Source organism: uncultured Roseobacter sp. (assembly GCF_947495275.1).
GTDB lineage: Bacteria > Pseudomonadota > Alphaproteobacteria > Rhodobacterales > Rhodobacteraceae > Roseobacter.
Genome location: NZ_CANLYL010000005.1, coordinates 1 through 56,344 on the forward strand (window position 1 = coordinate 1; position 56,344 = coordinate 56,344).

Below are 56,344 nucleotides of genomic sequence, written 5' to 3' on the forward strand. Positions count from 1 at the left end.
TGGGTCTCTTAATGGCCATCTCTGGTCCTCCACTTTCCTAACTATAGGGGCGGACCACTTCAAAGGGGGAGGCTCAGAATTGCTGCGTAAGCAATAGCTGCAACTGCGTAAGACCGCTTTGTCCCGCTGACCCGTCATAGGACGCCAAAATCCAAGGTCTGCTTAGGGCTGAGCTGTGGTCATCTGACCAAAACCTTCAGATGTCGGCTGCGAGCCCACTTTGACTAATGCTGCGCGATCAATAGGCGGCAGCTATGTGCAGAGTGCGGTCATTGCCTAGCTATGCGAAAGGGTATTCAGGACCTTTGCCAAAGTGTTCCCATGCTGTCAGGAAAAGCAGCCGTTGAGTCTCGACACAAGGGCGCTCACTTTTACATCAGAACAGCTTCGGAGGCCTCGTTCTGCTCGGTTGGTTGGTTCCAATCGAATGATCGCATAGGTCGTTACATTCTAGGCATTCTATCGGGTCAATACGCCTACATGAAAACCTTGCCCGCCCTTGTCTGCGCAGTTTCAGGAATAGTTGCAGTTATTGGACTACAACCTTTCCCCATTTGCGTGAAAGATGTGGAAATCGTCATGATTGCACACCAATCCAATGGATTCGCCGAGCTGGGGCGATTGGCTCGCTGGGATTTGCAATGCAACTGCAGTGTTTAACCCGATATCAACAATCACAGTTCGTGAACCACCGTGAAATTCGTTTAGCGTTACACGCCCGGACAGCTGGCCCATTTCCGGCTCAACCAGCGACATACATTCGGGTCGGATGCCCAATTGGATTGCCTGCGGGTTTGCCATTTGCGGCATTGGAATCTCTTTGTGTCCGGGCAGCTTTATGCCTGTCCCAGTCAGGTCTGCCTGCATGATATTCATCTTTGGAGAGCCCAGGAATTGAGCCACAAAGACATTTGCCGGATGATTATACAGCTCGGTCGGCAATCCGGTCTGCATGATCCGGCCGTCCTTCAGCACAACGATACGGTCTGCCAGTGTCATGGCCTCGATCTGGTCATGGGTGACGTAGATGGTCGTGGCATTCAGCGAACGGTGCAGGGCGGCGATTTCGACCCGGGTTTCGCCGCGTAGGGCCGCATCGAGATTTGAGAGTGGTTCATCAAACAAAAACGCAAGCGGTTCGCGGACAATGGCACGCCCGATGGCGACCCGCTGACGCTGTCCGCCGGACAATGCGGAAGGCTTGCGGTCAAGATAATCGCCCAGCTGAAGAATGCGCGCAGCATCGGCTATTTTTTCGGCGATCCGTTCTTCGGGCATCTTCGCTGTGCGCAATGCAAAGGCGATGTTGTCGCGCACGTTCATATGCGGGTAAAGCGCGTAGCTTTGAAACACCATCGCCAGTTGACGATCATAGGGTTCCAGGTTTGTGACGTCCCGTCCACCGATCATGATCCGCCCGGATGTCGCATCTTCAAGCCCGGCGATCAGGCGCAGAAGCGTTGATTTTCCGCACCCGGACGGCCCGACGAAAATACAGAATTCCTGTTCCGCAATCGTCAGCGAGACGTCATGAATGACCTGAACGTCGCCAAAGGATTTGCTTAGATTCCTGATCTGGATTTCAGACATGATTCACCCTTTTACAGCTCCTGCCACCATCGAGCCGGTAATCCGTCGATACATGATCAAACCCAGAAGAAGCGGCGGCAGCGCGGCGATGACCATTACAGCCGCCGCGACCCCCCATTGAACACCGCCGCCGGAGGTTGCGAAAAAGAAGGATGCGCCGACGGTCATTGGCACCGCATCGCTGGTGGTCAGCATCAATCCAAACAGAAATTCATTCCAGGCAGTGATGAAGCCAAATACGAATGTGGTGATCAGTGCAGGCCGGCACAGGGGCAGAACGACACGGAGCAGCAGCCGTCCGGTGCGTGCGCCATCCATGCGCGCGGCCTCCTCCAGTTCAAGCGGCAAATCGGCGATCGCATTGACCAGCAACATCAGGGTCAATGGCAGATTCACGATGGCAAGAATCAGCCCCAGGCCCAATCGCGTATCAAGCAGGCCGACGGTTGCATACATCAGATAAATCGGGATCGCGAATATGATTAGGGGCAGCGCACGCAGGTTGACGATGGCCGGGAACAGTATGCTGCGGCCATAACCGCGCCGGACCATCGGCCAGGCCAGCGGAAATGCAACGATCATCGGCAGAATCGCCCCGATCAACGCTGCCACCAGCGAATTCCACAGATAGTCGTAAACGTTCAAGCGATCACTGATGGTCAACACCGTCGCAAAGTTTTCCAGCGTCGGCGCCTCGATCCAAAGCGATGGGTTGAGATTAACCTCTCTGGGGCCTTTGAAGGCCGTTGCGAAGGTGGCAATCACCGGAAAGTTCATGACGAAAGCGGCAATTATGAAAACGATCCATCGCGGACCGATGCGGCGTTTCATCGTGACGCTCTCCGCAGCAGCCACTGGGCGACTGACAGAACGACAAAGGCAGAAACAAACAACAGGATTGCCGCGGCCATTGATTTGCCAATCTCTCCGCGGCGCAAAAACGTCTCGAATATATAAATCGACATCGATGTCGTGGACCCGCCCGGCCCGGAACCAACCAAGGTGTAGATATTGTCAAATACCCGGAACCCGTCGATAAAGCGGATGAATACTGCCACGAATAACGTCGGCAACATCAGCGGGAATTCGATCTTCCAGAACAACCGCCACGGCCGTGTGCCATCAACGGTCGCGGCCTCACGAATTTCCTGGGGAATGGATTGATAGGCGGTCAGAAACAGCAAGAAGGCGAAGGGTGTCCATTGCAGGGTTTCTGCAAGGATCACGGTGGTGAACACATTCTTCGGGCTCAGAAAAGCGGGGGAGGACCCAATCCAGCTGTAAAGGTAATAGGGTATAGGCCCTGCAAACTCGTTCAGGATCAGCCGATACATCAGCCCCATCATCGCAGGGGCGACAATCATCGGAATGATAAGGATCGCAACAACCCACGAATGTTTCTGGATCAGCGGCGCAAGATAGACGGCCAGCGCCAGCCCAAGCGCGCATTCCAGAACTGCCGTTATCGTGCCGAAGCGTAACGAAAACCAGGCCGCCTGCCAAAAGGTCTTGTCGGCGGTCACGTCGCGAAAATTCTGCAATCCCGAAAACTCGGGCGATCTGAGCGTTTCGAAGCTGGTTTCGGAAAAGCCGTAAGTCAGGCTCAGGATGACCGGAAAACCAAGGATCGCCAAAAGAAACAGGCTCGTCGGGCTGGCCAGCACGGCGTTTTCTAGCTTGTATTTTTTTACCATGCCCGCGTGCCCTAATCAGAATGGAACGCGGCAACGCTATCAGCCGCCGCGTTCCGGATAGTGTTTACTTCAGAAGCTCGGTCATCGCGGCGGTTGTGTTACCCAGCGCCGTGTCGAGGTCTTGCGTTCCGGCCCAGAAGCCCGTGAACTCTTTGGCCTGTGCTTCATAGACGGACAGCGCATTGGCCGAGGTTCCGCCGTTCATCACAAACCCATAGGTCGAGGCGTAATCGCCCGATTGCACCAGATCGGGCCGATCATCGGCAAGTTTTGCCGCAGTGGCGCTTGCCAATCCCGGCGCACCACCAGCCTTGGCATAGGCGATGGCGGCCTCTTCGGTTGACAACCACTGCAGGAACGCGATTGCGCCGTCTTTGTTGGTCGCGGCCGCGTTCAGACCCAGGCCCAGCCCGTGAATATGAGTGAACCGACCTTCGGGGCCGGATGGCGGCGCAAAAGTTCCCGTGTCCGGCTGCGCGCCGGTCAGATCATTTGCGGCGGCGTTCCATTGCACCATCGCAGCGACCTGGCCCGAAGAATAGGCCGCGTTGGCTTCTGCGTATTCATACGAAGTGGAATCAGGGGGTGTTGCGCCCAGTTCGAACAGTTTGTTGGCCATCGACAGTGCGGTTCTGTAAGCCTCGCTATCCACGGTGATGTTGCCGTCGGCATCCATCCAGTCGGCACCATAGCTGCGCGGCCATGAATGAAAGACCATCATGTTGAACAACAGGTTCTTGGCCTGAATCACCGTCCCGTAACGCGTCGGGCTGTCGGGGTTCACCGATTGCGAGAAATACAGCGCGTTGGCGACAAAGTCCAGCCAGCTCCAGTCTTCCGGTGACTTTGGCGCCAGCGCCTCGCCCAGATGCTCTTGCGCGATCTCGGTATATTTTGCCTTGGCCGCATCGTCGGCCATCAGGGCGTCGATCAGGTCGGTGCGATAATAGAGGAAGTGGAGCGACAGATCTGTTGGCACGCCGTATTGAGCCCCCTCAAACTGCATGGTTTTCAGCACGGTATCGCCAAAGACCGCGCCCGCCTCATCCGAAAGGGGAATTGGCTCCAGAAACGGCGCGTATTTCCCAATCGAATAGGTCGCCAGCAAATTGGCGTCAAAAGCGGTGCTGCCTGCGGCCAGATCCACCTGCAATTTGTCAAAGAACCCATCGCGAGAGGTGAACAGCAACTCAACCTTGTCATCGTCGGCAACCTCTGCCCTGGCGTTGTACATTTCCGCTGCTGCCCGCAGTGCGGTTTCTTCCGGGCCGCCGGGCCAGCCCAGAACGGTGACTTCGGCATGTACCGCCCCGGTAAGAAGCGATGACAGCGCGGTGACGCCCAGTAGTTTTGCAGTCAATTTCATGGTGATAGCTCCCTAAGTAGTTTTTGCATTGTGCAGTGCCGCAATGCCCAAAACACCCGCGTTGGCACCAAGCGCGGCAGGACGAAGTTCAGGTTGCAAGTCCAACCTCAACCTTCTGAGATGTGATTTCACGCGATTCAGATAGTTCGGCACCAAACCGATGCCCCCACCGATCACGATGTGCGCAGGATCAAGGGTAAGCTTGATATCAGCGCAAAGCGCGGCGACCCCCTGGGCCGAAGAATCAAAGATACCCTCGGCCCAGGGCACACCGGTTTCGGCCTGTTCGAAGATCTCCGGTACGACCAGATTGTGACCAAGCGCGCGCGCCTGCCGTTCCATCGCTTTGCCCGATACCCTGTCTTCCAGACGTTCGCCGGTGATGCGACGTGTTTGCCCGAAATGTCCCGCCAGCCCGTTTGCGCCTGTTAACAGTCGACCATCCGCGACGATACCTCCGCCGACACCAGTTGAGATTGTGAGGAACACCATGTCCGACCCCATATCGGCCGCGAACACGAATTCGCCATATGCTGCGGCCTGGGCATCGTTTGCCAAAACAGGCACATGCCCGAACATACCCGCCACCCGATCCGACAACGGATACTTGCCCTCAATGTTCAGGATCTTGTCGTTCAGTGCCGACCAAAACCCATCTGCTATGCGACCGGTCACCGCCAAGGCGACGCCATTATATAGCCCGTCCCAATCGCTAACATGGTCGCGAATGTTTTCGAGCAATTGATCGGGCGTCGCAGCCCTGCTGGTGGAAAAGGCGCGTGTGTCGCGCAAATGCCCACCATCTGCCAGCGCTACCAGAGTTTTAGTGCCTCCAAGGTCGACTGCAAGAACCGTCATTGCTTGCCATCCCTGCGCGCGATTGCAGCATGGATATCGCGCGCAAACCAGGACGTTATGTGTTCCGGACGCGTAATGGCCGAGCCGACGACCACAGCATCGGCACCCGCAGCCACGGCCTGCGCGGCCAGATCGGGCCGGTTGTAACGCCCTTCGGCCACGACAAACTTGCCAAGCTTTGCGGCGGATCGAACCAACGCAATATCTGGTTCTGACGGAACCGAGGCGTCAACATAGCCTGCCATCGTCGTCCCAAGAAGCGCGCATCCTAGCCGTGCTGCTTCGTGCATTTCATCACAGTTCGAACAATCCGCCATGGCCAGTTTCCCGTGCCCGTGGATGGCATTTGCCAGAGCCTCGCATGATACGGGTCGCACCCTATCCGTTGCGTCAAAGGCAATAATGTCAGCGCCCGCACGGGCCATCGCATTGACGTCCTCGATCGTCGAGGTGATGCGAACCGCCGTATCGGGACGGTCGCTTTTAATCAGCCCGATAATCGGCACATCAGCGACGTCGCGAACGGCACGCAGATTGTCAGCCCCTTCAATGCGAAGCCCGCAAGCACCACCCGCCAAAGCGGCAAGTGCAAAACGCGCAGCGATGTCCGGCTGATCAAGCGGGCCGTTTGAGACCGGCTGGCATGAAACGACGAGGCCTTGGCTGAGCTGTTTCAAAATCTGATGCACGTGGCGTCCCCCATGCCTATCAGACAACACCACTTACATACCAGCAGTCAATGATCGCAAAGCTGGTATGGACCAAAGTGATCGCGTGGCCCTAGCGGTATTGAGCTAACAGCCAATTCCGGCGACGGTCAGACATGGCAAAGCCTACATCAGCTGACCACTACTGAGGTCCGAGACGAAGTCATATCGTTCGCCGTGATACCGCGTTTCAGTGAATTCGACAGTGCGCCCATCTGCCAGAAAGCAGCGTCTTTCGATGATAAGCAATGGCTGTCCAACATCGCTGTCTAGGGCGTCAGCTTCGGCGCGGGTCATCACCCCGGCCCGGATCCGCTGAACCCCTCGCGAGGGCGCATAGCCCGCATTTCTAAGTGCTTCATAAAGCGAGTCCCGGACCAGTTCGTGGCTGTGAAGAAAAGCCTGCGGGACCGTTGCACGTTCGAAGGCAATGGGTAGATTGTCGGCAAAGCGAATGCGGACCAGTCGAACAATCTGATCGGTCGTTGAAACCCCCAGCGCCATAGACTCGCTGGGGGTCGGTAATGCCACCTGACGCAGAAGCCATTTTTGCCCCGGTTTGGCCCCTCGGGCGCGAAGTTCCTCAGAAAACCCTGTTATTGTCGACAGGGTTTTTTCGACCCGGGGCGTTATGGAGCTGCGTGCGCCCTGACGTCGCTTCAACAACCCGCTTGCCGCCAGATCATCAAGTGCGCGCCGCACTGTGACACGGCTGACGTTCAAATGGCTGGCCAGTCTCCGTTCACTCGGGAGGACACCTTTGGCACCCAGAACGCCGACGTTCACAGCCTCGGCCAAAGCGCCAGACACCCTTTGGTACAAAGGCGATGTGCTGTCTTTGCGATCAAGATACTCGATCAGAAAATCGATTGTTGGATCGGTCCTCGCCATACGCACCCCCGTTTTCTCGGGTATGCTTCAAGAGCCAGCTGGTATGCAAGAAGTTTGGTTTGCAAAGAGATCAAACGCTACCAGCGTCGTATTGGGCGCAATTTGGCGATGCCGTGCATCGCTCTAAGAGCTCTCAATAAACGTCCGCTTTCTTGAATGGACGGCCTCTTTTTGTCGGCTCAGAAATGGGCTAACTATCCGCCCATGGTGTCCGAAGTTTACGACCGATTTGGGCAGGGAGCGGTCAACCGCAAATTAGATTGCAACGGCAGTTTAGTCCGCACACCCGTTAGAGCAGTCCGTGGATTGAATGTCTCCTCCGGGCTGGTGGCGGTCGTTCTCTGAGCGAGGCATGAATGTCGGTTGAGGGCCGAAGTGAGAACTTGATGCATCTCCATACCAAACCAACTTCAAGACAGTACAGACTTCGCGATTGCCGTTAAAACTAGTCAAAAAATCCCGACGGATTTTTCCAAGGCCCTATCTAATGACCTAAGCGTGCCAGCTTCCCCCATAGGCCCTCTCTTCGCTGCGCCTCCGCTGCACTTAGGTCGGTTTTCTTAAGCATTGCAAACATATCAATGTCGTTGAAGTCACGATGAAGAGTTGCAAGAGTGCCGGTTATGTGCGACCTACAAAGTACTGACAACACTAGACATCTGATGCTTTGGGTGGATGTGACGTCGGTGGATGTCTGTGCATTGATACGCACGCAGTCTATGGCAAGGCGCTTCGTTTACGCCGAAGATGTCGGGAGTTCGAGCCTCTCACGACCCACCATCTCCCTCTGCTTTGTATCTATTTTATGCAACCGGCATAATTTCGCCGATGCAGCAATTTGATACAAAAGAGTATTTCACTCTTTGATTAGCACATGCGACCTGTGCCTCTTCTTGAAAGGGCGGGATATAAGTCCTTACGATGAGTAATGAGGGGACGCCAGATGGACAACTTCAAGGGATCTGTGGCGGAGCTGCAAGAGATCGACGCGAGCGCGCCGGAAACTGGCGACGTGCCATTTGCGGATCATTTGGAGAAGTTTCCTGAGCCGGAGCGCGCTGGTCAGGCCCTTCGCCTTGCTGCGCAGCTGGTTGAATTCTCTGCCTATGAGATCGCCGGGAAACACACCGCATCCTACGTTGCCGAGCTGATCAATTGCGCGGCCAAAATCGAGCGGTCGTCGTCAGAGGTTCTGGAGATATTCAGCGGACCTGAAAATCTTCCCTTGCGCCGGGTGCAATAGTCTAAACTGGATCATTTTTACCGCTATGCGTGTTAAAATGTCTCAGGTGAACTACCATAAGTTGACAATTGTCACATTATTGAGAAAAAGTTAATTTGCATAAATATCTATGCAAAAGACGTCTTCTGCTCGAAGTCGAATAAGTAAACAATGGGTTTATAGCAGCGTGGCATGTGCATGCTTTCCGGTCGAAAGATCAGAAAGCGATTGTAGAACCGTCCAGGGCTTGAAGGCTGGTAATTGACCGGTCAAAGACGGACGCATTTGGGTTAAGGCGGACACGGTATGACCGCTCCGACGGACGATGACTTCATCGAGGTTGTGGACCTTTCATCGGCCTTGGCCGCGCTTGACGTGTTGCCTAATGGGGAGCGTGTGCGCAAAGCCATGCAGCTTGCAGCGCAATTCCTTGAATATGCCGCCTACGAGATGGCGCTTGAGCAATCCGCAGGCGATGTGTCGGAGATCATCCATATGGCGGCACGATTGGATCAGGCGGCCCGACGCATAGACGATACCACGGTGCCCAACCGACCGGGTCGCGGGCAGCGCAAAATCTAGTCTTTGCCGATTTGACCGGTGTCCGGGTTGCGCTACGCTCTCTGTGGACAACAGTGGAGGTGCCGCAAGATGAGTTGGAACCCGTCCCTTGATCCCGATTGCCCGGTGGGCGACGCGGTGGACGCAATTGAAACCGTGATTGTGCCCCGCGCTCGCGATCTGGGTGGTTTTGAAGTGCGCCGTGCTTTGCCTGCGCCCAAGCGGCAGATGGTGGGCCCGTTTATATTCTTTGACCAGATGGGTCCTGCGGAATTTCTTACCGGCAAGGGCATCGATGTCCGCCCGCATCCGCATATTGGTCTGGCGACGGTAACCTATCTGTACAAGGGCAAGATCCATCATCGCGACAGCCTCGGAACGGACCAATGGATTGAACCGGGGGCGGTAAACTGGATGGTTGCCGGGCATGGCATCACCCATTCAGAGCGAACGGATGGAGAGATCCGTAAAAAACCACATAATCTGTTTGGATTGCAGACATGGGTTGCCCTGCCGGAAGAGGCAGAGGACGATACGGCGGCCTTTGAGCACGCGCCCAAGGACACGCTGCCGATGTTGGAGGGAGAGGGTAAGCAGCTGCGCCTGATCCTCGGTACGGCCTACGGTGAGACGGCGCCCGTAAAGACGTACTCCGAAACCTTCTATGCCGACGCTCTTTTGGAGGCACATGCACGGTTGCCCTTGCCCGATGACCATGAGGATCGCGGCGTCTATCTGATCTCGGGGTCGATTACTGTCGCGGGCGATGTTTTCGATGCGGGGCAAATGCTGGTCTTCCGACCCGGTGATCAGATATCGGTGCAGGCGGGCGAGGAAGGTGCGCGTCTGATGCTGCTGGGCGGCGCGACGCTGAATAGCCCCAGACATATCTGGTGGAACTTTGTTGCGTCGTCCAAGGATCGCATTGACGCCGCCAAGGAGGCGTGGCGGGCCGGTGATTGGGCGCATGGACGGTTCCAGCTACCTCCCGGTGATGATGCGGAATACATTCCCCTGCCAGACCGTTGAACGCGTTTTGGGGAACCTCCAGCAGGGCGCTGGTTCCGGTGCTGATCGGGCAAGCCATTTATGTTATTTTGCGGACGCCCAGGCTTCCGGAACCACCGGGCGAACGTCAGGGGGTTGCGGGAAGGGGTCCGGCGCTGCGCGTGCTGATTGTCGGGGATTCCTCGGCCGCAGGTGTCGGCGTGGACCGGCAGGAAGACGCCCTGTCAGGGCACCTCGTCGGAAGCTTGGCTCGGAACTACACTGTGACATGGCGACTGATTGCGCAAACCGGTCTGACGACGCGTAAATTGACGAAAATTCTGGAAACTGCACCCGCAGATGCATTTGATATTGCGGTGACGGCATTGGGCGTCAACGATGTGACCCGATTGCGCCCTGCCGAGAAATGGGTCGATGAAACCACGGCGTTGCATGCGATTCTTACCAAGCGATTTTCCGTGCGCCGGATCTATGCCACGTCGGTGCCGCCTCTGGGATCCTTCCCGGCGTTACCCGGCTCTCTGGCCCGCTTTCTGGGACACAAAGCTGAGGTTTTGGCGCGCGCGCTGGAGCAGACAACGCGCACTGGAAGTACGGTTCAGATCGTTCAACCGGATTGGGGGCTCGACCCCGAAACGATGGCGTCTGATGGATTCCATCCCGGTGCGGCGCTATATGCGCGCTGGGGTGCAGAATTGGCGGGTCATATTCGCGCAGATTTGACCGATCAGACAGATAAGGACGGCACCCTCTAGCGAGAATTTGCGCGTGAAGGTGATGTGACGTCAAAAAAATCCCTGACAAATGCGCAACCCGCTTGACGTGCTCCGAGCCGCGCCATAAGACGTCCCAACGCGCAACATGGTTTGCACGTGCAGTGGGCGGTTGTAGCTCAGATGGTTAGAGTACCGGCCTGTCACGCCGGGGGTCGCGGGTTCGAGCCCCGTCAACCGCGCCACCGCTGCTTGAAAAGGGACCTTCCGGTCCCTTTTTGCTTTTTCGGGGTTCTCTCAGTTGCGCCAGTTGGCCAGCAGGTCATACCCTTTTGCCGTTGGTGGAGCCACAAGGTGGTCTTGGAAGTTGGCCCAGAGTGCCGCAACAGCGCTGGCGTTGCTGTCTTAAATCTCCTGATTTTCAACGATGGCGATCACACATCCGCTGCCATCTTCATTGATTGTGTTGATGAACTGCTGCAATCTTGGTAGCGCCATAACCTGCTCTTTGAGATCGTTCAGTATTCCGGTCATTGCGGAAACTGATTCAGGTTTCATCTGGTAATGCGTCACACGTACAAATATCTTCTTTCCCCTTCAGGACGTGGCGTCGTAATTGCGCCTTTGAAAGGTTAACACGATTTAACGGGTGAAGTGGTGAACTATGATCCGCCGGGTTTCGGAGAGAATATGAACGCAATCTGGCCGCCAGCCTATTGACGCCTGAAACCTCTTGGCCTATTCCGCCGGTCATCGCGCGGTTGTAGCTCAGATGGTTAGAGTACCGGCCTGTCACGCCGGGGGTCGCGGGTTCGAGCCCCGTCAACCGCGCCACTTCCTTCAGCTTGAACGGCTGGACAGTTTTGATCCATCAGTGGTTTGAAGCAGATACGCGTCTGAGGAAACCGGAGAGAACCTGAAAACTCGGTTCCGGTGATTGGTCGATGAAGAAATGCCCGCCCGGAACAGCCGCCTGCGCCATATTGTCGAGGCGATCCCGCCAGGTTTGTGGCACATCGAAAGCCCGTGCCATCGCGCCTTCAGCACCATAGAGGACCAACGAAGGGCAGGTGACCCTGCGGTGGAGATCAGCCGCATCGAGGTCGAAATCTATGTGCAGGGCAGCGCGGTAATCGGCACACATCCCGCGGATCGCATCGGGATCGCGCCAGGCATTTCTGTAAGCTTCCAAGGCGTCGGGCGCAAAATCGGATAGTTTGGCCGCCCCCCAGCCCAACAGACAGCTCTCAAAATAGGTGTCCGGGTCTTTTGCGATCATGTTTTCAGGAAACGGCGCGGGTTGGGCCAGAAAAAACCAATGGTAATAGGCGGTTGCGACCTGTCTTGTGAGTTGATCAAGAAGCAGGTGGGTCGGGACGATATCCATGACAGTCAGGCTGAGGGTCCGCTCCGGCGCGTCAAGCGCCAGCCGATGGGCCACACGGCCCCCCCGGTCATGCCCGGCAATATGGAAGGCAGAATGCCCCAGATGATCCATCAGGGCCAGCTGATCCTGCGCCATGTGCCGAAAGGAATAGTTGTCTGTGCCTTCCGGTTTCGAGCTGGCTCCGTATCCACGCAGGTCAGGGGCAATCACCGTGAAATTCTCGCTCAGGCGCGGTGCGATCTGCTGCCACATCGCATGGGTCTGGGGGAAACCATGCAACAACAAGAGCGCAGGCCCCGATCCACATCTGGCGAAATGGATATGTTGCCCATTGACCTCAGCGGTGTTCTTTTCAAAGCCTTGCATATCAGGGACCCTCCGCTGCCGGTCTCACTCAGGGTTTCGAGCCGACATAAGCCAGCCCTCAGGTGAGTGCTTCCAGAATGCGGGCCCAGCTGCGGATGCCTTTGTGAAAGCTTTCCACATCGTATTTTTCGTTCGGAGAGTGAATGGCGTCATCATCTTTGCCAAACCCGACGAGCATAGGCGTCGTTCCCAGAATATTCTGGAAAAATCCGGCGATGGGGATCGACCCGCCACAGCCCACATAGGCGGCAGGCACCTGCCATTCATCGCTGAGCGCTTTGCGGGCTGCGTCAAATGCAGGGTTTTCCGTCTCGGTCATGGAAGCCTTGCTGGCACCGTGACCGCCAAAACTGACCTCGCAGTCTTCCGGCAACATATCCCGTATCATTTTGCGGAAGTTTTCGCGGATGACGAGCGGATCCTGATCACCGACAAGCCTGAAACTGACCTTGGCCTGCGCTTTTGAAGGCAAAACGGTCTTGAAGCCATCGCCGGTATACCCGCCCCAGATACCATTGATCTCGCAGGTTGGGCGCGACCAGATCATTTCAAGCGGTGTGCGGTCCTGCTCTCCAGCGGGCCGCGACAGGCCGACATCCCCCAGAAACGTGTTGTGGTCGAAGGCCAGCCCCTGCCATTGCGCCTCCAGTTCATCGGAAAGCTCCGGCACGCCGTCATAAAACGCCGGGATGGTGATCCGTCCCTCATCGTCATGCAGCGATGCCAGGATGCGCGACATGACCCGAATGGGATTGATGGCGACACCCCCATACATGCCGGAATGCAAATCCATGTCCGGGCCGGTGATGGTGATTTCCTCGCCCAGCAATCCCCGCAACATGGTGACAATGGCCGGGGTTTTGCTTTCAAAGAGCCCGGTGTCACAGATCAGGGCGATGTCAGATTTCAACTCCTCGGCGTTTTCTTCCATAAATGGCACAAGCGAAGGCGAGCCACTTTCCTCTTCGCCTTCGAGGAAAAACGTCAATTTGCAGGGCAGGCTGCCATGCACGGCTTTCCAGGCGCGGCAGGCTTCGATGAACGTCATCAATTGGCCTTTGTCGTCCGATGATCCGCGCCCACGGATGACCTGACCTTTGGCCGTTTGTTCGATCTGCGGATCAAAAGGATCACGGTCCCACAATTCCAGCGGGTCCACTGGCTGCACATCGTAATGCCCGTAGAAAAGAAGATGCGGCCCGTCGCCGTCCAGATGACCGACGACCATCGGGTGCCCCGGGGTGGTGCGCTTCTGCGTTTTGACGCCAAGACCGTTGAGATCGGCGACCAGCCAATCCGCCGCCCTGTCGCAATCCTGCTTGAAGGCCGGATCGGTTGAGATCGATGGAATGCGCAGCAAATCCAAAAGGCGATCCATGGCTTCGGGCAGATCGGAATCAATGCGGGACAGAACGGCATCTAGCGACATCAGGGGGCTCCTTCTTGTTGCGCCAGACCGTAGCAGCGGTTGCGACGGTGTCCAGAGGTGGAACGGGCGCGCAGGGAGTGTTGCTGCCGAGAAAAGTTGCGGATGCCTGACTTGATTCATGTCAAGGCTGCGACATGGTGCGCAGGCTAAGCATATTGAACATAAACGATTGGGCATATATTCAATTTGTTAGAAAGATTCCAAAGGTGCTCTGTACCGGGAACGAATGAGGAGACACCGGGTGACTTACAACGACCAGCTTGATCAGGCGATTGCGCGCCTGCACGAAGAAGGCCGCTATCGAACCTTCATCGACATTGAGCGCCACAACGGTCAGTTTCCTCACGCCACACGGACGCGCGCGGATGGCACGACACAGGATATTACAGTGTGGTGTGGCAATGATTACTTGGGTATGGGCCAGCATCCAGTGGTTTTGGAGGCCATGCATGAAGCCATAGACGCCACAGGCGCGGGCTCTGGTGGTACGCGAAATATTTCCGGAACAACGGTCTATCACAAGCGACTGGAAGCGGAGCTGGCGGATTTACATGGCAAGGAATCGGCACTGCTCTTTACCTCCGCTTATATCGCCAATGATGCGACGCTTTCGACACTGCCAAAGCTTTTCCCGGGGCTGATCATTTATTCTGACGCGCTGAATCATGCGTCAATGATCGAGGGTGTGCGTCGAAATGGCGGTGCGAAACGCATTTTTCGCCATAACGATCTCGCACATTTGCGTGAGCTTTTGGAGGCAGATGACCCGGCTGCGCCCAAGCTGATTGCCTTTGAATCGATCTATTCGATGGATGGTGATTTTGGTCCGATCGAAGCGATTTGTGATCTGGCGGATGAGTTCGGCGCGCTGACCTATATCGACGAGGTGCACGCCGTTGGCATGTATGGTCCACGCGGTGCCGGTGTGGCCGAGCAGCAGCGCCTGATGCACCGTCTGGATATTATCAATGGCACCCTCGCCAAAGCCTTTGGCGTCATGGGCGGATATATCGCCGCATCAGACAAAATGTGCGACGCCATAAGGTCTTATGCGCCGGGTTTCATCTTCACCACTTCCCTGCCACCTGCAGTCGCCGCCGGGGCCGCCGCATCTGTGGCTTTTCTAAAGCGTGCTCCTGAACTGCGCGAAGCCCACCAGACCCAGGCCAGGATTTTGAAACTGCGACTCAAAGGTCTTGGATTGCCGATCATCGACCATGGCAGCCACATTGTTCCTGTAATGGTCGGCAACCCGGTACATACCAAGCTCCTTAGCGATATGCTGCTGGATGAGCATGGAATTTATGTACAGCCCATCAATTTTCCGACCGTGCCACGCGGCACCGAGCGCTTGCGCTTCACGCCTTCGCCTGTACACGGCCCGGATGAAATGAATGCCCTTGTGCACGCAATGGACGGATTATGGTCACATTGTGCGCTAAATCGTGCCGAAGATGTAGGTTAGTATACACCTAGATGAAATTAGAGTTGTCTTGTGTTAACCTAACATAAACAAGAGGTCAGCTACGAATCGTGGGGACGATTCTAAGGCCTGACCACGACGCTAGGCAGGCACGGGAAGACGGGGCAGAGGCATTATGATCGGTCGTAAACACTCACAGAGTGTTGAGGAGAAAGTCGAACGCAAGGCGTTCGATGATTTCGAATTGCGACTTGGTGATGTGATGCGCGGCGAACGCGCAACGATGGGTAAATCTCTTCTCGATGTTCAGCGCGAATTGCGCATCAAAGCTGCCTATATTGCTGCCATTGAAAATTGTGATCCCGACGCATTTGACACGCCCGGTTTTATCGCCGGCTACGTGCGATCTTATGCGCGCTACCTCGGTATGGATCCTGACGAAGCTTTCGAGGCTTTTTGCGAAGAGAGCGGCTTTGCTGTTGCCCATGGAATGTCTGCAAAGGCGTCCGTCGTTAAAAAATCAGGTCGGCCAGAGCGTGTTGGACTGCCGGGTGACGGCGACTTGTTCAAACGTCCCAATACGCCATTCATCCCGGCGCGAGATGGCTTTTTCTCAGGTATCGAACCCTCGGCGATCGGATCCTCTTTGGTGCTGATCGCGCTGATCTCCGCGATCGGTTTTGGTGGCTATTCGGTGTTGCAGGAAGTCCAGCGCGTGCAGGTGGCACCGGTTGAACAGACGCCGATTGTGCTCTCTGACCTTGATCCGCTGGATGGGGTGCTGGCAGCAGCGCCGGATACAACATCATCCGAACCGGGCGTTGCAGATGCACCTCGCGCGGCCGCCCTTGAGCGCCTCTACCGGCCCCAAGCGCTGGATGTACCCGTGCTTGTCGCACGCGATGCACCTATCTCCACAATTGACCCCAGCACCATCGGCAATTTTGCAAGTGCTGTTGACGCACCGTTGACGGCGCCGGTTTCTTTTGCCGGTGCAATTGACTCGACGGTTACCGCCGGTCTGGCGGCAACGCCGCAGGTTCCTCAGGTCGTGGTTGCGCCGGGCCCTGCGTTGAGGATGGTCGCGGTGCGCCCCTCCTGGGTGCGCGTCAGCGCAGCCGATGGCACCGTTATCTACGAGACGATCATGGAGCCGGGTGAAACTTGGGATGCCCCGGCCAGTGAAGAACCCCCTGTCTTGCGGACGGGCGAAAGCGGCGCAATATATTTTGCGCTGAATGGGGAATATTACGGGCCCGTCGGAAAGACCGGCGTCGTGACGTCAAATCTGCCGCTTGAGGTTGAAGCTCTGAAGTCGCGTTATACCGTAGCCGATCTGTCAGCGGATGAAGCCCTGGCGACCACGGTTGTGGAATTGCAGCTCCCGCTTGTTCCGGCGACCGAATAGTTCTTTTTCGAATTTCAATGCGGCCATTGCAGGCTGGGGCATGACGCTCTATTTTGACAGGTAACTTTCCTGTGCAAAGGACAGCAGATGTCGCTGAACCACGTACGTCCCTGGCGGAATATTTATCGGCGAACGTCACGTCAGATCATGGTTGGCAACGTACCGGTTGGCGGCGATGCCCCGATCACGGTCCAGACAATGACAAACACGCTCACGACGGACATCAAGGCAACCATTGCCCAGGTTCAGGCTGCGACCGATGCCGGTGCCGATATCGTCAGGATTTCGGTGCCTGATGAGGCGTCCTCAAAAGCGCTGCGTCACATCGTGCCCGAAGTTTCAGTGCCCATCGTTGCGGACATTCATTTTCACTACAAACGCGGCATTGAAGCGGCCGAGGCGGGGGCTGCCTGCCTGCGGATCAACCCCGGCAACATTGGCAATGAATCCAGGGTCAAAGATGTCATCAAGGCGGCGCGGGATCATAATTGTTCGATCAGGATCGGCGTCAATGCCGGGAGCCTAGAGAAACATCTGCTCGACAAATACGGAGAGCCTTGCCCCGATGCGATGGTGGAATCCGGCCTCGATCATATCAAAATTCTGCAAGACAATGACTTTCATGAATTCAAGATCAGCTGCAAAGCCTCCGATGTCTTCATGGCGGCGGCGGCGTATCAGCAGTTGGCCGAAGCCACTGATGCGCCGATCCATCTCGGCATCACGGAAGCAGGTGGCCTGACTTCCGGGACCATTAAATCGGCGATTGGCCTTGGCAACCTGCTTTGGATGGGCATCGGTGATACGATCCGGGTCAGTTTATCCGCTGATCCGGTTGAAGAGGTTAAAGTTGGCTACGAAATTCTCAAATCACTGGGGTTGCGCCACCGCGGGGTGAATATCATCAGCTGCCCCAGTTGTGCACGCCAGGGCTTTGACGTGATCAAGACAGTGGAGAAGCTGGAAAAACGGCTTGAACATATCAAAACGCCGATGAGCCTCAGCATCATTGGTTGTGTGGTGAACGGCCCCGGCGAGGCGCTGATGACGGATGTGGGCTTCACCGGCGGTGGCGCGGGTTCGGGAATGGTCTATCTGGCGGGCAAACAAAGCCACAAGATGGACAATGAAAAGATGATCGACCACATCGTTGAGCAGGTTGAGGCGCGCGCGGCGATACTGGATGCGGAAAACAGCGTGCCTAATGCCGCTGAATAGGAAGCCACCCCATAGCCAACGTCAGAGGTCGCGTTTTTCCTCAAGGATTGCCCGCATCTGATCAAAGGGCAGGTAGCCGCGTAACATCTCATCGTGCATGACGAACGTGGGCGTTCCGGTGATCTGGAGTTTCTGGGCGAGGGCGCGCGTCGCGGCGATTTCCTCCGTGATGGCGTCGTCATTCATGCGGTCTTCAATTGCTGCTGAATCGAGCCCATAGGTTGCGGCAAGCCGATGCAATGCGGGAAGTGTAATATCGCCGTTGAACGCCATCAGAGCGTCATGAAGTGATTTGTAAGCCTCGTCCCCGGCGAGCTGCTTGGCGGCGATGACATAGCGCGATGCCAGGACGGATTGCTCTCCGAGGATCGGGAATTCTTTGACCACAAACCTGATATTTCCGTCTGCTTCCAGCAGCTTTTCAACCTCACCATAAGCGCGTTTGCAGTAGCCGCAGCGATAATCCATGAATTCCACCAAGGTAATATCGCCATCGGGGTTGCCGCCCACGAAAGAGAACCCGTCGTCAAAAAGCGCATCGGCATTGTCAGAAACCAAAGCCAGATCTGCTTCTTCCTGCGCTTCGGCCTGACGCTGTTCCAATGACCTTACCGCCTCCATGATCACTTCGGGATTTTCCAGAAGATAGGATCGGACCTCTGCTCGAAAAAGGGCGCGTTCCTCGGCTGACATGGTTTCCAGATCAAGCGCTGCAGAAGGGCCGGCAAATGCAGTGGCCATCACGATTGCGGCCGGGGCCAGACGTTTGAGCATTGGATTATCTCCTTTTTTCAGCGCGTTCAGATGCAATCAACACATCCTGCGCTCTTTGCCAAGGGCCGGAGCCAGTGGGCAATAAATCTACGGCCCGTTTGGCGTGAATGCCCGCATCTTTCAGACGGCCCGAAAGCGCATAGCGCTCTGCGGTCACCAATGCCGCCATGCCGGTTTGTCCGGACTTTGCGTAGGCCACGGACAAATCCCGCAACATGGACCCATCCCTGAAATCAATTGAACGCGCTTTTTCAAGCGTTTGCTTGGCTTTCTTGATGTTTCCACTGGCCAGCAGGGCACGGCCATAGCCCGATAGCAACAAGGCGTCATTGGGTGCCAGTTGAACGCCGCGGCCATAGGCGGCTGCGGCTGCGCTAAAATTCCGGGTTTCGATCAGAATTTGCCCGCGCTGGTCGTGGTAAAACGGGTCACTTGGCCGCGCGGCGATGGCGGCGTCAATCGCGCGCAGGGCCTGTTTTGTGCGGGACTGTCGATGCTCCGCAACGGCTTCGCGTAGCAGACGGACATCCTTGTAGGGGCTCTCTTTCAATCGTCGCAAGGTCCATTTGGGATTGCGGGTATAGGCGCTGAGCTTTCCTTTGACCCGTTCAAACCAATAGCTGGCTGTGGGATCTTCCGCGCCGGTATTGCCATATGCGGCCACAAACCCTTCTACGGCACGCAGACGATCCCGTGAAAGCGGATGGCTGCGCAAATAGGGGTCCTGACGTGATTCAGCCAGAATTTCCTGACCCCGGAACAGGTTCAAAATGTCGGACATGCCCTTGGGGTCAATGCCGGCAGATTTGAGAAACCGAATACCCGCCTGATCGGCAGAGGCTTCTTCAGCGCGGGTATGCTTGAAAAACCGCGCTTGAGCGGAACTTTGAGTGCCGATGGCCAAACCGCCCGCAGCGTGTCCGTTGCCAGTGGCCGCTGCGACCGCCGATAAAGCCAGACCGAGGCCCGCAGCCGTGCGCGCTGCTTTCAAGTTGGTTAATCGGCGGGTGAGGTGACCGTTCACGATATGTGCGGCCTCATGCGCCAACACAGCCTGAAGCATGTCGGCCGACTCCATGCGATTGATCAGCCCGTAATGTACGAAAATCGCATCGTTGCTAACGACAAAGGCATTCAAAGAGCTATCATTCACAACCAGTATCTTTACCCGGGAGGGGCTGAGGCCAGCCGCGCTGAGGACGGGGGCCGCAATTTGTTTGAGCCCATATTCGATATCGGCGTCGCGCAACAGGCTCTGGGCCTGCAGCGGTGTGACCACCAACCACAGCATCATCACCGGGATTGACGTCAACCGAAAGAAGAGGTGAAAGAGCATGACCCTGAGAGTGGAATGAATTCATGCGCAGTTCAAGAAGATCGTCTGTTGATCCCTTCATTGTGATGGATGTGATGGAGGCGGCGCGACGTCTGGAAGACACCGGGCGCAGGGTTATTCACATGGAAGTTGGTCAACCCGGGACGGGCGCGCCGCAGGGGGCGTCAAGAGCGCTCAGTCAGGCCATGAAGGCCGCCCCACTTGGCTATACCGTGGCATTGGGCTTGCCCGCGCTGCGTGCCAGGATCGCCAGAATGTACGGTGAATGGTACGACGTTGATCTTAATCCTGAGAGGGTGGTGATTACGCCGGGATCGTCGGGCGGATTTTTGCTGGCCTTTACCGCGCTTTTCGATACCGGCGATCGGGTTGGCATAGGCGCACCCGGTTATCCCAGCTATCGGCAGATTCTCAGCGCCCTCGACCTCGTTCCCGTTGATTTGCCCACCGCGCTTGAAAACCGTTATCAGCCGGTATCCGATGACTTTGCCCATCTGGATCTGGCGGGCCTTATGGTGGCTTCGCCTGCAAACCCGACCGGAACGATGCTGGATGAACCCGCAATGCAGGCATTGATCGACGCGGCACAGGGGCAGGGTGCTTCGTTCATCTCGGATGAGATTTACCACGGCATTGAGTATGAAGCGAAAGCGGTGACTGCGTTACAGATCACCGATGAAACCTATGTCATCAATTCGTTTTCGAAGTTTTTTTCGATGACAGGATGGCGTGTCGGTTGGATGGTCGTGCCCGAGGATCACGTCCGCGTGGTTGAGCGCATTGCGCAAAACATGTTCATTTGTGCGCCGCATGCCAGTCAGATTGCGGCACTCGCGGCGATGGACGAAGAGGGCGAGTTGCAAGCCAATCTCGACGTTTACCGCGCCAACCGCGCCTTGATGCTGGAGGGGCTTGCCGACGCCGGGTTTACCCGCATTGCGCCGCCTGACGGTGCGTTCTACGTCTATGCCGACGTGTCGGATCTGACACAGGACAGCCGGGCATTTGCCGCAGAAATTTTGCAGGAGGCTGGCGTTGCCGTGACCCCGGGACTGGATTTCGATCCCCTGCGAGGGCACAGCACGTTGCGGTTCTCATACGCCCGCAGCACGGCGGACATCATCGAAGGTCTGGCTCGCCTCAAGGAATTCATGCATCGGCGTTGATCGGGGATTCCCTCCGGGCCGCGGCTGAGGTACGGTGCGCAAAACAACCGGCAGAGCAGTTGATGACCCGGACAAGAACCTTTCTCGCATGTCTTGCGCTGATTTTGACGCCCCCTGTGGCGTCTCAGGATTTAACCGCGATCGCGCGCGTCGACGTGGATGCAAGCGGCATCGAAGAGGGATGGTTCGGCGGTGCAAAGTTCACATTGCAGCTCAGTCAGGGCGTTCCCTACCGTGTTTTTACGCTGAGTGATCCGCCGCGCCTGGTCATTGATTTCAGAGAGGTCGACTGGACGGGCGTCCGGTCAGGCGATTTCCTGCAGGACGACGGCATGATCAGTGATCTGCGTTTCGGCAGTTTCCAGCCCGGGTGGTCGCGACTGGTGGCGGATATGACTGATCCGCTGCTGCCTGAAAGTATTGGCATGATGATTGATCCTGCCACCGGGCGCGCGACGTTGGAGATTGCGCTGGGTCAGACCTCGCCAGAGGAGTTTTCCGCAAAGTCAGGCGCTCCTCAGGATGCGCTTTGGCCTGCTCCCCCACGTGCGGACATTGTGGCACCGGTCGCGGATGAGCGCTTTGTGGTGGCCATTGATCCGGGGCACGGCGGCGTTGATCCGGGTGCGGAGCGCGAAGAGGTCGCCGAGAAAGACCTGATGCTGAAGATCGCATTTGAATTGCGCGAAGAATTGCTGCGGTCCGGTCAGGCAGACGTCGTTCTGACCCGGGAAGCAGACACATTTGTCTCGCTGGAGGGGCGCGTGGCGATCGCACATCGGGCGGGTGCAGATGTGTTTTTGTCGCTCCACGCCGATGCGCTCAGTCAGGGCGGTGCGCAGGGGGCTACGGTCTACACATTGTCCGATGAGGCGAGTGACACCGCTACAGCACATCTGGCGGCGCGACATAACCGAGCGGATATCATCGCAGGGACCGATCTGACCGGGTCAGATGATCAGATTGCCAGTGTTCTGCTTGATCTGGCGCGTCAGGAAACCGAACCCCGCTCAGCCGCTTTGGCGCACCAACTGGCACAGGGCATGGCGGATGCCGGGGGGCCGATGAATCGCAGACCCCTGCGTAAGGCAGGGTTTTCGGTTCTGAAATCTGCGGATATTCCATCCGTTCTGGTGGAGGTCGGATTTCTGTCCAGCGAGCGGGATCTGACCAATTTGCTTGATCCGGTTTGGCGCGCGGGGATTGTTGATGGCATGGTTCAGGCGATTTTGACGTGGCGTGACGCAGATGCGGCAAAACGACCGCTGGTTCGACAATAGCATCAAAGCGCCTGAAACAGGCAGTTTCCAGCCATTTGTGTCAGCTATCGTGTTTTGACCATTGGACCGGCAATCCCTATATGAAGAGGGTATCACAAGCACAAAGCGAGTATCCTCTTGTTGCGATTCATCCTGTCCTTTTTTGGCGGCATCTTTACGACGATCACCATGGCCATCGGGATGGTCGCGCTCACCGTGGGCGCGATCTTCTGGATGTATGGCCGGGATTTGCCCAGTCACGAATCGTTGGCGCAATATTCGCCCCCCACGATCAGCAGAATCTATTCCGGTCAGGGGCAGATCATTGATGAATTTGCCAAGGAGCGTCGTCTTTTTGCGCCAGCGGACACGATCCCCGATCTGGTCAAACAGGCGTTCATCTCCGCTGAGGACAAGAACTTCTATACTCATGATGGCTATGATCTGCGCGGCATTGGCGCCGCAGCCGTGGATGCGGTGCGGTCGCGGGGCAAAGACGTGCGCGGGGCCTCCACGATCACTCAGCAGGTCATGAAAAACTTCCTGCTGTCGGGGGACAGGCAGGCAGAACGCAAGATCAAAGAGATCATTCTGGCCGCCCGACTGGAGGAAACGCTGAGCAAAGAGCAAATTCTTGAACTTTACCTCAACGAAATTTTCCTCGGACAGAACTCCTACGGTGTTGCCGCAGCGTCGCAGACCTATTTTAATAAGCCCTTGAGCGATCTTGAGCCGCATGAAGCGGCATTTCTGGCCTCTCTGCCCAAGGCGCCCAGTGATTACCACCCGGTACGCCAGAAGGATCGGCTGGAGGCGCGGCGCAATTTCGTGCTCAAGGAAATGATGGAGAACGGCTATATCGACACCGCGACCTATGAGGTCGAAGTGGCGAGCCCGGTCAGATCCGTCCAGAACGGCGATTTCGACAGTTTCAAAGCCGAGCTACCGCCGCGTGATTACTTTACCGATGAAATCCGTCGCCAGTTGACCGAAGATTTTGGCGAAGGCGAGTTTTTCACTGGCGGTCTGACGGTGCGCGCCACGATTGACCAGGAACTGCAGCCGGTCGCGGCCATGTCCTTGCGGCGGGCGCTGGAAGATTACGACCGGTCGCAGGGCATTTGGCGGGAAGCCCGGATCAAGATTGATCCTGAGCGTTTGCAGGATGAGGAAAGCTGGCGCACAGCGCTGTCCGAGACCAAGATCGCCCGAGATATCGAGCTTGACGGCCCCTGGTATCCGGCAGTGGTTTTATCGCTAGGTGACAACGATGCCCGTATCGGCATCGAAGGCGTGACCGAGGACGAAGACGGCCATTTCATCACGGCCAAAGATGTGGGTTGGGCGCGCAAGAAGCCCATTGAGGGCAAGCTGCGATCCAAAGCGAAGGTTGCAGGGGACTTGCTGGAGGTCGGTGATGTGGTGCATGTGCGCGCCATCACCAAGGACGAGGACGGCACCTTCGTGCGCTGGTCGCTGCGGCAGGTGCCGCGCGTTCAGGGCGGCTTTGTCGCTATGGACGTCAATACCGGCCGTGTTCTGGCGATGCAGGGCGGGTTTTCCTACCAGTCCAGCGTGTTCAATCGCGCAACGCAAGCCAAGCGCCAGCCGGGTTCCAGCTTCAAACCCTTTGTCTATGCCTCGGCGCTGGACAGCGGTTATTCACCGGCCACGATCGTGGTGGACGCGCCGATCGAGATCAACACGCCGCAAGGGCTCTGGCGGCCACGCAATGCGTCCAATGAATTTTACGGCCCCACGCCCCTGCGCACCGGGATCGAACGCTCACGGAACCTGATGACCATTCGTCTGGCGCAAGAGGTCGGCATGGATGTGGTTGCCGATTATGCGGAGCGTTTTGGCGTTTATGACAACATGGGCACGTTTCTCGCCAACGCGCTTGGCTCGGAAGAAACCACGCTTTACCGGATGGTGGCGGCCTATGCGATGTTTGCCAATGGCGGGGAGCGTGTGCAGCCCACACTTGTTGACCGGGTTCAGGACCGCTACGGCAAGACGATCTACCGACATGACGACCGGCTATGCTATGACTGCGAATTGGCAAGTCTCGATGCGGGCATTCCGCCCAATATCATCTCCAATCGCGAACAGGTGATGGACCCGGTGACGGCCTATCAGTTGACCTCGATGATGCGCGGTGTGGTGGAACGCGGCACCGCAAGCCGGACCGTCAACCTGCCGGTACCGACAGCGGGCAAGACAGGCACCACCAATGAGGCCAAGGATGTCTGGTTCGTGGGCTTCACCAGCAATATCGTTGCAGGCTGTTACATTGGTTATGACCAGCCCCGCGGTCTCGGGCGCGGCGCGTCAGGGGGCGGCATGTGCGGCCCGGTGTTCCAGCGCTTCATGGAGGAGGCCACACAGAAATATGGTGGTGGCCCGTTCGAAGTGCCGCCCGGGGGGCATTTCATCAAGATCGACCGCTATACTGGTGCGCGTCTGCCCGATGACGCCAGCGGTGAGACCGTTGTGGCAGAATATTTCCGGGATGGCGAACAGCCGATCTTCGGACTGCTCTATGATGGCGGATTTGCCATGGGGGCAGATCTGCCGCTGTTCAAAGAGGTGGGCAGTGGCCAGACAACCCAAGTGACCACGTCTACCGGTGAAAAGACAACCGTGGGTCCAAAGGCGAATTTCGGCACCTTGAGCTCGGGGGGGCTTTATTAGCGCAGCGGACCCATTGCCTCCCTTGCCGCTGGCTGGGCGCTGGTCTATCACGGCCTTCAGACGTAACGCCCGAGGCACATTCCATGCGTGCAGACGCTCAAAACACCGCTGATCAGATCGAAAAATCCCTGGAACTTCTGGGGCAGCGGCTGGACGTCGAAACCGCGCCGTTTCGACTTGAGGAATTCAATGCGCGGGTGGAGGATCCGAACCTCTGGGACAACCCGGACGCCGCGCAAAAGCTGATGCGCGACCGTCAGAACCTCGTTGATGCGATGGCGACCTACGACAGTATCAAGCAGGACCTCACCGACAATATCGAGCTTATCGAGCTGGGTGAGATGGAAGAAGATGCGGAGGTCATCGCCGACGCTGAGGCGGCATTGAAAGCTCTGGCCGAAAAAGCGGCGCAAAAAGAGCTTGAAGCGCTGCTTGATGGCGAAGCGGATGGCAATGACACCTTTCTGGAGGTCAATGCAGGGGCCGGGGGCACGGAAAGCTGCGACTGGGCCTCGATGCTGGCGCGCATGTACGTCCGTTGGGCGGAAAAGAAGGGCTACAAGGTTGAGTTGCAATCCGAGAGCGCCGGAGAAGAGGCGGGGATCAAATCGGCAACCTACAAGATCAGCGGGCAAAACGCCTACGGCTGGTTGAAATCAGAATCCGGTGTGCACCGTCTGGTGCGGATCTCCCCCTTTGATTCCGCCGCCAAACGCCACACGTCTTTCACGTCCGTTTGGGTCTACCCGGTGGTGGATGACAATATCGACATAGACGTGAATCCGTCAGATATTCGAATTGATACCTATCGGTCCTCCGGGGCGGGTGGGCAGCACGTCAACACCACGGATTCTGCTGTGCGCATCACGCACCATCCGACCGGTATTGTCGTGACCAGCTCGGAAAAATCGCAGCACCAGAACCGTGACATCGCCATGAAAGCGCTGAAGTCACGCCTTTACCAGCTGGAACTCGACCGCCGCAACGCGGCAATCAACGAAGCGCATGAAAACAAGGGCGATGCGGGATGGGGCAATCAGATTCGCTCGTATGTTCTGCAGCCCTATCAGATGGTCAAAGATCTGCGAACGAACTATGAAACCTCCGATACCAAGGGCGTCCTGGATGGCGATCTTGATGGGTTGATGGCCGCGACTCTCGCGCTTGACGTCTCTGGCAAAAGCCGCGCCGAAGCGCAGGGCGGGTAGGCGCTGATCCGGAGTTGACTTCCGTTTTATGGCGTTCATTCTCCGCATAAGGGGTTGCCATGAAACTGTCGAATTCCACTGCCTTGGACATATCCACTGCCTTGTCTGAACGACAACTCAGCGCCGTTGAGCTAATGCAGGCGACGTTGCAACGCATTGATGCGGTCAATGGTGCCGTGAATGCGATTGTCTCCTTGAGGGAGCGGGACACGCTGCTCGCAGAGGCCGCCCAAGCCGACAATCAACCGCGCAAGGGCTGGCTGCATGGCATCCCGATTGCCATTAAGGATCTGGCAAATGCCGCCGGGTTGCCCACCTCGCATGGTTCACCCATTTTTGCCGGCCAAATCGCTGCCGAAGATGATCTGCTAGTTGCGCGCATCCGGGCCGCCGGGGCCATTATCATCGGCAAGACCAATACACCGGAATTTGGTTTGGGCAGCCATACATTCAACCCCGTTCATGGGCCAACACGAAACCCCTATGATACGACCCGGTCAGCGGGAGGATCATCCGGTGGTGCAGCGGTCGCTCTGGCCACGGGCATGCTGAGCATCGCCGACGGGTCTGACATGATGGGCTCCCTGCGCAATCCTGCCGGCTGGAACAACGTGTACGGCATGCGCCCGACCTGGGGCGTTGTGCCCGGTCATCCCGCAGGCGAAGGGTTCTTTGAACAATTTGCAACCGAAGGGCCGATGGCGCGCACCCCGCGTGATCTGGCCGCACTATTGGATACCATGGCGGGGCCCGAGACGTCGGTCCCTCTGGCACGGCCTGTCGATCCTGCGTTGCCGGGTATCGCGACGCTGCCCTTCGTTCCGCGAATCGGTTGGCTGCGAGATTGGGACGGTGCGCTGCCAATGGCGTCCGGGGTTCTGGAACTGTGCGAGAAGGGGCTGGCTGAAATGCAGGCCCTGGGATGGGCGGTTGAGATTGCTTCAGCACCGTTTTCCGCCGATGCGATGTGGCGCAGTTGGGTCGATCTGCGATCCTATTCCATCGCCATGAGGCGCCGTTCAGAATACGAAGACCCTGACAAATGCCCGTTGCTCAAACCGGCGATGATCTGGGAAATCGAACGTGGCAGGAAGCTGTCGGGGCGTGGTCTCTATGACGCGTTGGAGATCAGAAGCGATTGGTACCGCGCCGCGGCAGCTCTTTTCAGCAATATCGATGTTCTGGCTTTGCCCTCCGCCCAGCTCTGGCCCTTTGACGGGAAGCTCGAACATCCCAAGGAGATTTCCGCTGTGGCGATGGATACATATCATCGGTGGATGCAAGTGGTCGTGCCTGCAAGCCTGATTGGTCTGCCCGTGGTGAACGTGCCGCTGGGTTTCAGCGACGCCGGGCTGCCGATGGGTCTGCAATTGATCGGGAAACCCGGCAGCGATGCTTACTTGTTGCAAGTTGCACAAAAGTGGCATGAAGCGACGCAATGGCCGCAAGAAGCACCGGCTTTGGTGTAGTTTGATCGTGTAAACGGAAGGGGGAGCACCATGACGACGTCTGCAACTGGGGAAATTGTAATGGGCGCACCAGAACTGCGCGCTGCGGAATTCGCTGATTTGCGTCAGGCCCTTGTGCGCGGGGCCGCTGATTTCAAGGCAAGGCCGTTCTACGGGCTGACTTTTGCGCTGTTCTACGTGCTGGCGGGTTGGTTCATGGCCGGCGTTACCTTTGTCACCGGGCATAGTTTCTGGCTGATCCTTGCCGCCATTGGCTTCCCCCTTCTCGGACCTTTTGCTGCGGTTGGTCTCTACGAGGTTTCCCGCAGGCTTGACGCCAATCTGGATATATCGGCTGGTGACGTGTTCGGGGTGATCTGGCACCAGAGGCTGCGGCAACTGCCATCGCTTTGCACGATGATGGTGGTCATCTTCCTTTTCTGGTTTTTCCTGGGCCACATGATATTTGCCTTGTTCCTTGGTCTGTCGACAATGACCAATATATCAAGCTCCTATGAGGTGTTCCTCACCTTGAATGGCGTGACGATGCTGGCCTTTGGCACGCTTGTGGGCGGCGCATTTGCCATGTTGATCTACGGCATGTCCGTCATTGGGCTGCCGATGCTGCTGGACCGAGAGGTTGATTTCATCACGGCGATGATCACCAGCATTGGCGCAGTTCGTAAATCACCCGTCGTCTTGTTGACCTGGGCCCTGATCATCGCGGCACTGAGTTTTGCTGCATTATTGCCCGTTTTTTTGGGTTTATTGATTGTTCTGCCGTGGTTGGGTCATGCGTCCTGGCATCTTTACAAGCTTCTGTTGAGTGATACCTAATCCGGCGTTTCCCGATTTAATTCAACAAGCTGCTCGCGCAACGTAAGTGCCGAAGATGCCCCCGCTTCTAACGCAAAGACATAAGCTTGTGTCAGGTAAAAACCCTTGGCGTCGATGTCTGCGGCAAGGGCGGCAGCTTCGGAGTAAAGAGCGATCAATGCCTGCCGGTCATCTGCGGCATGTGCCGCGAGCAGGCGGTCGTCGAGTGTGTTCATTCAGCCGCTTGCGCGGTCGCGCGCCGGGCGTTCAGCCGTTCAGCGACCCAATCATGGAACAGATGGGTCGGCCCGTCCATCGCCGGAGAAAAGCGCCCGCCATCAAATGAGACCGCGTGGCGACCACGTTGCATGCCTTCGACCACAAAGATGTCCTCGACGAAGACCTCTTTCCACTGGGTCGCATTTAGTTGGCGCAGGGTGTCATCGGTATCCGCCACCGGATAGAACAGATGTACGTGTTCGCGGGTCTTTTCGGGTCCGAGCGGCTCCAGAATGATGGCGAACGCATGATCGCGGTGCACGCCCAAGAGCACGTTGGGGAAGGCGGTGATATACTCTGCGGCAGTATCCCACTTGTCGCAAAGCCCGTCGAAATCCGGGAAGACCTGACCTTTGGGGCCGGTGATCTGGCGATAGACAAGCGTACCCTGGCCTGAAAACAACCCTTTTTCTTCAATGTGATAATGATCTTCAAGACGGGAGTAGCTGTTAAGGCCGGGATGCACCCAGGGCAAATGGTAGCTCTCGCAATAGTTTTCGACCGCGAGTTTCCAGTTGCACGCTACGTCCAGCGTGAACGTACTGTCGCCGCCGCCATGGAACAGCGGTTTGTCAAATTCCGCCCAACGTTCCAGCAGTTTGGCATTGGCATCTTCGAACCTGGGCGCATCGCCTGACACATTGATCCAGACAACGCCCATCCAGATATGACTGCGGACCTCGACTAACCCCAGCAATGCGCGGTCAATACCATCATGTTTGTTCTGGCCTGGCCCCCCCACATGCGGCGTGCTGACAAGCTTGCCATCCGTCGCGTAACACCAGCTGTGGTAGGGGCAGCGTATGGCGCCTTCGATCTTGCGTGGCTGATCCACAAGGATCATCCCACGATGTCGGCAAATATTCTGGAAGACGCGCACGGTGTTTTGACGGTCCCGGATCAGCAACAGGGGCATGCCGAGAAAACTCAGGGGGATGGCGTCACCGATCTCCGCAACATCCGCAGTCACTGCAAGCCCGGCCCAGCCATCAAAGAGCAATGCGTGTTTTTCTTCTTCAAAGACGGCAGGATCGGTGTAATGCGCGTTCGGCAGGCCGCGTGCCTCTGTGATCGGGCGACGGACATTTGACAGATCTGTAGGTGCGCTGACCATGGCAACTCTCCTGCGGTGCTATGCACAAATCATAAGAGGAGCGGGCAAAGCTGCATTTCTCAAAGCGACCCGAGTTTGCTTGGGGCGACACGGCATCAATTGTTGTGCGTTCAGCGAAAAGGATCGTTTGGTTGCAACAATCTTTGATGGAATGGCATCAGATCGGCGAATTCACAGAACCCCGCCTGACGTGCAAAGGGTAGAACCTTTGAAATTGCTGGCCCGAGAAATTCGTAAACCATTCTGGTCATGCGTGTACTGGATGAGGTTTCCCTGACCGTCCGGGCAACGTACCCGACCCAGAAATTGTTCTGAAACGATGTCACGCGGCTGAGATAGTTAAAAGACGCGGTCATGCCGTTGCGCCGGGCGACAGTTGCTGCCACGCCATCTTCGATCCGCATGACGAAACCGCGGTATTCGCGCGCGGGACCGCCGGTTGGAATTCCTTGCATGGCCATAGCGGTTTTCGGCTCGAAGCCCCGCAAATAGGTATTTTCGCCCTCGCGTTTGATCATTACGACACCGCGGACAAACTGGTCATCCCGCACGAAGCTGCGACGTGCGAACTGGTAGAAACCGCTGGGTAGATTTTCTTCCGGGACTGTTTGTATTGCGGTGCCCATGAAATCACGAAGATAGGCACTCGATATGGGTCCTGATTCGCGACTGACCTGTCCCACGGGTTCCAGCAGTATCCGGGCGTCGACGCCGAAAAAGTCACATATGCGGGCAAGCACGTCGGGGCGCGGGAAGCTTTCGCCGCTCAAATAACGATTGAACTGAGTGCGATTGATCCGCAGGTCCCGTGACAGCGCGGAAATTGAGGGGTGATCGGCAGCTAGCGTACGCAGGTTCGATCCAAACATATTGCGCAGCTGCGCAGGTGTTCTTGCGGAGAAAGGCATGTTGATCCTCGTGCCTAGTCGCTGCCATACAGCATTACGTGCTATGCTGCTTTTGCGCCAATGGTTTAACCTTCAATCACCTATTTGATGCTAAATAGCGTCAACTGTAGATCGTATTTGTGTCAACATTAGAGGAGGGCGACACAAATTCCAAGCGTACGGTGCTGATTTTATCATGTGCCGTTCTGTTAACTTCTTGGTACCTTCAGGTTGCAGGCTAAAGATTGGATTGAACTATGATTGGCGTTGTTCTTTGGAGCGACGCATCGGATCGCAAAGCGGTCATTTGGTGCGAAGATCAAGGTGATTTGGCGTTTTTGAACTCGGCGGGGGAGACACTGCACTCGGGGGCGTTTTTTGACGCTGGAGATGTGGTTCAGTTTGACATGGAAGTGCGCGCTTCGATGCGCCGGGCCCATAACCCGAGGCTGGTTCTGGAGCGTGCAGGCGCGGAATTGCCAGACGCACTGCTTCGGGGGGCGAGCGAGGAAAGCGCGCATCCACAGACCGCACAGATCATCCAGTTTTGCCCTCGGGAAAGAAGCGGCGGCCCCGAATTCCCGAGAGTTCACGAAGCGTAACGGTTATTCGCCGCGTGACAACGCCGCGACTCCCGTACGCGCGACATCTGTCAGACCAAGCGGTCGCATCAGTTCGGCAAAGGCGTCGATCTTGTCAGGCGCACCGGTAATTTCAAAAATGAAACTTTCCAGCGTACTGTCGACCACACTGGCGCGAAAGATATCTGCAAGCCTCAAGGCTTCGACCCGCTTTTCGCCTGTGCCAGAGACCTTGAACATGGCCAATTCCCGCTCGACGCTTGCACCTTCAACAGTCAGGTCGTGCACATCGTGAACGGAGACGATCCGGCCAAGCTGCGCCTTGATCTGCTCAATGACCTGAGGTGTGCCGGATGTCACGATGGTGATGCGGCTGAGATGTCCGGTGTGATCCACTTCCGCGACGGTCAGGCTGTCGATGTTGTACCCGCGCCCGGAAAAGAGCCCGATGACACGGGCCAGAACGCCCGGCTCATTCTCGACCAGTACCGCCAAGGTATGGCGTTCCACCACATCCGAAAAAGTGGGCCGCAGATTATATGCGGAATGGCTGGTGGCGCCTTTTTTGATTTTTAGGGGGGACATCTCACCGCTCCTGAAGTGAAGGTTGGTTTTCTACTGATAAACACCGAAAAGTTCGCATTCGAAATAGCCTTTTCTTTCAAGGAAATACGCAACAGATATGTTTTCTGCTTGATATTCCCTTACGTTGTTTTCGCATTGGACAATCGCATCCTTTACGGCATCTTGAATATTGTCGTAATTGAAAGAAGTCCCAACCCGGCCTGAGACGTTGGTGGAAATAGCTATAAAGTTGCCTGACTGAGTTTTCTCGACTGCATCTTTCACGATGCCCGTGACGGCTTGAGGCAGAGAATGGCGATTGGCAACCTCTTCAGGGACCAGCGTTGCGTATAGAACACATCTCTTGCCATGCATTCCGTCGCAAAACGCACTGGTTGTTTTTTTTGCATCGTCTTCGGAGATCATTCCAAAATTGGAGGTCCAGCCGCTGCCTCCCGGCGTCACATAAAATGCGGCAAAACCATCATCCAGTCTAGAACGAAACTCTTCAAATCCCTTTCTTTGAGGCGCGGCCAGTTTTTTGTTGGAGTGAACGACGAGCTTTGATCGACCGACAATGTTAAGTTGCGACTTATCAAAAATCTCGTTTGGCACCTCTGTAGAAAATGTAGCGATGTCATTCACAGAGCTTTCATTACACCCAACGGCGGCGGACATTAGAAGCAAGAGCCCTATTCTAGCACACATCACACCAACACACTCCCCTTGCTGTCGATCACACCCTGAGTGCTGGCTTCGCCCAGCAGCATTTCGTTGTGTGCTTTACCCGACGGGATCATCGGGAAGCAGTTTTCGTGTTTCTCGACTAGACAGTCGAAGATGACCGGGCCGTCGTGGGTGATCATCTCCATGATTGCGTCATCGAGATCGTCCGGGTCGGAACACAAAATCCCCTTGGCCCCAAAGGCATCCGCCAGTTTCACGAAATCGGGCAGGGCTTCGGACCAGCTTTGTGAATAGCGCTCGCCATGCAGCAGTTCCTGCCACTGACGCACCATGCCGAGACGTTCGTTGTTGAGGATGAACTGTTTCACGGGAAGCCGATATTGAACGGCCGTGCCCATCTCCTGCATGTTCATCAGCCAGCTGGCCTCACCCGCCACATTGATGACCAAGGCGTCGGGATGCGCCATCTGCACGCCGATCGAGGCCGGAAAACCATAACCCATTGTGCCCAGGCCCCCGGAGGTCATCCAGCGATTGGGGTCTTCAAACCCGAGATATTGCGCGGCCCACATCTGGTGCTGACCCACTTCGGTACAGATGTAGCGGTCGTATTTCTTGGTCAATTCTTCAAGGCGCACCAATGCGTGCTGCGGCTTGATGATCTTGCCCTTCTGCGTGAACTTCAGGCAATCGACCTTTTTCCATTCCTCGATCTGCGCCCACCATTTGGTCAGCGCTTCGGAATTGGTCTGGCGCCCGCGTGATTTCCAGACTTTGAGAATGTCTTCAAGCACATGGCCAACGTCGCCCACAATCGGGATGTCCGTCTTGATGACCTTGTTGATCGAGGAGGGGTCAATGTCGATATGCGCCTTGGTCGATTTCGGGCTGAAGGCGTCGATGCGCCCGGTGATCCGGTCATCAAACCGCGCGCCGATGTTGATCAGCAGGTCGCAATCATGCATCGCCATATTTGCCTGATAAAGCCCGTGCATGCCCAGCATGCCCAGCCAGTTTTCACCCGACGCAGGATAACAGCCCAGCCCCATCAGCGTGGAGGTGATCGGAAATCCGGTGGATTTAACAAGCTCGCGCAGCAACTGGCTGGCCGCCGGGCCGGAATTGATGACACCGCCGCCCGTATAGAAAACCGGTTTCTTGGCCTTTTCGATCGCGGCAACAAGTTCGGTGATCTCCTCCATGTCGCCTTTGACCTTCGGCTGGTAATGCGACACGGAAGGTTTCGGCGGCGTATAGGTGCCGGTGGCAAACTGAACGTCCTTGGGAATGTCGACCAGCACCGGACCGGGACGGCCATGCGTGGCGACATGGAACGCCTCGTGCAGAACGCCGGAAAGCGCGTCGGTTTCTTTCACCAACCAATTGTGTTTCGTGCAAGGCCGGGTAATGCCGACCGTATCTGCCTCCTGAAAGGCATCCGAGCCGATCATGAAGGTCGGCACCTGACCGGTCAGAACGATAATCGGGATCGAATCCATCAACGCGTCCGTCAGGCCGGTAACCGCATTTGTCGCGCCTGGGCCGGATGTAACGAGAACGACGCCGGGTTTGCCGGTTGCACGGGCGTAACCTTCGGCGGCATGCACAGCACCCTGTTCATGACGCACCAGAATATGCCGGATGGCATTCTGTTGAAAAACCTCGTCGTAAATCGGTAGTACGGCGCCACCGGGGTAGCCAAAGACGGTGTCCACACCCTGATCAATCAAGGCTTGGACAATCATTTTTGCACCGGACATTTGCCGTGTCATATCGTTTTACTCCGTATCGGCCGTGTGTTGGCCTGTTCCAACGTTAGCGCATAAAAAAGCCCCCGTTCTTGGCGGGGGCGCATGGGTCAGACTATGGTCTACCGTTACCGGCCCATGCGCGTATTTCCTACGATGACGACTAGAGATGTCATTGCCGTGAGGCTCCTTGATGCTGGCGGGACATTATGACTGTGACTCTGGGGCGTCAAGCACCAAAGACGCAAAATTTATGTCGCTGAATGAAGTTTTTTGGTTCTTTCATTGCGCGACGTGGGTGATTTGCGACATTTTGCGAAACCGCGTGATGATTTCTATGCCGATTCCGGGTTTAATGGGCGTCGAGTTTCTCAATATCTTCGCGGGCAGACAGCGTGAGTTGCTGAACTTCTTCGGCAAGGACCTTGAATTCCTGCGCGATGATGGCCAATCCCTTGCCGGCCTCTCCGGCTCTGGAGGCCTCTACAGAGGCATTGATGGACATGGCGCGAACGTATCTGCCAATGCGCTCCAGTCTGTTGAGACTTTGGTCCAGCCGTGCGGCCGACTGCATTGCGCGTTCCAACTGTTCAGCGCGGCCGCTTTCAATGCCCGTCCAGAAACCCTCGACCAGCGCGCTCACGGCTTCAAAAAATTCCTTTTGGCCAAAGGCAATATAATCAAGAAGTTGTTTTTCCGGGATGCCGGTTTCCGTCGCGCTATCCTCAACCAGTTTTTCGGTGAGGTCAGCCATGCGGGTGATCACCTTCATTTCTGTTTTGTGATTCACGGAGATGGCAGCAAGCCAGACGCTCAACACATCCGGTAGGGTTTCAAATACGGCGACCCCTTCGACAACGCGCAGCGTATGACGGATGGTGCGTGCATGGGCCGCGAGTTCTTTCCCAAGAGCGTCACGTTCCTCCGCCGTCTTTTCGCCCGACAGCAGACTGACCGTCAAAGCCACACGCACAACCCGCGCCCGCAGTGTCGCCACGCGGTCAATCGCGTCACGATAGGGCAGGGTGTCGAGCAGTGCTGCGTCTGGCACCGCGATTTGGCTTTGAACATTCATGCAAATGTCTTAGGGCGCGGTATTTAAGAAACCTTCAACAGCGCAGGCCCCGATGCTGAAACTGCGCCCCACAGCTCAATTCTTTTGATGCCTGGAAACACGCGCCGCCACAGCTGTTCACGTTTCAGAAGCTGACGCCGGTACCTTGTAAAACCCCATGCTCTAAGGCGTATCGCGTCAGGCCCGCCGTGCTTGAAATTCCGAGTTTGCGTTTGATGTTCTTGCGGTGGGTTTCGACCGTCCTGACGGATATATCCAGGGCCATTGCCACCTCCTTGTTGGATTTTCCCTGGGCCAGTTGCAGCAGGATGGTTTGTTCGCGCCCGGTCAGCGCCTCGCGTGCGTCCCCGTCCTTGGGCTCCAGCGATCCCTTCGCCCCGGTGCAAAGATACCGTTGACCGGCCATCACGGCGTCAATTGCGTGTTTGATTTCATCTGTCGGGACGTCCTTGAGCACGTATCCCATCGCGCCATGGCTGAGGGCGGACGAAATGTATTCAGGGCTATCGTGCATCGACAGCACCAGAATGCGGGTGCTTGGGCGTTTTTCCAGCAGGATCTCGGTGGCGGTAAGCCCGCCCATCTCCGGCATGTTGAGATCCATCAGGATGACATCGGGGTTGAACGCCTCGACCCGGTCGATGGCCTCGCGGGCAGTGTTACAGGTCCCGACGACAGAGATATCGTCATAGCTTTCAAGGATGGATTGAATACCCTCCGCAACCATCGGGTGGTCATCCACGATCAGTACTCTGATGGGTTTTGGGGTCATGCTGGCACCTTCTGCGTAGAGGCCTTTTCGGATTCAGGGGACAGGAGATGGGACAAGGGGACGCTGACTTCAATGATCGTGCCAGTCCCTGCTCTGGGAGAATCGACGCGAAACTCACCCTCGAGCTGCTCAACGCGTTCCTGCATGTTGCGCAGGCCCAATCCCATCATCGGCCCGGAATGGCTATCCGGCAACCCCCGGCCATTGTCTTCTATGCGCAAGGTGGCCCCTTTTTTATGCCCGCGCAGATCGATTTTGACATGGCTCGCATTGGCGTGCCTCTCGATATTGGTCAGCGCTTCCTGCGCAATTCTGTAAAGCGCGATCTTGGCCTCGCCATCCAGGCGGTTGCGAAACACGACGGTCTGGAAATCGGTGGTCATGCCGGTACGCAGGCGAAAATCCTCTGTCAGCGCTTTCAGGGCAGGGCCGAGGCCAAGGTCGTCCAGAACCCCGGGGCGCAGGTCGCGGCTGATCCTGCGGACTTCCGAGATTGCCTCGCCCAGCGTTTCGATGCCCTTGCCAAGCGGATCGGCGGCGGTGGGGTCTTGCCGATCAAGTTTGCGGCGGGCCGTATCAAGTGCGTAACGCACACCGACCAGCAATTGACTGATCCCGTCGTGAAGTTCGCGGGCCACGCGGCCGCGTTCCTCTTCCTGGGCGTCGAGGACCCGCTGCGTCAGTTTCTTGAGTTTGGCATCCGCAAGACGTCTTTCACGGATGTTCAGCGCCATTCCGGTTGTGAAAACGATCAGGAGGGCGGCAAAAGTGATGAGCCCGATATAGAGGAACGTTTGCTGTACGCGGGCTTCGACATCGGCACGGGCAGATGCGACCGTGGCCAACACGTCGTCAATAAAAACCCCGGTCCCGACCGCCCATCGCCAACTGGGAAAGCTGGTCACATAGGTGATCATCCGCGCCTCTTCCCCGGTCGAGGGCTTGGGCCAGAGATAGCTGTGATATCCGGCCCCTGATCGGGCAATGCGGATAATCTCGTCGACAATTGGCGTTCCTTCGCTATCCTTGAGGCCCGTCCAATTCTGGTTGATCCGATCTGTCTGACGCGGGCTGACAAGGTTGGTGCCGTCATAATCATAGACAAAGAAGAACCCTTCGGAGCCGTAGATCATCGCCGACAGAATCTGGGCAACCTGATCGCGCGCTTCCTGATCATCCGGTGCCGCATTGCCATAGATAAAGTAGAACCCGTTGCGCGCCTGGGTCACGTAGTTGCGCAACTCGGCCTTCTTGGCTTCGATCAATTGCGTCTCAAGCGCCTTGATCTCCCGCTCAGCCAGAGCGCGCGATTGAATGGCCACCAGAACCGCAATGGCGGCAACCGCCGCGACAAGCGGCACGGTCGCCACCAGCGACAGTTTCTGGGCATAGCTGGGCCGGAACAAAGCGCCAAGTCGTCTCATGGCACACTGGTTACGTCGAAATTGAGTCGAATCAAAGCGATCGGATTGCCGATTTCGCATCAAAATCACCGGTCAAGCTTGGGAACCAGCTCAAAACTGGCCAAAAAAAATGACCAAAGTGGTCATTTCACCGCCGATCTACGCAGTAGTAGGTATTTTAATTGGCGACGGCCTCGCTAGTGTGGCGACACTCGAAACGACCTGCGCGCGAGATCGGCTGCGTGGGCGTCATAATTGGGAGGAGTATCTAAATGGATCGTCGTTCATTTCTGAAGACATCTGCACTTGGCGGCACCGCTGCCGCAGCCGGCACTCTGGCCGCACCCGCTTACGCTCAAGGTAACCGCTCGCTGACCATGGTTACATCCTGGCCCCGTGGTTTCGCGGTGCTGGACGACGCCGCCACCTATTTCGAAAACATGGTTGGTGCCATGTCAGACGGAACGCTGACCATCGACAAGAAAGCCCCCGGTGAACTGGTTGGCGCATTCGAGGTGTTCGATGCGGTCTCTTCCGGTCAGGCGGATATGTACCACTCGGCGGATTACTATTTCATCGGCCAACACCCGGGGTATGCCTACTTCACCGCCGTGCCCTTCGGCGGCACAGCGCAGGAACTGACAAATTGGTATCACCACGGTGGCGGACATGATCTGCACAGCGAACTGGGCGAAATCTTCAACCTGAAATCCTTCCTGGCAGGCAACTCCGGATCACAATCCGGTGGCTGGTTCCGCAACGAGATCAACTCGGCGGGCGATTTCAACGGTCTGAAGTTCCGTATGCCCGGTCTGGGCGGCAAGGTGCTGGGCAAGCTGGGCGCCTCCGTGCAGAACATCCCCGGGGGCGAGCTTTATCAGGCGCTGTCTTCCGGTGCTCTGGACGGCCTGGAATGGGTTGGTCCCTTCGCGGACGAACGCGCTGGCTTCCAGGAAGTTGCGAAGGTTTACTACACTGCCGGTTTCCACGAGCCGGGTTCCGGTCTTGCCTGTGGCGTCAACCTCGATGTCTACAATGACCTCAGCCCCGCGCATCAGGCGATCATCGCCAATGCGGCGATGGCAACGACGCACATCCAGCTGGCCGAAACACTGGCCAACAATGGCGCGGCCCTTGCGCGTCTTCAGGCGCAGGGCGTGAAAACGCTGCAATTCCCCGATGATGTCTGGGATGCCTTTGGTGCTGCGTCCAAGGAAGTCATGGACGAGAACATGAACGACGAGCTCTTTGCGAAAATCCGCACAAGCTTCGAGGAATCAGTGGCCACAAGCTCTGACTGGCTATTGAAGTCCGATGGCTTCTATGTCGAGCAGCGTAACCGCGTTCTGGCAAACGGCTGATACCGGCCAATCACCGGCGAGGGGCCATTGGTTGTGGCCCCTCGTTGACCTAAGATCCGATCAAACCAGGATCACGCGACACCTTGAGCCGCATATGCGCGGGCATCAAGGGAGGGGGAACTATGGAAAATGAAGTAGACGCAGCAGGCGGGTCGCTCTCTGTCATCTTTGACGGTGTGTTGTGGTTTTTCACCAACATCGGCCTCGCCGTTTACAACTTTTTCTATGCGATCTCTCATCCGTCGCTCTGGCTGGACTGGACCGACAAACAGGCGATCATGCGGTTTGTCTACTACGGCGGATCGGTCGAGTTTTTCTTTGTTGTCCTGACCGCTTTCCTGATCATGTTCGCCATCGGTTTGTGGCGCAATGACATCATGTGGGGCTATGTCCGGGTGCTGGAAGGGTTCGCCAATACAGTCGGACGCTTCTTTGCCTGGGCGGGGCTGTTGATGGTCCTGCAACAGATTATCATCGTTTTCATGCAGCGGATTTTCACACGGCCGGATATCTCCGTCGGCTTCGGTATCCCATTGCAGTTTGACATCAGCTGGTTCGCTGAAGAGCTGAAACTTTACAACGCCTTGGTCGTTTGTCTTTGCATGGCCTACACCTTTGTGCAGGGCGGGCACGTGCGGGTCGATCTGGTTTATTCGGCGGTCAAATTCCGCACCAAGAAGGTCATCGACATGTTTGGTGCCATCTTCTTTATGATGCCGGTCGCCGTCCTGATCTGGATGTATGGCTGGTACTTCATGTGGCGTCATCTGATCGTGCCGAAACCGTCCGCCTCCGACACGCTTGACCGGCTGATCAACAAATCGCGCGCGCTGCGCTGGAACGTTGAAACCATCGGCTTCAGCCCCAATGGGTTCAACGGCTATTTCCTCTTCAAGGTGCTGCTCTGTGCTTTCACCGCCATGCTTTTCCTCCAGGCGATGGCGATGTTCTACCGCTCCTATCTGGAGTGGAAAGAAGGCCCGGAGAGCGAAGGCAAGTACCTCGACCGTGACACCCTGGGTGACGGTGAAGAAGCCTACGAAGGCACACACTAAAAAAGATGCTGCGGCACATTAAGGGACACTGACACATGTTTTTCGGTCTAGACGGCGTCGAAGTTGGCCTCATCATCGTTTTCATCTGCCTGTTCGGAGGTATCCTGTCCGGGTTCCCGGTGGCTTTCGCCATTGCCGGGGCAGGGATCATCTCCTTCGGGATCATCGCCGCGCTGGACAGCGCGGGACTGCTGATCCATCAGGCGATTGACACCAGTTCCCAGGTCTACCGCGATCTGGTCAATTCCGGCGTCAAGGCGGATACGATATCGGTTTTCCGATACCCCGAATTGCCGCGGATTGAAGAGGCCGTTTTCCCGAAAGGCTGGGAGGTTGCGCTGGACCGTAACGTCTCCTTCGTCGTCAACCGGATGAACGAGCGGGTGCTTGCCGGGCAATCCATCGAAACCCTGCTGGCCGTTTTGATGTTCGTCCTGATGGGCATCACGCTGGAGCGTTCCAAGATCGCGAATGACCTGCTGACCACCATGGCGCGCGTCTTTGGCCCGCTGCCCGGCGGTCTGGCCGTTTCCATCGTGGTTGTGGGCGCGTTTCTGGCGGCTTCCACCGGTATCGTTGGCGCGACGGTGGTGACCATGGGGCTCTTGGCGCTGCCCACGATGTTGCGCAATGGGTATTCGCCGGAGCTTTCCACCGGCGTCATCGCTGCTTCCGGCACCCTGGGGCAGATCATCCCGCCCTCCATCGTGATTGTTCTGCTGGGCACCCTTGCGGGAGATCTCTATTCCGCAGCGCAGGAAAAGCGCGCTGTTGTTGCGGGATGTACGGACGCTTTGACCTATCTGGGTCAACCTGCTGTGCTGTCGGTGGGAACCTTGTTCCAGGCGGCCTTGCTGCCGGGCATCATGCTGGCGCTTCTTTATGCGCTCTATGCCTTTGGCTATGCGCTCTTGAACCCTGACAAGGCACCTGCCGTGCCGATGGGTAGCACCAATGCGGAACCGGTGACACGCTCGGAAGCCTTCACGTGGTTCCTGGGCGCGCCTGTTGCGCTGATCGTTGGTGTGGTGCTTCTGGGCAACCTCGGCATTGTCGGTGATCAATCCACCGATGTATCGCGGTATTCGGACATTGGCGAAGGCGCGTCCTTGCGCACCAATGTCGGCCCCGACTGTCAGGCGTCGATGATCGAACTGCATGGGCAGGAGGCCTGGGATGCCGCCGTTGCGCAACAGACGGCAATCAACGATGCGGGCGGTGTTCAGCAATCCGAAAGACTGTCCGAAGAAGCGCTTGCGGAGGCTCGTGCGAATAAAATCGCCAATGCAGCCCCCATTGGCACCGGTGTGGCGATCATCGTTCTGATGCTGTCGCTGTTTCTGACCACGGCGCGCGGCGTATCGCCGTCCAGCCCGGTGCAACCGCTGTTGATCGGGGCCGTCGGCGCTGTAGTGATGATCCTTGCGGATATTCTGCTGATCTCGCCATCGACCTCGCCCGGCGGGCTGGTTGTGATGTTGGCTATACCCTTCGCGGCGCTGATGTATGGGGTCGTTCATGCGACAAAGATATGTGCTCAAAACGAGCTGATCCGCGTGGTTTTCCCGCCGCTGGTTCTTATCGTGGCGGTTCTGGGGTCGATCCTTGGTGGCATTACCAATCCGACGCCGGCTGCGGCCTTGGGTGCCGGTGGTGCGATCATGCTGGCGGCTTACCGGAAACTGAAGGATCAGGACCGGTCGCCCAAACTGATTATCTGGTCAACGCTGGCCATCATCGCCTGTATCCTTGTCGGCATCAATTTCGATCTGCGGATCAACCAGGATGAGGTTGGTTTCCAGAGCTGGTTTGCGTTCTTCGTGGCCTATGTCGCCTATCTCTATGCGCTGTTCGGGCTGCTGTTCTCCTGCTGGATCCTCTACACCTCCGGCGTTCTGAGCCCGGTGGTGCGCGAGACCGCCAAGGTCACCAGCATGGTTTTCACCATTCTGATCGGGTCGCAGCTTCTGAATCTCGTGGTAATCTCCTTTGGCGGAGAGCACTATATTCAGCAGTTCCTGAAATCCTTCGACAATGAGTTCACGGTCTTTCTGATCGTCATGCTGGTCCTGTTCGTTCTGGGCTTTGTGCTGGATTTCCTCGAAATCATCTACATCGTGATCCCGATCGTCGGGCCTGTTATCTATGGCGGTACGTTTGACCCCAAATGGGTAACGATCATGATCGCGGTGAACCTGCAAACCTCCTTCCTGACGCCGCCTTTCGGGTTTGCGCTGTTCTATCTGCGCGGCGTGGCGCCGAAGGAAGTCACCACGGGCCACATTTATCGTGGGATCATCCCGTTTGTGCTCATTCAGGTGGCTGGACTTGCCCTGCTCTGGACCTTCCCAAGCATCGTCACGATCGTGCCTGATCTGATCCCGAATTGATCGTCACGTCAGCGAGATCCAAAGGAGAGGGGGCCACCGGCCCCCTCATGACATTTTTTGATTGGGATGCGGAACTGCACGGGCAGGGATATGCCCGGGCCATTGCACTGTTGGTAGCGTCAGGTCGTGGGGCGGGTGTCCGGAAGATGGATATTGGCTACCTGTTCCGCAATCGGATCCGTTGAAAGCGGATGTGTATCGGCGCTGAAGGTGGACGGATCTTTCATCTTCTGCCACTTGCCGCCGATATAGACCTCAAGCCCTGAAAACTTGGATTTATACCCCATCTTTTGGCTGCCCGGCACCCAATATCCGAGGTAGACATAAGGCAAATCCGCTTCTTGCGCGATCTTGATATGGTCAAGGATCATGTAGGTTCCCATGGACCGCTTGGGGCAATCGGGCGCGTAAAATGAATAGACCATGCTCAAACCATCGGCGAGTACATCCGTCAGGCTCACGCCGACCAGCGCATTGCTGTCACGATTGGTGTATTCGACGACGCGACTGCGGATCGGGGTTTCCTCGATCATCGCCGCAAATTCGAAGACATCCATATCCGCCATACCTCCTTCGGCGTGGCGGCTGTCCAGATAGGTGCGGAACAACTCATATTGTTCCTCTGATGCCCAAGGCGAGGTGGCACGGCGTTCAAGGTCTTCATTGCGGTTCATGGTCCGGCGTTGGCTGCGAGAGGCTGTAAACGCACTGACGTCGATCCGAGCGCTCAGGCAGGCTGAGCATTCTGCACAGGAGGGGCGGTAGAGCACGTTCTGGGACCGGCGAAACCCCTGTTGCGACAGGCTATCATTGAGCTTGTCAGCATTGTCGCCCTGCAACGCCGTGAACAGCTTACGTTCCATCCGGCCCTCAAGGTAGGGGCACGGCTGCGGCGCAGTCACATAGAACTGAGGAGCAATGGGCAGTGTGTGGCGCATAAGTTCCCGACGGTTAACTCGCCTTAAGATAGCAAGCCAAGTGCCCGTCGCCAAGGCGAAGTTTCAGGCCATCAGCGGCGTGTTGCGCGTCGGTTGATCATCACCGTGCCCAGGGCGTGGTCGGAAAGGCCCTGTCCGCGTGCCGTGGTCGCCATCAGAACCATCGAAATCAGCTGAAGCGGGGCAATGGCCCAGCTGATCGTATAGCCCAATGTATGTGCAAAGGCGGCTCCCAGATCAAACCTTGATCCATCCGCGCGGCGCAATTCGATTGCGAAGAGACGCATGCCCCAGGTGGCCGATCCATTGGCAAGCGTGATTGTTCTGTAGATGAAACCTACCAGCAGGAACAGAAGCGGGAAAAAGAACAGGCCGGTGAATGCGGTAAATGGCAGGATCACGAGGCAGCCAACAAAGGTCAGAACCGCATCCACCGCCCATGCAAGAAGGCGTTTGAGGGGCACGTCCTTGTAAAAATCTGATTGGGCATATGGATCAGGTGTGGCGGTCATGGGGTTTCTCTAGATGAAGGTGGGGTGCCGGCGCAATGCCCCGGCACATTTTGATATCAGGCCTGGTCAGTGCCGTCGCCGGCCTTGTCCGCGCGTTCGTCCATAAACTGGTCGAATTCAGCCTTGTCCTTTGCATCACGCAGGCGGTCGAGGAAGGCTTCGAACTGCTGCTGCTCGTCTTCGAGCCGGCGCAGGGTGTCAGCTTTGTAGGCATCAAAGGCGCTGTTGCCGCTGGGGCGCATGGCGTGCATGCCACGGCGCATGGAAGAGGATTTTCGGCTGCAGGATGTGAACATGCGTTTGCTCCAGATCATGTAAAAGAGAAGGGCGAGGCCGATTGGCCAGAAGAAGACAAACCCAAGGACCATCGCGGCGATCCACGCGCCCTTGCCCTTGGAATCAAGCCAGCTTTCAGCGCGGGAGAACCATCCGGGTTGGCTGGTTAACGGGGGAGTTTGGGTCACGGATGTCATCGGGGTGCCTTTCGTTGCGGGTTATGGGTGTTTCGGAGAATTCCGGGATGTGAATGTCTTTCACATTACCAAGATGGGGTTTCGCACTCGGGTTGCAAGGTTTTATGTGAATGTTTTTTACATTAATGTGATTAATGACGTAAAATCAGATAGTAACGATGCGAAAATACTCGAAGCATCTGATTCTCGGGTACTATAATCCCCTCTGTAAACGCCGAATTGCCGCCATAAATTCGGCCATTGACGCGCTCGTGCTCTCGCGCGAATGCTGGCATCATGAGTTTTACCAGCCAGATGACCCGGTGCCCGCGCGCCCATGATGCCCAACGCGGTCAGGATGCGGTGCAGCATGTACCGGAACTGGATGCGGCGTTGGCCAGCCTCGTCGAAGGGGCCGCCGGATCAAGCCCTTATCTGGCTGGGCTGGTCGCGAAAGAAGCCGCATGGTTGCCGGCGGCGCTGGACGATCCCCTGAAAGCGGTTCAAATGGAAATCCAGGGTGCATCCGAGGCACCGTCAGAAGGGCTGAACACCGCCCTTCGACAAGGAAAGCGGCGCATTGCGCTTCTGACTGCGCTGGCGGATTTGTCCGGTGCCTGGCCCCTGGCGCAGGTGACCGCCGCTTTGACCGGATTTGCCGATGCGTCGTGCCAGGCGGCTTTGAGGGCGGGTGTTGCACAACAAATCAAGCGCGGGAAGCTGCCGGGAAAGACCGAAGAGGACATCCCGGATGCCGCGGGCATGTGCGTTTTGGCCATGGGCAAGATGGGGGCGGGCGAACTCAACTATTCATCCGACATCGACCTGATCTGTCTGTTTGATGAAACCCGGTTTGATTCGAGCGATTTTCACGATGCGCGGGCTGGCTTTGTTCGGGCCACGCGAAGCATGACGGGAACTCTCAGCGAGATGACCGGGCAGGGATATGTTTTCCGTACCGACCTGCGCTTGCGCCCCGATCCTGCGGTGACGCCGGTTTGTATCGCTATGGAAGCGGCGGAGCGCTACTACGAGAGCCTTGGCCGAACCTGGGAACGTGCGGCCTACATCAAAGCGCGTGTCGCTGCGGGCGATTTCGCAGCCGGTCAGCGATTTCTGAAAGACCTCAGCCCCTTTGTCTGGCGCAGGCATCTGGATTTTGCCGCCATTCAGGATGCCCACGACATGCGTTTGGCCATTCGTGAACACAAGGGGTTGGGAGGCGCCATCACATTGCCCGGGCACAACATGAAACTGGGCCGCGGCGGGATTCGGGAGATCGAGTTCTTCACGCAAACCCAGCAGTTGATTGCGGGCGGGCGTGATCCCGACCTGCGCACGCGCGGTACCGTCGAAAGCCTGCGGGGGTTGGCGGAAAAAGGCTGGGTGCCCGATCACATGGCAACCGCGCTCATCGAGCATTATACGGCGCATCGAACCGTTGAGCACCGCTTGCAGATGGTGCAGGACGCTCAGACCCACAGTTTGCCGCAAAGTGACGAAGGTTTTGACCGGCTGGCCTGTCTGATGGATGTCGACCGGGCGGAGCTGGAGCAGGAACTACACCACCGCCTGAGCATTGTGCATGAAATGACGGAGGGCTTTTTTGCGCCCTCGCAGCGCGCGGAAGAAAAACAGACCCTGCTGGATAGTGAGATGCTGACGCGGTGGCTGACCTACCCGGCTTTGCGCAGTGAACGCAGTCGGGAGCTTTTTCGCCGGGTCCGGCCCGATTTGCTGTCACGGCTGGCACAATCATCGAAACCGCAGGAAGCGCTGCTGGCGTTTGACGGATTTCTGGCGCGGCTGCCTGCGGGCGTGCAGCTTTTTTCGCTGCTGGACGCCAATCCCCAGCTGACGGATCTGCTGATCGACATCACCGGCACGTCAACCGAACTGGCGCAATATCTGTCACGCAACGCGGGTGTCTTTGATGCGGTGATCGGCGGTGACTTTTTCACCGATTGGCCGGGGCAGGAAGGGCTTGCGGCGCTATTGATGCAACGTCTGAAGGTGGAGACCGACTACGAGACCCAGCTCGACGCGACCCGACGGTGGACAAAGGAATGGCATTTCCGCATCGGCGTCCACCATTTGCGCGGGTTGATCACTGCACAGGACGCCGCTGTGCAATATGCCGATCTGGCGCGCGCCGTGCTCAACGTGATCTGGCCCCTGGTGATCGCGCAATTCTCCAAGCGCCATGGACCGCCTCCCGGCCGGGGGGCGGTTGTATTGGGTATGGGGTCCTTGGGTGCGGGGCGGCTGAATGCTGGCTCGGACCTCGACCTGATCGTTGTCTACGATCCGCTGGATGCAGAGGCGTCTGAAGGGGAAAAGCCCCTGTCGACCCGTCCTTACTACGCCCGTTTGACACAGGCTTTGATCACGGCATTGACCGCGCCTATGGCTCAGGGACGGCTCTACGAAGTGGATATGCGTCTCAGACCGTCGGGCAACCAGGGTCCGGTGGCGACCAGTTGGGCGTCATTTCAAAGCTATCAGAAACAGGAAGCCTGGGTCTGGGAGCATTTGGCATTGACGCGGGCGCAAGTGATCACCGGTCCAAAAGCTCTGAAAGCGGATGTCTCGGCCTTTGTCGCGGAACTATTGGGGCAAGAGCGTGCCTTAGCCGAAATTGCCGCGGAAGTTGGACAGATGCGAGAACGTATCCGCGCGGCAAAAGCACCGACGAGCCTGTGGGAGGCTAAAATCGGGCCGGGACGTTTACAAGAGATCGAATTGATGGCGCAGGCAGGTAGCCTGTTGGGCGGAAAACAGGAACCGCATGCCGATGATGGCCTGCGGGCCGCCGTCGCAATTGGACTTCTGGACGCCGCATCGGGAAATGAACTGGCTGGATTCCATGCGTTTTACTCAAAACTGCATCTCGCGGCGCGGCTCTTGTCCGATAAACCGCTTGATGCATCCAGTCTGGGGCCTGCCGGGCGGTCGTTTCTGCTGCGCGCAATGGAGGAGAGCTCTATGGAGGCTCTACAAGAACGGTTAACATCCAGCTACACCCGGTCGGACGCCCTCATCAGTGATGCCCTGGCGGGATACGAGAAGGCGGCCTCATGATCAAAGGTGACGAAAACGACCCCAAGGGACTTATCTTTGAGGCTTACCGCATTGATGGCATTACCAAAAGTGAATGCCGGACGATCTTTCTGGATTGGGCGTTGAGCATACCTGTCGAACGCGAAACCGGGCAGGCGCTGACTGCATTATTGAAAACTTATGGCAAGGATCATCCCGATCACCCGATGACCGAGGTCATCACCGAAGGGCTGGCCGGCATGTCTGCGCCGCGCAGGCGCGGCGGATGGCGCTCGCGACCAAGAAACTGAGATTTTTTGCAGCATTGATAAAAGTTTTATCTAAAATTCGTCACAATTCAGCCCCAGTTGCTCAGTAGGTATCCTCGCAAATGATTTGAGGCGTGCAGAAGTCGCCCCCTATGCGGAGAGCAACATGAGACCTTACAAACTAATCGCCGTCCTGACCCTTTCGATATTTGCTGCCGGGTGCAGCACAACCGATATCGCCAGCCGAAACGCACCGTTTTCAAACCCCGCCCTTGAGGGTGCCGTGGGTCAGAAAAACCTTCTGGAAACAACGTTCGAGGCAGCGGTACCAATCTACGACGTTACCGACGTTGTGGTGAATGTGCCCGAAAACCTGATCGTATCGGAGGCAAACAGCTATTATCCCTCAGGCGATATTGTCTGGCGCGGAGACCCCGCGGGCAATCGTCATGAGCAGGTCAGGGCCATCTTTGAGACAGCGATGGCGCGTGGCACGGCAGGTATGACTGAAGGGACACCGGTTATCCTCGATATCGAGGTAAAACGGTTCCATGCGTTGACCGAAAAGACCCGCTATACAATCGGCGGCATTCACGCCATCACTTTCAAGATGTCGGTACGCAGCGCCGAGACCGGGCTTATGCTGAGCGAACCACGTGTCATCAAAGCCAACCTGAAGGGATTTGGTGGCGAACGGGCTATTGCCGCTGAACGTCAGGGACAAACTCAAAAAGTGCGCATTACCGACCATCTGGCTGGTGTGATTTTCACCGAACTGGGCCAACCGGACGGATATAGCGGTCAACGTGTCAGCGTGCTGGCACCGCAAGACAACATCTAGTCTTTCACCCACCATCAGAACAGACTAGAGGAGGGCGCTATGACAGCGCCCTTTTCCAATTCCGCCCCTGCGACCGGTGATATGCCGGTTGTGCGCCTGAAACCCAAAGCAAACGCCCGTGCTGTCCGGCACGGATTTCCCTGGGTTTATGCCAATGAGCTGGTTACCGACCGTCGCACCAAGGCCATCGTGCCGGGCACCTTGGCGCAATTGCTGGATGACGCGCGCAATCCTATGGGGCTGGTGGCGGTGAACCCCAAATCAAAGATCATTGCGCGGATGATTGATCCCAACCCTGACGCCGTGATTGATGAGGCGTGGTTTGAGGGGCGGCTGACCAAGGCCCTGGCGCTTCGGTCGCGTCTCTTTCCCGATCCTTTCTACCGCCTTGTGCATGCGGAAGCAGATGGCTTGCCCGGCGTGGTGATTGATCGTTTTGACGACATCTTTGTCATTCAGCCCAATGCCGCCTGGGCCGAACACCTGCTGGAGCCCCTGAGTGCAGCACTTCGATCGGTCACCGGGGCCAGGACAATTCTCAAGAACGCCACCGGACGGACCCGCGCGCTTGAAGGGCTCGACGATACCTCCGATGTGTTGCACGGCGCTCTGCCTGATGCGCCGGTTGTCGTTCCGATGAATGGGGCCAGATATCTGGCGGATCTGACCGGGGGGCAGAAAACCGGCCTTTTTTACGATCAACGCCCCAACCACGCTTTTGCCGCCAACCTGGCGCGTGATGCGCGGGTGCTGGATGTTTTCTGTCATGTTGGCGGGTTTTCTTTGGCCTGTCTTGCCCATGGCGCGACATCAGCCGTCGGCGTTGACGGATCAGCGCCAGCCTTGGCGCTGGCAGAACAGGGCGCTGCCGCGATGGGGGTTGAAGACCGGTTTGCCACGCGAAAGGGCGACGCCTTCGAGGTTCTGGCGGATTTGCGCGCCGAAGGGGCAGAGTTTGACCTTGTGATCTGTGATCCGCCCGCCTTCGCACCGGGTAAACCTGCTTTGGAGGCGGGTCTTCGGGCCTATGAACGCGTTGCCCGGATGGCAGCACCGCTGGTTGCTGAAAACGGGATTCTGGGCCTGTGTTCGTGCTCTCACGCGGCGGATCTTTCCGCCTTCCGCACCGCGTCGGTCCGGGGGATCGGCAGGGCCGGTCGGCGGGCATCGCTCATTTACATGGGCTTTGCCGGGCCCGATCATCCGCAGCTGCCGCAACTGGCCGAAAGCGGGTACCTGAAATCCATCTTTTTTCAGCTGTGATCCATGCGGATTGTCGTTGATACCTGCGTTCTTTACCCAACAGTCATGCGGGAAATGGTGCTGGGGGTTGCAGCCCAAGGAGCGTTTGAGCCTGTATGGTCGGCGCGCATTCTGGAAGAATGGGCGCGGGCTGCAATCAAACTGGGCGCTGCCGGCGAAGCGCAAGCACGTGCGGAGATTGCCTTGCTGCGCGCCAAATGGCCCAAAGCCGAAGCTAAACCCACGCCGCATCTCGACATGTCGCTGTGGCTGCCGGATGCCGATGACATTCATGTTCTGGCGACAGCGGTTTCAACGTCAAGTGATGCCATCATGACCTTGAATAATAAAGACTTTCCAAAAGGGGTGTTGGCCGAGGAAGGGCTGCAAAGGGTGAACCCCGACGGGTTTCTATATCTGGACTGGCAGACCAACCCCGCGCGGGTTGAGACGGTTGCACAGGCGGTGCTGCGCGAAGCGCGGCGACTTTCCGGACATCCATGGGACATGCGGCCTCTGTTGAAAAAGGCAAGGTTACCCCGGCTCGCCAAAGCGCTGCAATAGAACGAAAATTCGACCCTACCGTGGCGCGATCCATTTCGCTTCGAGCGCTTTGAGGGCGGCGATACGATCTTGCGTTTTGGGGTGGCTCAGCAGCCAGGCGGGTGCTGTTCCGGCATTTTGCTGGGTCAGTCGTTCAAGCTTCTCAAAGAGGCTGATTTGCGGCTCAACACCGATGCCAGCCTTGGTCAGCAATGCGGCCGCATAGGCATCGGCCTCATATTCATCTGAACGGGACAGGCGGGCGGCCAGCAGCGTCGTCAGCATCCCGGCAAGCCATACGCCGACCCCCGGAATGAACCGGCCAAGCACCATCGCCAGCGCAGTGCGCAGCGCATTCTGACCCGAGAAATCAATCATCCTGCGGCGCGAATGGCCCAGGGCGACATGCCCCATCTCATGCGCGATGACACTGGCCATCTCCGTGTCCGTTACCTCGCCTGCGCGGAACTTATTGTAGAACCCGCGGGTAATGAAAATGCGCCCGTCCGGGGCGGCCAACCCGTTCACCGGGTCGACCTCGTAGATATAGACGCGAATGCGCGGCAGCTCCAAGGCCGCAGCCATCTGGTCCATCAAGATCTTCAGCTTGCCATCTGCGAGTTCCGTCGATTTGGCATCCAGCTCCTTTGCTGTACGCCAGGCGGAAAATCGGTACATCGCCAGCCCGTAGAGAATGGCGAGAAGAATGGGCATGAACTTGATCATGCCCATGATATGGGCGGGCAGGGCGCTTCGGACAAGCGCCAAAGGGCCAGTTTGCAAGGATTTGAGGGTGTCTTAATGCTCGCTCCTGCTAGCGAGTGAGGGTTTTCATACCCTTGGAAAGACCTTCAAGGGTCATGGGCACCATCGCGTCAGGGCCGATGATCTCCTGAATCATTGAAATGGATTGTGTGTAGCCCCAGTATTTTTCGGGCACCGGATTGATCCAGAGCGTCGCTGCCCATTGATCGCGCGCGCGCGTCAACCATGTCGCGCCACTTTCCTCGTTCCAATGCTCGGAGGCGCCACCGGGGTAGGCGACCTCATAGGGAGACATCGACGCGTCTCCTACGAAGATGCATTTGTAGTCAGGCCCATAGGTGCGCAGAACTTCATGGGTGGGAATTTGTGCGTTCCACCGACGCCGGTTGTCGCGCCAGACCCCTTCGTAAAGGCAATTGTGGAAGTAATAGTATTCCATGTGTTTGAATTCCGCCCGGGCGGCAGAGAAGAGCTCTTCGACCACTTTTACATGCGGGTCCATGGAGCCGCCAACATCGAGAAACAGCAGAACCTTGACCGCATTGCGGCGCTCGGGGCGGGTCTTGACGTCGAGATACCCATGTTCAGCCGTGGCGCGGATGGTCCCATTGAGGTCCAGCTCGTCATCCGCACCATCACGCGCCCATCGCCGCAGACGTTTCAACGCAACCTTGATGTTGCGGGTGCCAAGCTCGACCGTATCGTCGAGATTCCTGAACTCGCGTTTGTCCCAGACCTTGATGGCGCGCTGATGGCGCGAGCTATCCTGACCGATGCGGATGCCTTCGGGGTTGTATCCATAGGCTCCAAAAGGCGAGGTGCCCGCGGTGCCGATCCATTTGTTGCCGCCCTGATGCCGGCCCTTTTGCTCTTCAAGACGTTTTTTGAGCGTTTCCATCAGCTTGTCGAAGCCTCCCAGGGCCTCGATCTCTGCTTTCTCCTCGGGCGTCAGGTGCTTTTCAGCCATCTTTTCCAGCCAATCACCGGGGATTTCAACGGCTTCCATCACATCCTGCACAGAGATGTTTTCCAAACCTGAAAAGGCGGTTGCAAAAGCCCGGTCAAACTTGTCGATGTTGCGCTCGTCTTTGACCAGCGTCACCCGGGCCAGATAGTAAAACGCCTCGACATCGTAGGTGACCAACCCGGCTTGCAGGCCTTCCAGAAAAGCAAGGAATTCGCGCAGGGAGACCGGGACGGCATTTTTGCGCAGGGCGTCAAAGAATGGCAGAAACATCGCTCAGCCCTAGACGATCATCCGGTGCACGATCACCGTCACAATCATGCCAACCACAACAAAAGCCATCGCATAGCCTGCCGCATATTGGGCGATATCCTTGCGGTTTCCGTTACGGCGCGCTGCGGTCACGCCGCCGAAGATTGCGCCAAGAATGGCAGCGATAATGACGATCATCTGATCCCTCTTAAGTCGTCGGGCCGGTCTTTGCCCTCGTGGGAAAGTGACGCTAGACCGGTGAGTTTCCAGGGGTCAGAGCGGAGATTTCACGTATCTTTGCCCGTACTGCCCAGTCAGCGCCAAAGCCGTAACGTGCCCATCCCAGACTGTCCAGCCTGACAGCGCTTGCCTCGGTGGTGCGCCCGGTCAAATCCAGCGCTTCGGCCCGCAAGAGCTGAAGGGTTGCCAAAAGGGCCGCGTTTTGCGCAGTTCGGGCGGTTTCGATGTTGGGCTCGATGATCCGCAAGGCGCGCACGGCATTGCCATTGGCAATCTCATAGGCGGCCAGTTGCGTGGCGACATAGGCACGGTGTAGCTGGGTTTGCGTCGATTTGGCATAGAACCGGTCGGCAATGACGTATTGCTGACGGGCCGCCACTGGGTCGGACCCTTGCAGCAAGCGCGCCTTCGCGTAATGGGCAAAAGCCCGGCGGTTGTCGGTCCAGTTGCGTTCAGTGGCGATGCGTACGGCTGTCTCGGTTGCAGCACGCCGGGCGGTGCGTCCCGCGCCGGGGCCAAGTGCCGTCTGGATGGCTTCTTTCCATGTCTGTGGGGTTGGGTCCGCAGGTGTTCTTGCGCCGGACTGGCCGCGCGGATTGATCCTTGCGAAGATCGCCGGCAAGCGTCGGGCAACCGCTTCGCGGCTCATGCCGGATTGCAGTTCAGGTGCATAGGTCGCCCGCAGGATCAGCATGTCGAAACTGGTCAGAACGGTGTGCACATTGTCGTCGTTGAAAACCGAATTCGGCAGGCGGTAAAGATCGTTGAGCGGCCCCAGAGCTTGTGCGAGCTCCTCATGCAGGCAATCGCGAACCTCCTGAGGGCTGACATCATTGGGAACAAAGATCGCCAGTCTTTCGCGTGTCTTGAGCAGGGTCCAGTTGGTCTGGGCTTTGCGCCGCGCCGCGCGGTATTCGCGGATTGACGAGACATTTGGTGCGACAAAACAGGCGGCCTGTGGCAGAACCTTGCGGATTTCTGACCTGGAAACGGACTGCACCGTGATGTTCGCAGTAGCGGAGGTGGTAGTTGTGATCCGGATACCGGCTTCGTTGCGCAACCGGCCCAGCAAGTTGCGCAGATCGCCTGTCAGGGTGGGCGGCGGAGCGCCGGTTAGCCGCAGCGTGATCGGCCCCTCGAAACGTGTCAGCACCGGTAACTTGCGCCCGCTTTCCATCTGGAAAGACAAATCCACAAAATCCTGCACCAGATTGGCGTTGGAAACGGCAGGGCGGCTGATCGCGGCCCGTCCGAAGGTCTTCATCGGTGGCAACGTGCTTTCGGCAATCACCGCGCGCGAGGGGGTTCCACCCTGCGTGACCGGGACGCAGGCGTTCAGCACCATGATGACAGGTAGGATCAGCCGCCGTCTCATGCGCGTGCATACTTGATGAAGGGAGTTTTGACGCCAATCCGATCATAGAGCCTGCGCGCCTCGGCATTGAAATCCTGCGTCAGCCAATAGACAGTGGCGATCCCGGCGGCGTCGGACGCCTCATAGACCGCTTCAATCAGCGCGCGCCCGATGCCTTTCCCCCGAACATCCGGGTTTGCATAGAGATCCTGTAAATAGCAGGTGTTCGCCTCTGACCAGCCATGCCGGTGGAACAGATAATGGGTGAGCCCGACAAGCTCCCCATTAACTTCAGCGACCAACCCATTGAAATCCTGTGGATCATCGCCCAGCAACCTTTCGAAATAGAGGTCGAAGATTTCCCTCGGGCGCGACGTTTCGTAGAATGCGAGATATGCTGTCCAGAGGGCAACCCATTGCTCTTTGTCTGTCCTGCGCAGGGGGCGCACGACGACAGATGCCGTATTTGTCATTTATTAGCCTGCCTTCAGCCTCTGTCCGCAGTCTTGTCGCCGCAGATCGCTTTCAGTTTAGTCGCGAAAAACGCATCAAGGCAAGCTTTTGATATCTGTCGTGTTTTTCCTGTGACTCAACGACCACTACGGGCCAGAAAAGCCAACCGTTCAAACAGATGCACATCCTGCTCGTTCTTCAGCAGCGCCCCGTGCAGTTTCGGCAGGGAATTGGCGCCGGAAGACTTGAGGTCTTCGGCACTCATGTCCTCTGCCAGCAGCAGTTTCAGCCAATCAAGAACTTCTGACGTAGACGGCTTCTTCTTCAGACCAGCCTGATCCCTGATCTCATAAAACTGGGTAAGCGCGGTGGTGAGCAGGGCGTCCTTGATGCCCGGAAAATGAACCTCGACGATCTCACGCAGCGTCTCGATTTCGGGAAACCGGATGTAGTGGAAAAAACAGCGGCGCAGAAAGGCATCGGGCAGTTCTTTTTCGTTGTTGGAAGTGATGATGACCACCGGGCGGTGGCGGGCACGTATGGTTTCGCCGGTCTCATAGACGAAGAACTCCATCTTATCGAGTTCCTGCAGCAGGTCGTTGGGAAATTCGATGTCGGCCTTGTCGATCTCGTCGATCAGCAACACGACCTTTTGATCGGCCTCGAAGGCTTCCCAAAGCTTGCCTTTGCGGATGTAGTGCTTCACGTCGTGAACGCGCGCCTCCCCCAATTGGCTATCGCGCAACCGGCTCACGGCATCGTATTCATAAAGACCCTGCTGAGCGCGGGTTGTCGATTTGATGTTCCATTCAATCAGCGAAAGACCCAAGGAAGCAGAGACCTGCCGGGCCAGTTCGGTCTTGCCTGTGCCGGGTTCGCCTTTAACGAGCAGGGGCCTTTCCAGTGTGACGGCCGCGTTCACGGCAATGGTCAGGTCGTCTGTGGCGATGTATTCGGCCGTTCCCTGGAATTTCATTCTTCTGTCAACCCTTTGCACGATGAATTCTTGTTTCGCTTTTAGCCAGAATTCTTCTGCATTGTGTAGTGACAATTGTCAGGGCGTGGGATAGATCGTGCCGCATGGGGGCACTTGCCTGAGGACAAGTCGTGTATGAATGACGTAAGCCACGTTAAGGGGAAGCAAATGAAACAGGAAGTGTTTCTGCCGGATGATTATCGCCCGGCTGAAGACGAACCGTTCATGAACGAACGACAGGTGGAATATTTTCGGCGCAAATTGCTGAACTGGCGATCAGAGCTGCTTGCAGGCAGCCGGGACACAATCGAGGGATTGCAGGACGGGACACGCAACATACCGGACGTTGCGGACCGCGCCTCGGAGGAGACGGATCGCGCGCTTGAGCTGCGGACCCGGGATCGTCAGCGCAAGCTGGTCAGCAAGATTGACGGGGCGCTGCGCCGTATCGACGAAGGTGAATTTGGCTATTGCTCGGTGACAGGCGAGCCGATCTCTCTGAAGCGGTTGGATGCTCGCCCGATCGCAACCATGAGCCTCGAAGCTCAGGAGCGCCATGAGCGCCGCGAGAAAGTGCACCGCGACGATTGATCAGGCTCCCACCGAGCCGGAAAAAGTTTAGAAGCGTCGGAGCATTTTGCTTCGGCGTTTTTTGTTTGAGGGTCCCATGATCAAAAATGCGATTGTTGTCGGAGGTGGTATCGGAGGGTTGGCCTGCGCGACGGCTATGGCCCGCAATGGCGTTGCGGTGACGCTCCTTGAGCAAGCCCCTGAGATCGCGGAAGTTGGCGCGGGCTTGCAGATTAGCCCCAACGGGCTTGCGGTGTTGCGCGCCCTGGGGTTGGAGGATGCGCTGCTGCGCGCAGGGGCGGTAGAGGCGCAAGCCGTGGTGCTGGCTGATTACAAACGTGGCTCGGAAGTGGCGCGGCTGGACCTTCGCCGCCTGAAAGACCAGCGATATCTCTTTGTGCACCGTGCTGATCTGATCAGCCTGCTGATACGTGCGGCGCGACAGGCGAATGTGACCCTCCAGCTTGGCACGCAGA

The 56,344-nt window shown here is 57.2% G+C and carries 54 protein-coding genes and 2 tRNA genes (1 of these 56 cut by a window edge); 26 read left to right on the forward strand and 30 right to left on the reverse strand.

What is annotated here, in order from left to right; genetic code table 11:
* Positions 1-537: 537 nt before the first annotated feature.
* The 7 genes from Q0802_RS11005 to Q0802_RS11035 all read right to left on the reverse strand — a co-directional run bounded on the left by Q0802_RS11005 (position 538) and on the right by Q0802_RS11035 (position 7,106).
* Complete coding sequence (locus Q0802_RS11005) at positions 538-1,590, reverse strand: ABC transporter ATP-binding protein (RefSeq protein WP_298917858.1); 1,053 nt, start codon at positions 1,588-1,590, stop codon at positions 538-540.
* Positions 1,591-1,593: 3 nt separating this feature from the next.
* On the reverse strand, positions 1,594-2,421 hold the full coding sequence (locus Q0802_RS11010) for a carbohydrate ABC transporter permease (protein ID WP_298917861.1): 828 nt from the start codon (positions 2,419-2,421) through the stop codon (positions 1,594-1,596).
* Entirely contained in the window at positions 2,418-3,284 is an 867-nt protein-coding gene (locus Q0802_RS11015; RefSeq protein WP_298917865.1) for a sugar ABC transporter permease, read from the reverse strand. Before Q0802_RS11015 ends, Q0802_RS11010 begins: the two co-directional genes overlap by 4 nt.
* Before the next feature lie 64 nt (positions 3,285-3,348).
* Positions 3,349-4,650, reverse strand: coding sequence for an extracellular solute-binding protein (locus Q0802_RS11020; protein WP_298917868.1), 1,302 nt, complete (start codon positions 4,648-4,650; stop codon positions 3,349-3,351).
* 12 nt (positions 4,651-4,662) lie between these two features.
* Entirely contained in the window at positions 4,663-5,508 is an 846-nt protein-coding gene (locus Q0802_RS11025) for an ROK family protein (protein WP_298917871.1), read from the reverse strand.
* On the reverse strand, positions 5,505-6,197 hold the full coding sequence (locus Q0802_RS11030) for a putative N-acetylmannosamine-6-phosphate 2-epimerase (RefSeq protein ID WP_298917874.1): 693 nt from the start codon (positions 6,195-6,197) through the stop codon (positions 5,505-5,507). The genes Q0802_RS11025 and Q0802_RS11030 overlap by 4 nt, the downstream gene beginning before the upstream one ends.
* Before the next feature lie 144 nt (positions 6,198-6,341).
* A complete protein-coding gene (locus Q0802_RS11035) occupies positions 6,342-7,106 on the reverse strand; it encodes a GntR family transcriptional regulator (RefSeq protein WP_298917876.1) in 765 nt (254 codons plus the stop codon).
* A gap of 943 nt (positions 7,107-8,049) precedes the next feature.
* Between Q0802_RS11035 and Q0802_RS11040 the strand changes: the two genes are divergently transcribed.
* From Q0802_RS11040 to Q0802_RS11060, 5 genes are all read left to right on the forward strand, one after another.
* On the forward strand, positions 8,050-8,349 hold the full coding sequence (locus tag Q0802_RS11040; RefSeq protein ID WP_298917879.1) for a hypothetical protein: 300 nt from the start codon (positions 8,050-8,052) through the stop codon (positions 8,347-8,349).
* 285 nt (positions 8,350-8,634) lie between these two features.
* Positions 8,635-8,910 carry a hypothetical protein gene (locus tag Q0802_RS11045; protein WP_298917881.1) on the forward strand — a complete coding sequence of 92 codons (276 nt, stop codon included), beginning with the start codon at positions 8,635-8,637 and terminating at the stop codon, positions 8,908-8,910.
* A 69-nt stretch (positions 8,911-8,979) separates the two neighbouring features.
* Positions 8,980-9,918: a pirin family protein gene (locus tag Q0802_RS11050; protein WP_298917884.1), complete on the forward strand. Its 939-nt coding sequence runs from the start codon at positions 8,980-8,982 to the stop codon at positions 9,916-9,918.
* Between the two features lie 140 nt (positions 9,919-10,058).
* Positions 10,059-10,652: an SGNH/GDSL hydrolase family protein gene (locus tag Q0802_RS11055; protein WP_298917885.1), complete on the forward strand. Its 594-nt coding sequence runs from the start codon at positions 10,059-10,061 to the stop codon at positions 10,650-10,652.
* 126 nt (positions 10,653-10,778) lie between these two features.
* A tRNA-Asp gene (locus tag Q0802_RS11060) sits at positions 10,779-10,855 on the forward strand.
* 160 nt (positions 10,856-11,015) lie between these two features.
* Here Q0802_RS11060 and Q0802_RS11065 read toward each other — a convergent pair.
* Positions 11,016-11,168 (reverse strand): hypothetical protein, encoded by a 153-nt coding sequence (locus Q0802_RS11065; protein ID WP_298917887.1) that lies wholly within the window; start codon positions 11,166-11,168, stop codon positions 11,016-11,018.
* A gap of 199 nt (positions 11,169-11,367) precedes the next feature.
* Here Q0802_RS11065 and Q0802_RS11070 point away from each other — a divergent pair.
* Positions 11,368-11,444 (forward strand) — tRNA-Asp (locus Q0802_RS11070).
* 37 nt (positions 11,445-11,481) lie between these two features.
* Here Q0802_RS11070 and Q0802_RS11075 read toward each other — a convergent pair.
* Both Q0802_RS11075 and Q0802_RS11080 read right to left on the reverse strand, forming a co-directional pair.
* Positions 11,482-12,363 carry an alpha/beta hydrolase gene (locus Q0802_RS11075; protein ID WP_298917890.1) on the reverse strand — a complete coding sequence of 294 codons (882 nt, stop codon included), beginning with the start codon at positions 12,361-12,363 and terminating at the stop codon, positions 11,482-11,484.
* A gap of 58 nt (positions 12,364-12,421) precedes the next feature.
* Positions 12,422-13,792 carry a M20/M25/M40 family metallo-hydrolase gene (locus tag Q0802_RS11080; RefSeq protein WP_298917893.1) on the reverse strand — a complete coding sequence of 457 codons (1,371 nt, stop codon included), beginning with the start codon at positions 13,790-13,792 and terminating at the stop codon, positions 12,422-12,424.
* Between the two features lie 241 nt (positions 13,793-14,033).
* On the opposite strand from Q0802_RS11080, the gene hemA reads away from it, so the two are divergent.
* From hemA to ispG, 3 genes are all read left to right on the forward strand, one after another.
* Positions 14,034-15,257: a 5-aminolevulinate synthase gene (gene hemA / locus Q0802_RS11085; RefSeq protein WP_298917896.1), complete on the forward strand. Its 1,224-nt coding sequence runs from the start codon at positions 14,034-14,036 to the stop codon at positions 15,255-15,257.
* Positions 15,258-15,390: 133 nt separating this feature from the next.
* Complete coding sequence (locus Q0802_RS11090) at positions 15,391-16,623, forward strand: helix-turn-helix domain-containing protein (RefSeq protein WP_298917899.1); 1,233 nt, start codon at positions 15,391-15,393, stop codon at positions 16,621-16,623.
* A gap of 87 nt (positions 16,624-16,710) precedes the next feature.
* Positions 16,711-17,841 carry a flavodoxin-dependent (E)-4-hydroxy-3-methylbut-2-enyl-diphosphate synthase gene (gene ispG, locus Q0802_RS11095; protein WP_298917902.1) on the forward strand — a complete coding sequence of 377 codons (1,131 nt, stop codon included), beginning with the start codon at positions 16,711-16,713 and terminating at the stop codon, positions 17,839-17,841.
* Positions 17,842-17,862: 21 nt separating this feature from the next.
* Here ispG and Q0802_RS11100 read toward each other — a convergent pair whose 3' ends face one another.
* Positions 17,863-18,615: a DsbA family protein gene (locus Q0802_RS11100; RefSeq protein WP_298917904.1), complete on the reverse strand. Its 753-nt coding sequence runs from the start codon at positions 18,613-18,615 to the stop codon at positions 17,863-17,865.
* 4 nt (positions 18,616-18,619) lie between these two features.
* Complete coding sequence (locus tag Q0802_RS11105; protein ID WP_298917907.1) at positions 18,620-19,951, reverse strand: M48 family metalloprotease; 1,332 nt, start codon at positions 19,949-19,951, stop codon at positions 18,620-18,622.
* A gap of 23 nt (positions 19,952-19,974) precedes the next feature.
* Between Q0802_RS11105 and Q0802_RS11110 the strand changes: the two genes are divergently transcribed.
* From Q0802_RS11110 to Q0802_RS11135, 6 genes are all read left to right on the forward strand, one after another.
* Entirely contained in the window at positions 19,975-21,117 is a 1,143-nt protein-coding gene (locus Q0802_RS11110; RefSeq protein ID WP_298917909.1) for an aminotransferase class I/II-fold pyridoxal phosphate-dependent enzyme, read from the forward strand.
* Positions 21,118-21,179: 62 nt separating this feature from the next.
* A complete protein-coding gene (locus Q0802_RS11115; RefSeq protein ID WP_298917911.1) occupies positions 21,180-22,397 on the forward strand; it encodes an N-acetylmuramoyl-L-alanine amidase in 1,218 nt (405 codons plus the stop codon).
* A gap of 117 nt (positions 22,398-22,514) precedes the next feature.
* On the forward strand, positions 22,515-25,070 hold the full coding sequence (locus Q0802_RS11120; RefSeq protein WP_298917913.1) for a PBP1A family penicillin-binding protein: 2,556 nt from the start codon (positions 22,515-22,517) through the stop codon (positions 25,068-25,070).
* An 83-nt stretch (positions 25,071-25,153) separates the two neighbouring features.
* On the forward strand, positions 25,154-26,278 hold the full coding sequence (gene prfB / locus Q0802_RS11125) for a peptide chain release factor 2 (RefSeq protein ID WP_298917916.1): 1,125 nt from the start codon (positions 25,154-25,156) through the stop codon (positions 26,276-26,278).
* A gap of 59 nt (positions 26,279-26,337) precedes the next feature.
* Positions 26,338-27,747 carry an amidase gene (locus Q0802_RS11130; protein ID WP_298917918.1) on the forward strand — a complete coding sequence of 470 codons (1,410 nt, stop codon included), beginning with the start codon at positions 26,338-26,340 and terminating at the stop codon, positions 27,745-27,747.
* 30 nt (positions 27,748-27,777) lie between these two features.
* Positions 27,778-28,563 (forward strand): DUF2189 domain-containing protein, encoded by a 786-nt coding sequence (locus Q0802_RS11135; protein WP_298917920.1) that lies wholly within the window; start codon positions 27,778-27,780, stop codon positions 28,561-28,563.
* On the opposite strand, the gene Q0802_RS11140 is transcribed toward Q0802_RS11135, so the two are convergent.
* The 3 genes from Q0802_RS11140 to Q0802_RS11150 all read right to left on the reverse strand — a co-directional run bounded on the left by Q0802_RS11140 (position 28,560) and on the right by Q0802_RS11150 (position 30,843).
* Complete coding sequence (locus Q0802_RS11140) at positions 28,560-28,778, reverse strand: hypothetical protein (protein WP_298917922.1); 219 nt, start codon at positions 28,776-28,778, stop codon at positions 28,560-28,562. The genes Q0802_RS11135 and Q0802_RS11140 overlap by 4 nt on opposite strands.
* On the reverse strand, positions 28,775-29,935 hold the full coding sequence (locus Q0802_RS11145; protein WP_298917924.1) for an aromatic ring-hydroxylating dioxygenase subunit alpha: 1,161 nt from the start codon (positions 29,933-29,935) through the stop codon (positions 28,775-28,777). Before Q0802_RS11145 ends, Q0802_RS11140 begins: the two co-directional genes overlap by 4 nt.
* A 110-nt stretch (positions 29,936-30,045) precedes the next feature.
* Positions 30,046-30,843 carry a helix-turn-helix domain-containing protein gene (locus Q0802_RS11150; protein ID WP_298917925.1) on the reverse strand — a complete coding sequence of 266 codons (798 nt, stop codon included), beginning with the start codon at positions 30,841-30,843 and terminating at the stop codon, positions 30,046-30,048.
* 236 nt (positions 30,844-31,079) lie between these two features.
* On the opposite strand from Q0802_RS11150, the gene Q0802_RS11155 reads away from it, so the two are divergent.
* Positions 31,080-31,424 carry a hypothetical protein gene (locus Q0802_RS11155; protein ID WP_298917926.1) on the forward strand — a complete coding sequence of 115 codons (345 nt, stop codon included), beginning with the start codon at positions 31,080-31,082 and terminating at the stop codon, positions 31,422-31,424.
* A gap of 3 nt (positions 31,425-31,427) precedes the next feature.
* Here the strand turns inward: Q0802_RS11155 and ilvN are convergent, their stop codons facing one another.
* The 6 genes from ilvN to Q0802_RS11185 all read right to left on the reverse strand — a co-directional run bounded on the left by ilvN (position 31,428) and on the right by Q0802_RS11185 (position 37,673).
* Complete coding sequence (ilvN, locus tag Q0802_RS11160; protein WP_298917928.1) at positions 31,428-31,988, reverse strand: acetolactate synthase small subunit; 561 nt, start codon at positions 31,986-31,988, stop codon at positions 31,428-31,430.
* A 30-nt stretch (positions 31,989-32,018) separates the two neighbouring features.
* A complete protein-coding gene (locus Q0802_RS11165) occupies positions 32,019-32,612 on the reverse strand; it encodes a hypothetical protein (RefSeq protein ID WP_298917930.1) in 594 nt (197 codons plus the stop codon).
* A 62-nt stretch (positions 32,613-32,674) separates the two neighbouring features.
* Entirely contained in the window at positions 32,675-34,426 is a 1,752-nt protein-coding gene (locus tag Q0802_RS11170; protein WP_298917932.1) for an acetolactate synthase 3 large subunit, read from the reverse strand.
* Positions 34,427-34,754: 328 nt separating this feature from the next.
* A complete protein-coding gene (locus tag Q0802_RS11175; RefSeq protein WP_298917934.1) occupies positions 34,755-35,477 on the reverse strand; it encodes a methyl-accepting chemotaxis protein in 723 nt (240 codons plus the stop codon).
* A 124-nt stretch (positions 35,478-35,601) separates the two neighbouring features.
* On the reverse strand, positions 35,602-36,249 hold the full coding sequence (locus Q0802_RS11180) for a response regulator transcription factor (protein WP_298917937.1): 648 nt from the start codon (positions 36,247-36,249) through the stop codon (positions 35,602-35,604).
* A complete protein-coding gene (locus Q0802_RS11185) occupies positions 36,246-37,673 on the reverse strand; it encodes a cache domain-containing protein (RefSeq protein WP_298917939.1) in 1,428 nt (475 codons plus the stop codon). Before Q0802_RS11185 ends, Q0802_RS11180 begins: the two co-directional genes overlap by 4 nt.
* A gap of 251 nt (positions 37,674-37,924) precedes the next feature.
* Here Q0802_RS11185 and Q0802_RS11190 point away from each other — a divergent pair, with 251 nt between their 5' ends.
* The 3 genes from Q0802_RS11190 to Q0802_RS11200 all read left to right on the forward strand — a co-directional run bounded on the left by Q0802_RS11190 (position 37,925) and on the right by Q0802_RS11200 (position 42,458).
* Positions 37,925-39,013, forward strand: a complete 1,089-nt coding sequence (locus tag Q0802_RS11190) for a TRAP transporter substrate-binding protein (RefSeq protein WP_298917941.1) — start codon at positions 37,925-37,927, stop codon at positions 39,011-39,013.
* A gap of 122 nt (positions 39,014-39,135) precedes the next feature.
* Positions 39,136-40,068, forward strand: a complete 933-nt coding sequence (locus Q0802_RS11195; protein WP_298917943.1) for a TRAP transporter small permease subunit — start codon at positions 39,136-39,138, stop codon at positions 40,066-40,068.
* A 35-nt stretch (positions 40,069-40,103) separates the two neighbouring features.
* Complete coding sequence (locus Q0802_RS11200; protein ID WP_298917946.1) at positions 40,104-42,458, forward strand: TRAP transporter large permease subunit; 2,355 nt, start codon at positions 40,104-40,106, stop codon at positions 42,456-42,458.
* A gap of 119 nt (positions 42,459-42,577) precedes the next feature.
* Here the strand turns inward: Q0802_RS11200 and Q0802_RS11205 are convergent, their stop codons facing one another.
* The 3 genes from Q0802_RS11205 to Q0802_RS11215 form a co-directional block, all read right to left on the reverse strand.
* Positions 42,578-43,396 (reverse strand): arginyltransferase, encoded by an 819-nt coding sequence (locus Q0802_RS11205; protein WP_298917948.1) that lies wholly within the window; start codon positions 43,394-43,396, stop codon positions 42,578-42,580.
* A gap of 71 nt (positions 43,397-43,467) precedes the next feature.
* Positions 43,468-43,908 (reverse strand): RDD family protein, encoded by a 441-nt coding sequence (locus tag Q0802_RS11210; protein ID WP_298917950.1) that lies wholly within the window; start codon positions 43,906-43,908, stop codon positions 43,468-43,470.
* A gap of 56 nt (positions 43,909-43,964) precedes the next feature.
* Entirely contained in the window at positions 43,965-44,381 is a 417-nt protein-coding gene (locus tag Q0802_RS11215; protein ID WP_298917952.1) for a DUF2852 domain-containing protein, read from the reverse strand.
* A 276-nt stretch (positions 44,382-44,657) separates the two neighbouring features.
* On the opposite strand from Q0802_RS11215, the gene Q0802_RS11220 reads away from it, so the two are divergent.
* From Q0802_RS11220 to Q0802_RS11240, 5 genes are all read left to right on the forward strand, one after another.
* Positions 44,658-47,441 carry a glutamine-synthetase adenylyltransferase gene (locus Q0802_RS11220; RefSeq protein ID WP_298917954.1) on the forward strand — a complete coding sequence of 928 codons (2,784 nt, stop codon included), beginning with the start codon at positions 44,658-44,660 and terminating at the stop codon, positions 47,439-47,441.
* Positions 47,438-47,710, forward strand: a complete 273-nt coding sequence (locus Q0802_RS11225; protein ID WP_298917956.1) for a hypothetical protein — start codon at positions 47,438-47,440, stop codon at positions 47,708-47,710. The genes Q0802_RS11220 and Q0802_RS11225 overlap by 4 nt, the downstream gene beginning before the upstream one ends.
* Before the next feature lie 124 nt (positions 47,711-47,834).
* Complete coding sequence (locus tag Q0802_RS11230) at positions 47,835-48,509, forward strand: DUF6778 family protein (RefSeq protein WP_298917958.1); 675 nt, start codon at positions 47,835-47,837, stop codon at positions 48,507-48,509.
* A 39-nt stretch (positions 48,510-48,548) separates the two neighbouring features.
* Positions 48,549-49,772 (forward strand): RSP_2647 family RNA methyltransferase, encoded by a 1,224-nt coding sequence (locus Q0802_RS11235; protein WP_298917960.1) that lies wholly within the window; start codon positions 48,549-48,551, stop codon positions 49,770-49,772.
* Between the two features lie 3 nt (positions 49,773-49,775).
* The gene (locus tag Q0802_RS11240; protein ID WP_298917962.1) at positions 49,776-50,315 is read left to right on the forward strand and encodes an RSP_2648 family PIN domain-containing protein; all 540 of its coding nucleotides are present in this window, start codon (positions 49,776-49,778) and stop codon (positions 50,313-50,315) included.
* 15 nt (positions 50,316-50,330) lie between these two features.
* Here the strand turns inward: Q0802_RS11240 and Q0802_RS11245 are convergent, their stop codons facing one another.
* The 6 genes from Q0802_RS11245 to Q0802_RS11270 all read right to left on the reverse strand — a co-directional run bounded on the left by Q0802_RS11245 (position 50,331) and on the right by Q0802_RS11270 (position 55,298).
* On the reverse strand, positions 50,331-51,020 hold the full coding sequence (locus Q0802_RS11245) for a M48 family metalloprotease (protein WP_298918452.1): 690 nt from the start codon (positions 51,018-51,020) through the stop codon (positions 50,331-50,333).
* Positions 51,021-51,108: 88 nt separating this feature from the next.
* The gene (locus Q0802_RS11250) at positions 51,109-52,296 is read right to left on the reverse strand and encodes a VWA domain-containing protein (RefSeq protein WP_298917964.1); all 1,188 of its coding nucleotides are present in this window, start codon (positions 52,294-52,296) and stop codon (positions 51,109-51,111) included.
* 9 nt (positions 52,297-52,305) lie between these two features.
* Positions 52,306-52,473, reverse strand: coding sequence for an apolipoprotein acyltransferase (locus tag Q0802_RS11255; protein ID WP_298917965.1), 168 nt, complete (start codon positions 52,471-52,473; stop codon positions 52,306-52,308).
* Between the two features lie 52 nt (positions 52,474-52,525).
* On the reverse strand, positions 52,526-53,890 hold the full coding sequence (locus Q0802_RS11260) for a DUF2927 domain-containing protein (protein ID WP_298917967.1): 1,365 nt from the start codon (positions 53,888-53,890) through the stop codon (positions 52,526-52,528).
* The gene (locus tag Q0802_RS11265) at positions 53,887-54,342 is read right to left on the reverse strand and encodes a GNAT family N-acetyltransferase (RefSeq protein ID WP_298917969.1); all 456 of its coding nucleotides are present in this window, start codon (positions 54,340-54,342) and stop codon (positions 53,887-53,889) included. The genes Q0802_RS11260 and Q0802_RS11265 overlap by 4 nt, the downstream gene beginning before the upstream one ends.
* A gap of 116 nt (positions 54,343-54,458) precedes the next feature.
* Positions 54,459-55,298 (reverse strand): MoxR family ATPase, encoded by an 840-nt coding sequence (locus Q0802_RS11270; RefSeq protein ID WP_298917971.1) that lies wholly within the window; start codon positions 55,296-55,298, stop codon positions 54,459-54,461.
* 135 nt (positions 55,299-55,433) lie between these two features.
* On the opposite strand from Q0802_RS11270, the gene dksA reads away from it, so the two are divergent.
* Both dksA and Q0802_RS11280 read left to right on the forward strand, forming a co-directional pair.
* Positions 55,434-55,889, forward strand: coding sequence for an RNA polymerase-binding protein DksA (gene dksA / locus Q0802_RS11275; protein WP_298917973.1), 456 nt, complete (start codon positions 55,434-55,436; stop codon positions 55,887-55,889).
* Between the two features lie 76 nt (positions 55,890-55,965).
* Positions 55,966-56,344: the 5' end (the start) of an FAD-dependent monooxygenase gene (locus Q0802_RS11280; RefSeq protein WP_298917975.1), read on the forward strand. 770 nt of this gene lie beyond the right edge of the window; only the first 379 of its 1,149 coding nucleotides appear in the window; its start codon is at positions 55,966-55,968; its stop codon lies beyond the right edge, outside the window.

What these genes read in the sequence shown, in the direction of transcription:
- Q0802_RS11230 (WP_298917958.1), top strand. Translation starts at nt 47,835, where the DNA reads ATGAGACCTTACAAACTAATCGCCGTCCTGACCCTTTCGATATTTGCT.
- Q0802_RS11250 (WP_298917964.1), bottom strand. Translation starts at nt 52,296, where the DNA reads ATGTTTCTGCCATTCTTTGACGCCCTGCGCAAAAATGCCGTCCCGGTC.
- Q0802_RS11265 (WP_298917969.1), bottom strand. Translation starts at nt 54,342, where the DNA reads ATGACAAATACGGCATCTGTCGTCGTGCGCCCCCTGCGCAGGACAGAC.
- Q0802_RS11130 (WP_298917918.1), top strand. Translation starts at nt 26,338, where the DNA reads ATGAAACTGTCGAATTCCACTGCCTTGGACATATCCACTGCCTTGTCT.
- Q0802_RS11270 (WP_298917971.1), bottom strand. Translation starts at nt 55,298, where the DNA reads ATGAAATTCCAGGGAACGGCCGAATACATCGCCACAGACGACCTGACC.
- Q0802_RS11150 (WP_298917925.1), bottom strand. Translation starts at nt 30,843, where the DNA reads ATGCCTTTCTCCGCAAGAACACCTGCGCAGCTGCGCAATATGTTTGGA.
- Q0802_RS11215 (WP_298917952.1), bottom strand. Translation starts at nt 44,381, where the DNA reads ATGACATCCGTGACCCAAACTCCCCCGTTAACCAGCCAACCCGGATGG.
- Q0802_RS11005 (WP_298917858.1), bottom strand. Translation starts at nt 1,590, where the DNA reads ATGTCTGAAATCCAGATCAGGAATCTAAGCAAATCCTTTGGCGACGTT.
- Q0802_RS11020 (WP_298917868.1), bottom strand. Translation starts at nt 4,650, where the DNA reads ATGAAATTGACTGCAAAACTACTGGGCGTCACCGCGCTGTCATCGCTT.
- Q0802_RS11235 (WP_298917960.1), top strand. Translation starts at nt 48,549, where the DNA reads ATGACAGCGCCCTTTTCCAATTCCGCCCCTGCGACCGGTGATATGCCG.
- Q0802_RS11065 (WP_298917887.1), bottom strand. Translation starts at nt 11,168, where the DNA reads ATGAAACCTGAATCAGTTTCCGCAATGACCGGAATACTGAACGATCTC.
- Q0802_RS11135 (WP_298917920.1), top strand. Translation starts at nt 27,778, where the DNA reads ATGACGACGTCTGCAACTGGGGAAATTGTAATGGGCGCACCAGAACTG.
- Q0802_RS11195 (WP_298917943.1), top strand. Translation starts at nt 39,136, where the DNA reads ATGGAAAATGAAGTAGACGCAGCAGGCGGGTCGCTCTCTGTCATCTTT.
- Q0802_RS11010 (WP_298917861.1), bottom strand. Translation starts at nt 2,421, where the DNA reads ATGAAACGCCGCATCGGTCCGCGATGGATCGTTTTCATAATTGCCGCT.
- Q0802_RS11145 (WP_298917924.1), bottom strand. Translation starts at nt 29,935, where the DNA reads ATGGTCAGCGCACCTACAGATCTGTCAAATGTCCGTCGCCCGATCACA.
- ispG (WP_298917902.1), top strand. Translation starts at nt 16,711, where the DNA reads ATGTCGCTGAACCACGTACGTCCCTGGCGGAATATTTATCGGCGAACG.
- Q0802_RS11255 (WP_298917965.1), bottom strand. Translation starts at nt 52,473, where the DNA reads ATGATCGTCATTATCGCTGCCATTCTTGGCGCAATCTTCGGCGGCGTG.
- Q0802_RS11050 (WP_298917884.1), top strand. Translation starts at nt 8,980, where the DNA reads ATGAGTTGGAACCCGTCCCTTGATCCCGATTGCCCGGTGGGCGACGCG.
- Q0802_RS11080 (WP_298917893.1), bottom strand. Translation starts at nt 13,792, where the DNA reads ATGTCGCTAGATGCCGTTCTGTCCCGCATTGATTCCGATCTGCCCGAA.
- Q0802_RS11045 (WP_298917881.1), top strand. Translation starts at nt 8,635, where the DNA reads ATGACCGCTCCGACGGACGATGACTTCATCGAGGTTGTGGACCTTTCA.
- Q0802_RS11200 (WP_298917946.1), top strand. Translation starts at nt 40,104, where the DNA reads ATGTTTTTCGGTCTAGACGGCGTCGAAGTTGGCCTCATCATCGTTTTC.
- Q0802_RS11090 (WP_298917899.1), top strand. Translation starts at nt 15,391, where the DNA reads ATGATCGGTCGTAAACACTCACAGAGTGTTGAGGAGAAAGTCGAACGC.
- Q0802_RS11185 (WP_298917939.1), bottom strand. Translation starts at nt 37,673, where the DNA reads ATGAGACGACTTGGCGCTTTGTTCCGGCCCAGCTATGCCCAGAAACTG.
- Q0802_RS11205 (WP_298917948.1), bottom strand. Translation starts at nt 43,396, where the DNA reads ATGCGCCACACACTGCCCATTGCTCCTCAGTTCTATGTGACTGCGCCG.
- Q0802_RS11075 (WP_298917890.1), bottom strand. Translation starts at nt 12,363, where the DNA reads ATGCAAGGCTTTGAAAAGAACACCGCTGAGGTCAATGGGCAACATATC.
- Q0802_RS11015 (WP_298917865.1), bottom strand. Translation starts at nt 3,284, where the DNA reads ATGGTAAAAAAATACAAGCTAGAAAACGCCGTGCTGGCCAGCCCGACG.
- Q0802_RS11225 (WP_298917956.1), top strand. Translation starts at nt 47,438, where the DNA reads ATGATCAAAGGTGACGAAAACGACCCCAAGGGACTTATCTTTGAGGCT.
- Q0802_RS11170 (WP_298917932.1), bottom strand. Translation starts at nt 34,426, where the DNA reads ATGACACGGCAAATGTCCGGTGCAAAAATGATTGTCCAAGCCTTGATT.
- Q0802_RS11210 (WP_298917950.1), bottom strand. Translation starts at nt 43,908, where the DNA reads ATGACCGCCACACCTGATCCATATGCCCAATCAGATTTTTACAAGGAC.
- Q0802_RS11220 (WP_298917954.1), top strand. Translation starts at nt 44,658, where the DNA reads ATGAGTTTTACCAGCCAGATGACCCGGTGCCCGCGCGCCCATGATGCC.
- Q0802_RS11180 (WP_298917937.1), bottom strand. Translation starts at nt 36,249, where the DNA reads ATGACCCCAAAACCCATCAGAGTACTGATCGTGGATGACCACCCGATG.
- Q0802_RS11190 (WP_298917941.1), top strand. Translation starts at nt 37,925, where the DNA reads ATGGATCGTCGTTCATTTCTGAAGACATCTGCACTTGGCGGCACCGCT.
- Q0802_RS11155 (WP_298917926.1), top strand. Translation starts at nt 31,080, where the DNA reads ATGATTGGCGTTGTTCTTTGGAGCGACGCATCGGATCGCAAAGCGGTC.
- Q0802_RS11260 (WP_298917967.1), bottom strand. Translation starts at nt 53,890, where the DNA reads ATGAGACGGCGGCTGATCCTACCTGTCATCATGGTGCTGAACGCCTGC.
- Q0802_RS11040 (WP_298917879.1), top strand. Translation starts at nt 8,050, where the DNA reads ATGGACAACTTCAAGGGATCTGTGGCGGAGCTGCAAGAGATCGACGCG.
- Q0802_RS11245 (WP_298918452.1), bottom strand. Translation starts at nt 51,020, where the DNA reads ATGATCAAGTTCATGCCCATTCTTCTCGCCATTCTCTACGGGCTGGCG.
- Q0802_RS11110 (WP_298917909.1), top strand. Translation starts at nt 19,975, where the DNA reads ATGCGCAGTTCAAGAAGATCGTCTGTTGATCCCTTCATTGTGATGGAT.
- Q0802_RS11140 (WP_298917922.1), bottom strand. Translation starts at nt 28,778, where the DNA reads ATGAACACACTCGACGACCGCCTGCTCGCGGCACATGCCGCAGATGAC.
- Q0802_RS11240 (WP_298917962.1), top strand. Translation starts at nt 49,776, where the DNA reads ATGCGGATTGTCGTTGATACCTGCGTTCTTTACCCAACAGTCATGCGG.
- Q0802_RS11105 (WP_298917907.1), bottom strand. Translation starts at nt 19,951, where the DNA reads ATGCTCTTTCACCTCTTCTTTCGGTTGACGTCAATCCCGGTGATGATG.
- ilvN (WP_298917928.1), bottom strand. Translation starts at nt 31,988, where the DNA reads ATGTCCCCCCTAAAAATCAAAAAAGGCGCCACCAGCCATTCCGCATAT.
- Q0802_RS11100 (WP_298917904.1), bottom strand. Translation starts at nt 18,615, where the DNA reads ATGCTCAAACGTCTGGCCCCGGCCGCAATCGTGATGGCCACTGCATTT.
- Q0802_RS11115 (WP_298917911.1), top strand. Translation starts at nt 21,180, where the DNA reads ATGACCCGGACAAGAACCTTTCTCGCATGTCTTGCGCTGATTTTGACG.
- Q0802_RS11175 (WP_298917934.1), bottom strand. Translation starts at nt 35,477, where the DNA reads ATGAATGTTCAAAGCCAAATCGCGGTGCCAGACGCAGCACTGCTCGAC.
- dksA (WP_298917973.1), top strand. Translation starts at nt 55,434, where the DNA reads ATGAATGACGTAAGCCACGTTAAGGGGAAGCAAATGAAACAGGAAGTG.
- prfB (WP_298917916.1), top strand. Translation starts at nt 25,154, where the DNA reads ATGCGTGCAGACGCTCAAAACACCGCTGATCAGATCGAAAAATCCCTG.
- Q0802_RS11025 (WP_298917871.1), bottom strand. Translation starts at nt 5,508, where the DNA reads ATGACGGTTCTTGCAGTCGACCTTGGAGGCACTAAAACTCTGGTAGCG.
- Q0802_RS11035 (WP_298917876.1), bottom strand. Translation starts at nt 7,106, where the DNA reads ATGGCGAGGACCGATCCAACAATCGATTTTCTGATCGAGTATCTTGAT.